The sequence below is a fragment of the Streptomyces sp. HUAS YS2 genome, from assembly GCF_033343995.1.
GTDB lineage: Bacteria > Actinomycetota > Actinomycetes > Streptomycetales > Streptomycetaceae > Streptomyces > Streptomyces solicathayae.
The window spans coordinates 7,068,784-7,126,454 of the sequence record NZ_CP137573.1 but is presented as its reverse complement, the minus strand read 5'-3'; the positions used below and the strand labels follow the sequence as shown (position 1 = coordinate 7,126,454).

Genomic DNA, 57,671 nt, shown 5'->3' with positions numbered 1-57,671 from the left:
CGGCTGCCCGAGGCCGCCGAGCTGTACGCCGACGCCCTCGACCTGTGGCGCGGCGGCCCGCTGGAGGACGTCACCCAGGGGGTGGCGCTGCGCGAGTTCAGCCAGCACCTCACCGAGTCGTACCTCAGCGCCGTGGAGGAGCAGGTCGAGGTGGAGACGGCGCTGGGCCGCGAGGGCAGCGTCGTGCAGCGGCTGCGGCACGTCGTCGCGCTCCATCCGCTGAACGAGCGGTTGCGCGGACGCCTCATGGTCGCCCTGTACGGCAACGGCGACGTGGCGGGCGCCCTCGACTCGTTCAACGACGCCCGTGCGGCGCTGCGCGACGAGCTGGGCATGGACCCGGGCGAGGACCTGTGCCGAATCCACCGGGCGGTCCTGCGCCGCGACCCGTCTCTCGGCCGCGGTCCCGCGGTCGCGGGGCAGGGGGCGGTCCGCGGTGCGGCGTCGGGTGCCGCAGGGCCCGCCGGCGGAACCGGGCCGGCGCCCGCCGGACCGGACGACGGACCGCTCGCGTCCGCGTCGCCCGGGCCCAGGGCCGCGCCCGGAACCGCGTCCGGAACCGCGGCCGAGGATGCCGCCGCCACGCGGGGCGAACCCGGCGCCGTCCTCGGGCCCGTGGCGTACCCCTACGCGGTGCCCCGTCAGCTTCCGCCGGAGAGCACCGTGTTCGTGGGGCGGCAGCGGGAGCTCGGGATGGCCCGGGCGGCGACGGGCGGGGCGCCGGCGCCGACGGTGGGCGCGCCCACCGTGGTGTTCCACGGGCCGGGCGGCTTCGGCAAGTCGGCCCTGGCACTGCGTCACGCGCACGACCTGGCCCCGCTCTACCCGGACGGCCAGCTCTACGCCGACCTCGCCTCCCCCGCTCCCGACGGGCGCCCGCCCCGCCCGTACGACCTCGTCGCCGGATTCCTGCGGGCCCTGGGCGTGCCGGCCGCGCAGATCCCCGACTCCCCCGCCGAGGCCGTGCTCTGCTACCAGTCGGCCGTCGCGGGCCGCCGGCTCCTCGTCGTGGTGGACAACGCCCGCGACGCCGCGCAGGTCCGTCCGCTGGTCCCGGCCAACAACGCCTGCGCCGTGCTGGCCACCAGCCGCTCCAGCCTGCCGACCCTGCTCGCCACCCGGGTCGGGGTCCGGGCCCTGGACGAGACCGCGTCCGTCCGGCTCCTGGCCCTGACCGGGACGGGCGAGCGGTTCGCCCGCGAGCACGCCGCCGCACTCGAACTGGTTCGGCTGTGCGGCGGTCACCCGCTCGCGTTGCGGATCGCCGGCGCCCGTCTGGTGGGCCGACCCGAGTGGTCACTGGCCGGCTTCGCCGACCGGCTGCGCGACCGGGCGCGCCGCCTCGACGAACTGCAGGCCGAGGGGGTCTCCGTACGCGCCTGCATCGCGGAGAGCTACCAGCAGCTGCTGCGCGCCCCGATGCCCGGCCGGGTCCGCTCGGTGCGGGCCTTCCAGCTGCTCGGCCTCTCGGACCGCGCCGAGTTCGACGTCGCCGACGTGGCCGGGCTGCTCGGGACGGACACGTACCGGGCGGCCCGCGCCCTGGACGGGCTGGTCGAGACGCAGCTGGTGGAGCCGGTCACCGAGTACGTCTTCCGCATGCACGAGCTGATCCGGCTGTACGCGGCCGAGGTCGCCGCGCCCGGCTGCCTGCTGCACGCGGCGCCGTCGGTGCTGTGAGCCCCGGCGCGCCGGGGGCTGCTACGCGGTGCGGACGCCGCCGCGGGCCAGTGCGAAGACCCCGAGGACGATGAGGGCGACGCCGGCCAGCTGGGGCAGCAGCCACCATCCGGCTCGTACGTGCTCCTCGTACAGCACGATGCCCAGGGCGAGGCTGACCGTCGCGTCCCCGAGCGTCAATGCGGGCTGCGAGGCGACCAGCGGCCCGCCCTGCATGGCGTGTTCGAGCAGGAGCAGCGCGGCGATGCCGGTCACGGCGAAGGCGTACGTCTGCCAGCTCGTGAAGAACGCGTCGAGGCCGCCGTCGTCCAGGATGTGCATGGACGCCTTCATCAGCGCGGCGGTGAGCGCGTAGCAGATCGCCGTCGCGGCGCCGAGGCAGCCGGCCCGGGCGCGGCCCGGGGGCCGGCGCAGTCCGGCGGCGGCCAGCGCCACCACGACGGCGCAGCTCACGACGAGCGCCGGGACCCACCGGTCCAGCGCCACGTGGGTGCGGTTCCCGCCGGGCGAGGCGGCGACGAGTGCGAGGCCGAGCCCGGCGACCACCCCTCCCACCGCCGCCCACAGTCCGGCGGGCAGTCGCTCGCGCGCGATCAGGGAGGCGATGAGCAGCGCGAGCGGCAGTTCGAGGACGAACAGCGGCTGGACGAGGGTCAGCGGCCCGGTCGCCAGGGCCGCGGCCTGGCCGACGCCCGCCACGATCACGGCGAGGATGCCGCCCAGCCAGATCGGGCGGCGCATCAGGTCGAGGATCAGCCCGGGCCGGAACGAGTCGGACTGCGGGACCGTGAGCGCGGCGCGACGCTGCAGCACCGTGGCGAGCGCGTTGCTGAACGCGGCGAGGAGGGAGAACACGACCGGCAGCAGAACGCCCATCCCCCGATCCTCGCCCGTGCGGCGGCGGACCGCCCGGCGGCGGCACCGGACCGGGCCGGAGGCCGGCCGCGCATTCGCCCGTCCGGACCCGGTCGGCCGAATGCCGGGCGGAGGTCGGGCGAATGTGGGGCCGTGGAGGTGGCGCGCAGGGCCCGCGGTGGTACGTCGACCCTCATGCAGCCTGGCACACCACCGCAGGTGGTCCCGTTCCTCCGCACGGCCGCCGCCTACGCGTGGCGGGTGCTCGTCGTCGGGGCGCTCGTCTACAGCCTGTTCGCCGTGCTCGGGCGGTTCCACGAGATCGGCGTGGCCGTGTTCCTGGGGCTGGTGGTCACCGCGCTGCTGCGGCCGATCGCGGACCTGGTGGCGCGGTGGCTGCTGCCCCGCCCGCTGGCCGTCGCGCTCACCCTGCTCGGCGGCATCGCGCTGGTCCTCGGTGTGCTGGCGCTGGTCGGCGAGACGGTGGCGGACGAGCGGACGACGCTGGTGCGCGAGTTCCGGGAGGGCATCAGGCGCATCGAGGACTGGCTGGAGCGGCCGCCGTTCCGGCTGAACCCGGGGGCGCTGGGCGATGTCCAGTCGAGGATCGGGCAGTTCCTGTCGAGCCATCGCTCGACCGTGTTCAGCCAGGCGGTGAGCGGGGCGCACCGGCTGGTGGCGGTGCTGACCACGCTGGCCCTGGCGCTGTTCTGCTCGGTGTTCTTCATCCACTCGGGGGACCGCCAGTGGGCGTGGTTCCAGGAGCAGCTGCCCGGGTCGATCCGGGGCCGGGTGCAGATCGGGGGGCGCGCGGCCTGGCGTACGTTCACCGGCTACACGCACGGGATCGTGCTGGTCGCGGCTGTCAACGCGGTGCTGGTGGGCGTGGCGCTCTGGCTCCTCGGCGTGCCGCTCGCGCTGCCGCTCGCGCTGCTCGAGTTCCTGGCCGCGTTCATCCCGCTGATCGGCTCGCCCATCGCGCTCGCGGTCGCGGCGATCGTGGCGCTCGCGTCGAAGGGCCCGCTGGTGGCGGGGATCGTGGTCGCGCTGATCGTGGTCATCGGCCAGATCGAGGGGCATCTGCTGCATCCGCTGGTCATGAGCTGGGCGGTGCGGCTGCACCCGCTGGTGGTGGCGATCACGGTGATCGCGGGCTCGATCGCGGCGGGCTTCGTGGGGGCCGTGGTCGCGGTGCCGCTGGTGTCGGTGGTGTGGGCGGTGCACGTCGCCCTGCGGAAGGACCGCCGGGCGACGGAAGAGGAGGCGGCGGCGCCGGACGGAGGCGCCCCCGCCTGAGCCGGCGGCCGCGTCGCGTCAGGCGTGTGTCCCGGCCGCAACGGGGGCGGGCGCGGCCTCGGACACCGGGGCCGGGACGGCGGTCGTCCGGGCACGGGCGGCACGCGTGCGCCGGTCCAGGAAGGCGGCGAGGAGAGCCGGCAGCAGCGCCGTCTCGGAGAGCAGCGCGCCGACCCGGTTGGGGCGGTGAAGCCGAGTCCCGCGGCGATGACGACGCCGCCGACCCAGGCGGCGAGCGCGTTGCCGAGGTTGAAGGCGCCGATGCTGGCGGCCGAGGCGGGCGTGGGGGCGGCCGCGCACGGGCGAAGAGGCTCGACGGCGGCACGGTCGCGAAACCGAGGGCGCCGATCAGGGTGAGGGGGAGGCTGGACGGCGGCAGCGGAAAGCCGCGCCGGCCGCCTCCCGCCTCACCGAGGAGGGGGTGGCGGCCGGCGCGGCCGGGTGCACCCTGGGCGCGCTGCCGCACAGGCCGGCAGCGGGCCGGTCAGCCCTGCTGGGCGTTGATGTTGACCAGCCAGATGATGCCGAAGCGGTCGGTGCACATACCGAAGACGTCGCCCCACATCTGCTTCTCCAGCGGCACCGAGACCGAGCCGTCGGCGGAGAGCTGCTGCCAGTACGCGCGCAGCTCGGCGTCGTCCTCGCCGCTCACGCTCACCGAGATGTTGTTCCCGGGCCGGTACTCCATGCCCGGCGGGACGTCGGCACACATGAGCGTGAAGCCGCTGTCGGTCTCCAGCATGCCGTGCATGATCTTCTCGGCGAGGTCTCCGGGCGGCGGGCCGTCTTCCCCGCCGAAGTCCGCGTAGGTGTTCAGCGACAGCGTGCCGCCGAAGATGCCCTGGTAGAACTCCAGGGCCTGCCGGGCATCACCGTCGAAGGTGATGTACGGGTTGAGTCGCGAAGCCATCGAAGCCGCCTCTCGTGACATGGCGTCGGACCGTTCGGCCCTGGATCGAGCCTGGAGGAGCCCACGGCCGGCCGCAACGCGGGCGCCGCCGGGCGATTCCCCACGCCGGACCGGCCCGGCCCCAGCGGTGGATCAGCGGCCCAGGACGCCGTTCAGCCACTGGAAGACGGCGGGGGTCACCGGGTCCGTGATGTCGGCGAACTCCCCGTGCCTCTTCAGGTACCTCGCCACGTACGGACAGACGGCCACGATGCGCCGGCCGGAGGCGCGCACGTCGGTCAGTGCCGCCCGGACGAGGATCCCGGCCAGCCCCTGGCCGGAGTGGGCGGCGTCGACCTCGGTGTGGACGAAGACACGCTGCCGGTCGCGGTCGCGATAGGCCGTCAGGCCGACGCGCTCCCCCGCGAGGAGGATCTCGTAGCGGTGGCGGGCGTCGACGTGCCGGACGACGGGGGCGGGGGCCTGCTCGGTCATGACATGCCCTTCGGAGGCGGCGGAAACGCGGCCGCGCGGAACCAGGCGAATGCCGAGCGTATCGAGAAGCACCGCAGCCGCGCTTCGCCCGCACCACCGCGCACTCCACCGCGACGCCACACATGACGCCACTCTCACTCGCTATGGCGCCACTAGTGTGCCATGATGGCACCATCGATGGCGCAGCCGTCCCGTTCGCGGGCCGCGGAGCGCGCCGTTCACCGGGTGGGCCATGACAAAAGGGGCGGATCGATGGAGACAGCGCAGAGCCGGAAGCAGGCAGCTCCCGGCGCCTTCCACGCCTTCGCCCGCTTCGTGCTCTGCGGCGGCGGGGTCGGGATCGCCTCCAGCTTCGCCGTGGCGGCCCTCGGCTCCTGGATTCCCTGGGTCCTGGCCAACGCTCTGGTCAGCGTGGTCTCCACGCTGCTCGCCACCGAGCTGCACGCCCGCTTCACCTTCGGCGCGGGCGGGCGCGCGACCTGGCGGCAGCATGTGCAGTCGGCCGGGTCGGCGGGTGCCGCGTACGTGGTGACCTGCTTGGCGATGTTCGCCCTGCGGCAACTGGCGGCGGAGCCCGGTGCGGTGCTGGAGCAGGTCGTCTACCTGTCCGCCTCCGCGCTCGCCGGGCTCGCGCGGTTCGCGGTGCTGCGCCTCGTCGTCTTCGCCCGCGACCGCTCGCGCGCCGCGGCCACCGCCGGCACCGCGCGCACCTCGCGCGACGCCCGCCCCGTGCGGCACGCGGCCATGGCCGACGCCGCGGCGCCGATCGGCCCGGCGGTGTACTGCCGGGCCGCCTGAGCGTCTCTCAGCGCGCGCCGAAGACCTGGGTCCAGTACGGGCCGCCGGCGTCGTGGACGCCGATGCCGATCTCCTTGAAGGCGCAGTTCAGGATGTTGGCTCGGTGGCCCGGGCTGTTCATCCAGGAGTCCATGACCTGCGCCGGGGTGCGCTGTCCCATCGCGATGTTCTCGCCGTACGTCGACCAGCGGTACCCGGCGGCCGTGATGCGCTCCCCCGGGCCGTCGCCGTCGGGGTTGGTGTGGTCGAAGAAGTCGCGCGCCGCCATGTCGTCGGAGTGGCCCCGCGCGGCCTTGTGCAGCAGGTCGTTCCCGGTCACCGGGCCGCAACCGGCCTTCGAACGCTCGGAGTTGACCAGGGCGATCACCTGCCCGACGGTGGAGCCGGCCCCGGAGTCCATCGGTGCGGTGGTGGGGCGCGGGCGGGGCGGCGGCGACGCGGGCCGGGTGGCGGGCTTCGTCGCCGGCTTGGGCTCGGCCGGGCGGCTCGGGGTGGCGGAGGGCTTCTTGCTCGGGCTCGCGGAGGGGCTGGCGGAGGACGAGGACGGGACGGCGGACGGGAACGAGGCGACGGACAGCGGGGTCCCGGCGGCCTCCGTACCCGCCGCGTCGACGATCTCCCGGCCCTCTTCGGGACCGGAGATCAGGTAGAACGACCCGCCCGCGACCGTCACCACGGCTATGCCCGCGGCGAGGGCGGCACGGCGGCGGTCGCGCTGCCGCCGCTGCTCCCGTCGGCGGCGTGCGCCGCGGCCGTTCCGTCCGCCGGGCGGCATGGCGACGGTGGACGCGGAGGTGTCCGAGGGGAACCCGGCGGGGTCGGCGGAAACCTCGTACGGATCGGACGGCGCGTACGGTTCGCCCGCGCCGAAAGGATCCGCCTCGCCGTACGCGCCCCGCGCTCCGTACGCGTCCCCCGCTCCGTACGCGTCCCCCGCGCCGTACCGATCCGCCGCCGCGTACCCGTACGAGGCGCCCGCGAGCCCCGGTCCCGCGCTCTCCCGGACGCTCGCGAGCAGGGCGACCGCCGGTGGGACCAGCAGCAGTCCGGCGAGCAGTCCCTCCGCCGGGACGAGCCCGCTCCACAGGCCGGCGCAGCGCGCGCAGGCGCGGGCGTGCCGGGCTATTCGCTTGCGCCAGAGCGCGGAGGGGCGGCCGTCCCAGGTGCCGATCTCGGACCGCAGGGCGGGGCAGGGCGGGTTCTGCGACAGGGCCCGTACGACGATCCGGGCGGTGTCCAGCTGTTCCTTCATCCGCTGCACCCGGACCGCGGTGTGCTGGGTGGACAGGTCCAGGGCCACCGCCACCTCGTAACGGCTCAACTCCCCGGCGCACTCCAGCCACCACAGCGACAGCAGGGCGCTGTCGTCGGGCTCCAGCCAGCGGGTCGCCTCGGCGGTCTCGCGGCGCTGGCCGGAGAGGTTGAGCCGGACCACGGTCAGGTCCACGAAGTCCCCGCCGGGCTGGGCCACGTCCCGGGCCTCGTCGAGGACGCCGGTGCGGACGCCGGTCTGCTGGGCGTGCCAGTGGCTGCGGACGGCGTTCATGGCGATGGCCACCAGCCACGACCGGAAGCTGTCCGGCGAGCGGAGCCGGCCGAGGCCGTCGAGCGCGCGCAGCATCGTCTCCTGGACGACGTCGTCGACGTCGTGGTGACCGTTCAACGCCCGTCCGACGATGTTGTAGACCAGGGGCAGGTAGGCGGCGACGAGCTGGTCGCGCGCCCCCGGGTCCCCGGCCTGTGCGGCCCTGACCAGTTCCGTACCGTGCTGAGCTGCCATGCCCTGGTTCCACCCTGCCTGTCGCGCCTGTTGTCGAGCCCTGCGCATGGGAGACCTCGGCGGCGCGGCCCGATAACGGAAAACCGCCGAAGTTCTTCTCAGGACGTGAGATGCCGCCAGAGGAACGTGTGGACCAGGGCGTCGTTGTGGGCGACCTGTTCGTTGTCGGAAGCGCCCGAGTGGCCGCCGCCGGTGTTCTCGTGGAACAGCACCTCGTGGCCGAGTTCGCGCAGCCGGGCGGCGGTCTTGCGGGCGTGGCCGGGGTGCACGCGGTCGTCGCGGGTGGAGGTCATCAGGAGCACCGGCGGGTAGGTCCGGTCCGCGGCGAGGTGGTGGTACGGGGAGAGCAGCCGCAGGTGGGGCAGGTCGGCCTCGTCGCCCGGGTCTCCGTACTCGGCGATCCAGGACGCGCCGGCGAGCAGCTTGTGGAACCGGCACATGTCCAGGAGCGGTACTTCGGAGACGATCGCGCCGAACAGCTCCGGGTACCGGGTGAGCATCGCGCCCATGAGCAGGCCGCCGTTGCTGCCGCCCTCGGCCCCGAGCATCGCGGGGGTGGTGATGCCGCGGGCGACGAGGTCGGCGGCGACGGCCGCGAAGTCCTCGAAGGCGCGCGGCCGTTCCGCGCGGAGCGCGGCCTGGTGCCAGCGGGGGCCGTACTCGCCGCCACCGCGGATGTTGGCGATCACGTACGTGCCGCCGCGCTCCAGCCAGGCGCGGCCGGTGACCCCGCTGTAGAACGGGGTGAGCGAGACCTCGAAGCCGCCGTAGCCGTAGAGCAGCGTGGGGCCGGGGCCGGTGGCGGTGCGGTCGGGGCCGATCACGAAGTACGGCACCCGGGTGCCGTCCGCGGAGGTCGCGAAGTGCTGGCGCACCTCCAGACCTGTCGCGTCGAAGCGGGCCGGGGCCTGCTTGAGGATCTCCGAGTCACCACCGATCTCACCGCGAGAGAGAGTCGAGGGCTGGAGGAATCCGGAGACGTCCAGGAAGTACTCGTCGGAGACGTCGGGGTCGGTGTCGACGATGCCGGCCACGGAGAGCGCCGGGACGTCCGCGAGCGGCTCGCGGGTCCAGCCGCCGGCTCCGCCCGTGGGCGGGGTGAGCACCTCGATGCGGGTGGTCACGTCGCGCATCGTCTCCAGGATCAGGTGGCGGCGGGTCCACGACTGTCCGGCCAGCGCGGTGCGTTCGTCGGGGCTGAACAGCACCTCGGCGGTGCGGTCGCCGGCCAGGAAGGCGTCGAAGCCGAACGCGAGCAGGGCGCCCGCCGGGTGCCCGAGCCACTCCGACTTGAGGGTGACGATCAGGTACTGGCGATGGATGTACGCGTCGGCGTCGTCCGGCACGTCGATGCGGACGAGCTCGCCGCCGTCGGCCACCAGATGCATCTCGGTCCGGAAGAAGTCCGGTGAGCGGCCGACGAACTCGCGCTCGAAGCCGGGCGTGGTGTCGCGGTGGCCCCAGGCGGCCACGTCCCCCGTCTCCGCCTCGAAGACGAGCGCGGCCTCCTCGATCGGGGTGCCGCGCCGCCACCGGCGTACCGTGCGCGGATAGCCCGCGTCGGTGAGCGAGCCGGGCCCGAGGTCCGTGCCGACGAAGACGGTGTCGGCGTCGATCCAGCCGATCCGGGTCTTCGCCTCGGCGACCTCGAAGCCGCCCTCGACGAAGGTCCGGGTGGCGAGGTCGAACTCGCGGACCACGACGGCGTCCCCGCCGTCCCGCGAGAGCAGGAGCAGCGCCCGGTCGTAGGCGGGATGCCGCACCCGCGCCCCGGCCCACACCCACTTCTCGTCCTCGGCCTCGGCGAGCGCGTCGACGTCGAGCAGGACCTCCCATTCGGGGGCGTCCTTGCGGTACTGCTCCAGCGTCGTCCGCCGCCACACGCCGCGCACGTGCTCGGCGTCCTGCCAGAAGTCGTACAGGAACGCCCCGCGCCGCACGGTGTACGGGATCCGGTCGGAGGCGTCCAGCACCTCCCGCAGCCGTCGCTTCAGCTCCGCGAAACCGGGGTCGCCGGCCAGTGCCGCCGCGGTCTCCGCGTTCCGCTCGGCCACCCAGGCGAGGGCGGCCTCGCCCGAGATGTCTTCCAGCCACAGGTACGGGTCGTCATCGATCACACCCCGCATTGTGCAACGCCGCCCCTCAGGCGGGGGACGGCCGGGGGAAGACCTTGGACTGCTTGACGCTGCCGAAGGCGAAGCTGGACTCGATGGAGGCGATCCCGGGGATGGCATGGATCCGGGTGCGGACCAGCCGCTCGTACGCCTCCAGGCTCTCGATCACGATGCGGAGCAGGTAGTCGCTGCTGCCCGCCATCAGATAGCAGTCCTGGATGTGGTCGATGAGCCCCACGTGGTGCTCGAACACGTTGACCGCCTCGGCGGTGTGGCGTTCCAGGCCGATCCGTACGAAGACGGTGATCGGGAGGCCGAAGGCGACCTGGTCGACCATCGCGGTGTACCCGCTGATCAGGCCGGCCTCCTCCAGGCGCCGCACCCGGCGCAGGCACGGGGAGGGGGACAGCCGGACGCGGTCGGCGAGGTCCTGGTTGGACAGCCGTCCGTCCGCCTGCAACTCGTGGATGATCCGGAGATCCACTGAGTCCAACGTTCACTCCTTGGCCGATCTTGGCAGATTCTGCCCCCAAGCTAGGCGTGGAGGGCAGAACTGGCAATCGGCTGCCCCGCCGAAACGCCTACCGTTGCCGAGGACGGTGACGACAGGGGTCGGTGCCGTCGGCATGTACCCGAGCGGGAGGGATCCAGGTGGTCACGACGAACACGGCAGAGGCGGCGCCGCCCGGGGCGCGGGGAGCCTCGCGCGCGCTCGGCGCCGCTGGGCGCGGCGGGCTGTCGCCGCGGACGGCGGGCCTGCTGGCCCTCGGCTTCACCGTGATCATCTGGGCCGGGTTCGCCCTGAGCGCCCGGGCGCTCGGCTCCTCCACCCTGTTGCCGGCCGACGCCGCGCTGTTGCGGTTCGGCGTCCCGCTGGTCGTCCTGGCGCCCGCGCTCTGGCGCCGTCGGCACCTGCTGCGGGCCGTGCGGCCGGGCCCGGCCGCCAAGATCGTCTGCGGCGCGGGGGTGCCGTTCTTCCTCATGGTCATGTACGGCGGCTCGCTGACGTCGGCCGCGTTCGTCGGTGCGATCGTGCCGGGCATGGTCCCGCTGTTCGTCTCCGCGCTCGTGGTGGCGAGCGGGCGCAGCCTGCCGCGCGGCACACAGACGGCCGGTCTCGTGCTGATCGTCACCGGAGTCGTCGCGCTGGTGTGGCGCCACACGACCGCGCTGGACCAGGACGTGCTGCTCGGTTCGGGCGCACTGCTGGTCGCCAGCGGACTGTGGGCGCTCTACACGGTGGGGCTGCGGGAGGTGGAGCTCGACCCCGTCGGGTCCATCGGGCTGCTGTGCCTGCCGTCGTTCGCCGTGGTCGCCCTGCTGGTGCTGACCGGCGTCCTGCCGACCGGGATCGCCCACGCGGCCGGCGGTGACGTCCTGCTGTTCCTCGTCGTACAGGGACTGGGGGTCGGTCTGTGCGCCGGCCTGCTGTACGCCTTCGCCATCCGCAGGCTGGGGCCGGAGCGCAGTGCGGTCGTCGGAAGCCTGAGCCCGGTCGTCGTCGTCCTGCTCGCCGTCCCCCTCCTCAACGAGTCGCCGACCCTTTCCGTCCTGGTCGGCGTTCCCCTGATCACCTCGGGTGTCGTCCTCGCGAACCGGCGCCCCCGACCCAAGGGTCCCGCCGATGCTTGAGCTGCTCCCCACCCCGCCCGCCGACCCGCTGTGGGAGCTGACCGCCGCATACGCGGACGACCCGCGGCCGGAGCGTCTGAACCTCGTGCTCGGGGTGTACCGGGACCACACCGGGACCACCCCCGTCATGGCGGCGGTCCGGGAGGCGGAGGTACGTCTGGCGGAGGGTTCCGCCTCGAAGGAGTACCGGGGGCTGTCCGGCAGTACGGCCTTCAACCGGGCCATGCTGTCGATGGTCCTGGGCCCGGAGGCCGGCCCTGAGCGGGCCGCGGCCGTCCAGACGGTGGCCGGCACCGGGGCACTGCGCCTGCTGGCCGACCTGATGCACCGCACGCACCCCGGCGCGACGGTGTGGATCAGCGACCCCGCGTACGTCAACCACCGCCCCATCCTGGAGGCGGCCGGCCTGCAGGTCCGGACGTACGGCCTGCTGGACTCCGCGGGCCTTCCCGACCCCGCCCGCATGCTCGACGACCTGCGTGCCGCGCGGCGCCACGACGTCGTGCTGCTCCAGGGGTGCTGCCACAACCCGACCGGTGTCGACCCCTCCCCCGAGGCCTGGGACGCACTGGCGGACATGGCCGAGGCCACCGGTTGGGTGCCCCTCGTCGACCTCGCGTACCACGGGCTCGGCGACGGCCTGGAGGCCGACCTGCGGGCCACGCGGATGCTCGCCGCCCGGCTGCCGGAGGTCCTGATCGCGGTCAGCTGCTCCAAGAACTTCGGCCTCTACAACGACCGCACCGGCTGTGCGATCGTCCTCGGCCCGTCCCGTCAGGCCCTGCGGCACGTGGAGACCACACTGCAGAACGCGGCGCGCACCCTGTACTCGATGCCTCCGGAGCACGGCGCGGCCGTCGTCACGACCGTCCTGGAGGACACGTCCCTGCGTACCATGTGGCGTGCCGAACTCGACGTGATGCGCGACCGGATCACGTCGAACCGCTCCGATCTGGCGGCCCATCTCGCCGCGCTGGGCCGCGGTGCCGAGGCGGAGTCCCTCGCCCGTCAGAAGGGGATGTTCTCGATGCTCCCCCTCAGCGCGGACGAAATGCGGGACCTGCGGCGCCGGTTCGCCGTCTACGGCACGTCCGCCGGCCGCATCAACATCGCCGGGATCACGGCCCACCGCATCCCCCACCTGGCCCGCAGCATCAGCGCCGTCCTCACCGGCGCGGACGCCGAGGCGGTCGCCGCGCGGGGCGGCACGCTGCACCGCTAGGCGACGGCACCGGCCGCGGGGTGGGCGAGGGCTTCCGAGCCCTCGCCCACCCCGCGCCCGCATGCGCCTACCGGCGCCCGCCGAACTCCCAGTCGTGCACCTCGACGGCGGCGTACCTGTCAGCCGTCAGGATCGCGCGCGCCGTGTCCGCGTCCGGCGCGCGGACGAGCATCGCCGTGCCCAGCCAGGCGGCCCCGTCGTCCGACAGCAGCGGCCCGTAGGCGATCAACTCACTTGAGTCCGCCGGGACTTCGAGGTCCACCGGCTCCCCCGCGCCGAACCCGAGCACCAGGAACCGGTTGCCGCCGGTCCGACCGCCGGGGAAGTCCCACATCGTGCGCCCCAGCAGGTTGCGCCACCGCCGCACCAGCACGTCCCGGAAGATGCCGGCCTGGTGGTTCGGCTCGTCGAAGGCGAACGCGCGGGCGGCGGCGGGGTCGGGCAGATCGACGATGTGCACGCTGCCGCTGGGCGTCTCGCCGTCCTCGGCGAAGGTCGGCCCGCGCGCGATCAGCTCCTTCTCGAAGCGGTCCATATAGGACCAGTGCTCTTCCAGCAGCTCGCCGCGCAGCGTCGTCGAACCGGGCCGGTCTCGGTGGTAGCAGAGGAACTCCATACCTCACCTTCTCCTCCCACGGGCGCCCGGGTCGAGCCGTTTCCGCACGTAGGGGCGGCGTCGCCGCGCCGGGAAGTTGCCGACCGGAATCCCTTGACGACGCCATTGGAGAAAACTACGTTCTTCCGAACGGAAAACTACTTCCACTTTGTGGAAACCTCTAACACGTGAGGCCCCTTCGATGACCGCTGTGGATGCCCGGCCGCCCGAGACCGCCGACGGAGCCAGCTCCGTCCTGTACACCTACGATCTGGCCCCCACGAAGAAGGAGGGGCGCCGCTGGGGCGCGTACAACGTCTTCACGCTCTGGGCCAACGACGTGCACAGCCTCGGGAACTACGCGTTCGCGATCGGCCTCTTCGCCCTCGGGCTGAACATCTGGGGCATCCTGGCCGCCTTCGCCCTCGCGTCGGTGCTGCTCTTCCTGCTCCTGACGCTGTCCGGGTTCATGGGGCACAAGACGGGCGTCCCCTTCCCCGTCATGAGCCGCATCGCGTTCGGCATCAAGGGTGCGAAGATCCCGGCGGCCGTCCGCGGCATCGTCGCCATCGCCTGGTTCGGCATCCAGACCTACCTGGCCTCGACCGTCCTGAGCGCCCTGCTCATCGCGATGTTCCCGGGGCTTCGCAGCCTGGACGCGAACTCGCTGCTCGGCCAGTCGACCCTCGGCTGGATCACCTTCATGACCCTGTGGGCCCTGCAGCTCGTCATCGTGAGCTACGGGATGCAGATGATCCGGCGGTACATGGCCTTCGCGGCGCCCACCACCCTGATCACCATGTGCGCCCTCGCGATCTGGATGTTCGTCCGTGCGGACGCCGCGATCTCGCTGTCCGTCGACGCGCCGCTCACCGGCGGCGCGATGTGGCTGCAGATCCTGCAGGCCGCCGCGCTGTGGGTGGTCATCTACGGAACGTTCGTGCTCAACTTCTGCGACTTCACCCGGTCCGCGAAGAGCCGCGCCTCGATCGTCCGCGGCAATGTCATCGGCATCCCGCTGAACATGCTGTTCTTCGCGGTCATCGTCGTGGTCCTCAGCGGGGCACAGTTCAAGCTCGACGGGCGGATCATCACCAGCCCCACGGACATCGTCCGGACCATCCCGAACATGCTGCTGCTCGCGACGGCCTCGCTCGCGCTGATCGCCCTGACGGTCGCGGTGAACCTGCTGGCCAACTTCGTGGCGCCGATCTACGCCCTGATCGACCTCTTCCCGCGCCGGCTCGACTTCCGCCGGGCGGGCGTGGTGAGCGCGGTCCTCGGCCTGGCGATCCTGCCCTGGAACCTCTACAACAGCCCGATCGTCGTGAACTACTTCCTCGGTGGGCTCGGCGCCCTGCTCGGCCCCCTGTTCGGCGTGATCATGGCGGACTACTGGCTGCTGCGGAAGGCCCGGATCAACGTGCCCGACCTGTACACGGAGAACCCGCAGGGCGAGTACCACTACCGCGGCGGCTTCAACCCCCGGGCCGTCGCGGCCTTCGTGCCCAGCGCCGCGGTCGCCGTCGTCGTCGCCCTACTGCCCTTCTTCCAGTCCGTGGCCGGATTCTCCTGGTTCGTGGGCGCCATCCTCGGCGCCGCGCTGTACGCGCTGATCGCGGACCGCGGCGCGCAGATCCGGGACGTGGACGGCGAGGCCATCGCCGTCGCCGCCGAATGACCCACCGAGCCGAAGGCGGAACCATGCGCATTCTCGTCGCCAACGTCAACACCACTGAGTCGATCACCGAATCCATCGGCCGGCAGGCGGCGGCCGCGGCCTCCCCCGGCACCGAGATCGTCCCGCTGACCCCCGCCTTCGGGGCGGAGTCCGTCGAGGGCAACTACGAGAGCTACCTCGCCGCCATCGCCGTGATGGAGACCGTCCGCGCCTACCCCGAGCCGTTCGACGCGGTGATCCAGGCCGGGTACGGCGAGCACGGCCGGGAGGGCCTGCAGGAACTCCTCGACGTGCCGGTCGTCGACATCACCGAGGCGGCGGCGACCACCGCCCAGTTCCTCGGCCGCAGTTACTCCGTCGTCACCAGCCTCGACCGGACGGTCCCGCTGATCGAGGAGCGGCTGCACACCGCCGGCCTGAGCGCGCGGTGCGCCTCCGTGCGCGCCAGCGGGCTCGCCGTGCTCGACCTGGAGCGCGACGAGAAGGCGGCCGTCGAGGCCATCGTCGAGCAGGCCGCCCGCGCGGTGGAGGACGACCGGGCAGAGGTCATCTGCCTGGGCTGCGGAGGCATGTCCGGCCTCACCGAGCGCGTCGTCGAGCGCACCGGGGTGCCCGTCGTCGACGGCGTGAGCGCCGCCGTGACCATCGCCGAGTCGCTCGTCCGTCTCGGCCTGTCCACCTCGAAGGTGCGCACGTACGCGCCGCCGCGGCCCAAGCGGATCGTCAACTGGCCTCCGCAGGCCCGCTGATACGCGTCACCGACGAGGACAAGTGCAACCGCAGAAGAGGAGGGCTCCGTTGCCCGACGTACAGCTCGTATTGCGTTCGACCCGTGTCATCACTCCCGAGGGCACCCGCGCGGCATCGATCGCCGTCTCCGGCGGGACGATCGCGGCGGTACTGCCGTACGACGCCGAGGTCCCGGCCGGCGCCCGGCTGGAGGACTTCGGCGACGACGTCGTGCTCCCCGGGCTCGTCGACACCCATGTACACGTGAACGACCCCGGCCGCACCGAGTGGGAGGGCTTCTGGACGGCGACCCGTGCCGCGGCGGCCGGTGGCATCACCACCCTGCTCGACATGCCGCTGAACTCACTGCCGCCGACCACCACGGTCGAGCACCTGCGGGTCAAGCAGGACGTCGCCCGGACCAAGGCGCACATCGACGTCGGCTTCTGGGGCGGCGCCCTCCCGGACAACGTCAAGGACCTGCGGCCGCTGTTCGACGCCGGGGTCTTCGGCTTCAAGTGCTTCCTGTCGCCGTCCGGCGTGGACGAGTTCCCGGAGCTGAACCAGGACCAGCTGGCGACTTCGCTCGCCGAGATCGCCGGGTTCGGCGGACTGATGATCGTGCACGCCGAGGACCCGCACCACCTGGCGGCGGCCCCGCAGAAGTCGGGCGCGAAGTACGCGGACTTCCTGGCGTCCCGGCCCCGTGACGCCGAGAACACGGCGGTCCAGAACCTGATCGACCAGGCCCGCCGGCTCAACGCCCGCGTCCACGTCCTGCACCTGTCGTCCTCCGACGCGCTGCCGCTCATCGCCGCCGCCAAGGCCGAGGGCGTCAAGATCACCGTCGAGTCCTGCCCGCACTTCCTCACCCTCACGGCCGGGGAAGTCCCGGACGGCGCGACCGAGTTCAAGTGCTGCCCGCCGATCCGCGAGGCGTCCAACCAGGACGCGCTGTGGGAGGGCCTGGCGGACGGGACGATCGACTGCATCGTCTCCGACCACTCGCCGTCCACGGCCGATCTGAAGACCGGCGACTTCGCGTCGGCCTGGGGCGGCATCTCGTCCCTCCAGCTCGGCCTGCCGGCGATCTGGACCGAGGCCCGCCGCCGCGGCCACGGCCTGGACGACGTGGTCCGCTGGATGTCCGCCGCCCCCGCCCGGCTCGCGGGTCTGGCGCGCAAGGGCGCGATCGAGGCGGGCCGGGACGCGGACTTCGCGGTCCTCGCGCCCGACGAGACCTTCACCGTCGACCCGGCCGGGCTCCAGCACCGCAACCGGGTCACCGCCTACGCGGGCAGGACGTTGTACGGCGTGGTCAAGTCCACCTGGCTGCGCGGCGAGCGCATCCACGACGGCGGGGAACTGGCCGAGCCCAGCGGGCTGCTCCTCGGCCGGAACGACTGAGACGCCGGCCGGCGCACACCCACCGGCGCCTTGGAACCGCCTCCGGGCCCTCGATCCGTTCGAGGGCCGGGAGGCGGGGCTGTTCGACCGTCAGGCACCGGCAGCGGGTGCGACGGTGACGACGGCCGCGACGCCGTCGACGTGGAAGGTGTCCGCCCCGTCCTCGGGGAACAGGACGGCGTCGAACCGGTCGAGGGTGACACCGGACTCCGCCGCGGTCGCCGTGCCCGCCAGGACGATCACGAGCGTCTCGGAACCGGCCCTCGGCGTGACGTCGAACGCCTCGCGCGTGAGCCGCAGTCGAGCCGTCGCGGCGGAGCGGCGGGTCATGACGTTGAAGTCGACGAGCGGGCCGCCCAGGAGCCGGCAGTCCGTGACCGCGTCGCCCGGGAAGGCGAAGGGCTCGTACGGGGCGTCGACGGTGTGCGGGACCCCGTCGACGGTCAGCTCCATCCCCGGCCCGTCGACGACCGTGATGATCCGGTCCACGCCGGGGAAGGAGGAGAAGGGGCCGCCCGCCGCGACGTCGGCGAGGCTCACGCGCCAGGCGAAGTCCTCCATGCCGGCTTCGGCGGGGCCGGCCACGACCTCCCGGGTCACGCCGCCGCCGTTGCGCCAGCGCGTCGCGGGCCGGTCGTGCGCCCTGAGCAGTCGTCCTGCGGTCGTGCCGTCGGTCATGCCGTGAGCTCCTTCAGTGCGGTCTCGGTGAAGACCCGGTAGCCGGTTTCCGGCCGGTAGCCGTGGATCTCCCGCGTGTCGAGGGCGTCCATGTAGCGCAGCGCCGCCTCGTTGATCAGCTGACCGGGGACGAGGACGGGGAAACCCGGAGGGTACGGGGTGACGAAGCCCGCCGAGACGATCTCCTCGCCCTCCGCGACGCGTTCGGCCACCTCCTCGGCCGTCAGATAGGTGCAGGTGCTGTCGTCGTACGCCAGGAAGAACGCTTTGCGCAGGTCACCCTCCGGGGTGCGACCGCCCGGGCGGAACGCCTCGTGGAACGCGCTGAAGTCCGGCAGCGCCGCGGACCCGCGGCACAGTTCGGCGCTGCGCCGGTCGTACGCGGCGCGTTCCCGCGGGGTCATCTCGCGCAGCCGCTCCTCCAGGTCCTCGACGATGTTGACGAGGACCTCGACGAGGTACGCGACGGCGCTGCGGGTCGTGCCGATGGTGGTCATGAACAGCAGGGTGTTGCCGGTCGTCTTGTTGACCTGGACGCCGTACCGGTCCATGAGGTGTTCGTGCTTGAAGGTGTCGCCGTCGATCCCGGTGAGCCCGATGTGCAGCGTCGCGCGGGTGGGATCGAGGACGAACTCGTCCTCCTCCCAGGCGTCCGCCATCCGCGCGAGGCCGGTCCGCAGGGGCTGGTCGACGCCGGAGGAGCGGTACCGGGCGGGGACCAGTTCGGGGGTGGTGAGGAAGCGCAGGTACTTGCTCAGGAGGGGGTGCCGGTCGACGGCGTCGCGCAGCACGCCCGCCTGTTCGAGCTGCTTCTGCACCAGTTCGAAGCCCTCCAGGGCGGCCTGCCGGCGGCCGAGGTCGAGCGAGGCGAGGATCTGGTAGTTCGGCGAGGTCGACGTGTGCGTCATGTACGCCTCGCGGAACGTCTCGGCGGCCTTGTGCCGGAAGTCCTGGTCGAAGACGTGGATCATGGAGCCCTGCCGCAGCGCGGTGAGTGTCTTGTGCGTCGACTGGGTGGCGTAGACGCGCACCCGCACGCTGGCCGGGTCCGGCATGAGCCGATGGTGCAGCAGGGCCTCGTCGTCCGGGTCGTCGCCCAGCCGCTCCCGGTGCTCGGCGTACCGCTCGGCGTACTCGGGGCTGCGGTAACGGTCGGTGAGCCGGCGGGCCGCGGCCATCGCGGTCCGGCGCCGGTACACGGGGTGGAAGCGCGCGAAGGCGAACCATGCCTCGTCCCAGAGGAACGCCAGGTCCGGCTTGAGTGCCAGGCACTCCTCCATCACACGGGACGGGTTGTAGACGATCCCGTCGAAGGTGCAGTTGGTGAGGAGGAGGAGCTTGACCCGGTGCAGCAGACCCTCCGCACGCAGCATCAGCAGCTTGCGCTTGATCTCCTCGAGCGGCACGGCGCCGTACATGCCGTACTGGTCCAGCGGGTACGCGTCGAGGTAGACCACCTGCGCGCCGGCGAGCAGCAGCCCGTAGTGGTGCGACTTGTGGCAGTTGCGGTCCACGAGCACGATGTCGCCGGGGCGGACCAGTGCCTGCACGACGACCTTGTTGGCGGTGGAGGTGCCGTTGGTGACGAAGTACGTCTGCCGGGAGCCGAAGGTCTCGGCGGCGCGTTCCTGCGCCTCCCGCAGCGGACCGGTGGGATCGAGCAGCGAGTCCAGGCCGCCGGTGGTCGCCGAGGTCTCCGCGAGGAAGACGTTCAGTCCGTAGAAGCGGACCATCTCGGGGATCCAGCGGGAGTTGACCACGGAGGTGGCGCGGGAGACGGGCAGGGCGTGGAAGACGCCGGTGGGCCGGCGGCTGTGGGCGCGCAGCGCGGTGAAGAAGGGGGCGCTGTAGCGCTCGCCGATGCCGTGCAGGATCGACAGGTGGAGTTCCAGGAGTCCTTCCTGGGCGTGGAAGACACGGGCGAACCGCCGGCCGAGGGTGCCCGCGGTGCGCTCCACCGACGCCTCGGTCACCAGGTAGAGGTCCAGCTCCGGCCGCAGGTCGTGCAGCCTCTCGCCGAGCAGCCGGGCGCGCTCCTCGCCCTGTTCTCCCTGCGTCGCCGTCGTGATGCCCTCGGCGGCGGTGCCTTCGAAGAATCGGCGCATGACCGTCGTGTCGTGCTGCGACCGGTGGGCGAAGCGGTGGCGGACGACGACCGCCTGGACGCTGGAGTTCACCAGGGCCGCGATGACGGCGTCCTCGTGGCTGGGCGCCATGACGAGCTCGTAAACGAACTCGTCGTCCTCGCGGCGCAGTTGCTTCAGCTCCCGCCGCATGTCCGCCGCCTCGGCCTCGTCGAGCTCGCCGACGACGAGGACCTCGAAGTACGGCTTGGCTTCGGGGGGCGGGGCGCCGTGGTAAGTGTCGGTCCCCAGGGCCCGGTTCATGTCGTCCGCGCGCCGCGCGAGCCGGGTGAGGTCGCCGGTCCGGTGGAGCCGGCGCAGTTCGGTGAGACCGGTCCGGCCGGGCGAGGCCCAGCAGTTCTCGATCGGCGTCAACAGCCGGAACAGCTCCTCCAGCTGTTCGGCGGTCTCCTCGGGGACGGGCCGGGAGGACGGGTGGGCGGCCAGGTGGTGCGTGAGGTCCGCCAGCCGGCTCCATGCGTCGGCGCGCAACTGCCGAACGCTGTTGTACACACTGTCGGTCAGCGGTTCGGCGGGCCGGGGCGCCGCCTCTGCGGCCTTGTCACCCATGTGATTCGACTTCCTTCGCGGGTGTCGGTGCGGGAGATGCATGTCCATGAAGCATCAGGTCGGGGCGGGTCCACCACATCGGCCGGTGCCATTGCGTCTCGGATTCCAGACGGCTCCGGACGGTCCGGGCCCCGGTCCGTCCACGGGCGTACGCTCGCGGCATGTCCACCGTCCCCGCCGCCGCTCAGGTGCTCGCCATCCTCCGGTACCTCGCCGCGCAGGCCGGCCCGGTGCCGGCCGCGGCCATCAGCCGTGACGTCGGGCTGCCCCGCTCGACGACGTACCACCTGCTCGACACGCTCGCCGGCGAAGGCTTCGTGGTGCACCTGCCCGAGGAACGCCGCTACGGGCTCGGGGTGAGCGCCTTCGAGCTGGGTTCCGGTTACAGCCGGCAGGCGCCGTTCCAGCGCCTCGCCCGGGTGCCGCTGGCGCGGCTCGTCGACCGCACGGGGCACAACGCGCATCTGGCGGTGCTGCACGGCCGCGAGGTCATCTACGTCATCGAGGAGCGGGCGCCGGGGCGCGCCCCGCTGGTCACCGAGGTCGGTGTCCGGCTGCCGGCGCATCTGACGGCGAGCGGCCGCGCGGTGCTGGCCGGCCTGCCGCAGGCCCAGGTCCGGGCGCTGTTCCCGGACGCGTCGGCCTTCGTCCTGCGCAACGAGTCCGGTCCCCGGTCGCTGTCGGCGCTGCGGAACCTGCTCGTGGACGTGCGGCGCCGCGGGTACGCGACGGAGGAGGGCGAGGTGACCGAGGGCTTCTCGTCGGTGGCGGCCGCGGTGCTCGACCACAGCGCGCATCCGATCGCGGGGGTGGCGGTCACCTTCCCCGCCGAGGGTGTCGACACGGCGCGGCGCGAGGAGATCGCCGCCGAGGTGGCGCGGACGGCCGCGGAGTTGAGCCGGCGCGTCGGCGGGGCGGGCTGACCGGCGCCCTCGGGTGAGGACGCCGGGGCGGTGCCTGCACAGGTGAGGGTGTGCCGGCACCGCGTCCAGGGGTGTCGTCCGGATCCTGGGGAGCCCGTCGGGTCAGACGAGGCGGCCGGCCGCGGATTCGGCGGCGGCCAGGGCACGACCGGAGGCCACGTACTGCACGGCCTCCTCGATCTCCGGGGCGAGCCAGCGGTCGGTGCCGGGGCCCTCGACCGTCTCGCGCAGCCCGTCGCGGACGGCGGCGGTGGCCGGCGCGGGCGTCAGCGGAGCACGCAGGTCCAGGGCCCGGGCGGCGGTGTAGAGCTCGACGGCGATCACGCGGGTGAGGCCGTCGACGGCGCGGCGCAGCTTGCGGGCGGCGGACCAGCCCATCGAGACGTGGTCCTCCTGCATGGCGCTGGAGGGGATGGAGTCGACGGAGGCCGGGGCGGCCAGGCGCTTGAGCTCCGAGACGATCGCGGCCTGGGTGTACTGGGCGATCATGTGGCCGGAGTCGACGCCCGGGTCGTCGGCGAGGAACGCGTTCAGGCCGTGGTTGCGGGACACGTCCAGGAAGCGGTCGGTGCGGCGCTCGGCGATCGAGGCGAGGTCGGCGACGCTGATCGCCAGGAAGTCCAGGACGGCGGCGACGGGCGCGCCGTGGAAGTTGCCGTTGGACTCCACCCGGCCGTCGAGCGTCACGACGGGGTTGTCCACGGCGCTGGCCAGCTCGCGGGAGGCGACCAGCTCGGCGTGCGCGAGCGTGTCGCGGACGGTGCCGTGCACCTGCGGCGTGCAGCGCAGCGAGTACGCGTCCTGGACACGGGTGCACTCGGGGTTGCGGTGGCTGGCGACGATGCCGGAGCCGGCGAGCAGGGCGCGCAGGTTGGCGGCGCTGTCGGCCTGGCCGGGGTGGGGGCGCAGGGCCTGGAGGTCGGCGGCGAAGACGGCGTCGGTGCCGAGCTGGCCCTCGACGCTCATCGCGGCGCTGATGTCGGCGGTGCGCAGCAGCATCCGCAGGTCGTGGGCGGCGAGCAGCAGCATGCCGAGCATGCCGTCGGTGCCGTTGATGAGGGCGAGGCCCTCCTTCTCCTGCAGCACGACCGGGGTGAGGCCGGCGGCGGCGAGCGCCTCGGCGGCGGGGAGCAGCTCGCCCTGGGCGTTGCGTACCGTGCCCTCGCCCATGATCGCGAGCGCGCAGTGCGCCAGCGGGGCCAGGTCGCCGGAGCAGCCGAGGGAGCCGTATTCGTGCACGACGGGGGTGATGCCGGCGTTGAGCAGGCCCGCGTAGGCCTCGGCGGTCTCCGCGCGGACGCCGGTGCGTCCGGTGGCCAGGGTGGAGAGCCGCAGCAGCATCAGGGCCCGGACCACTTCGCGCTCCACCTCGGGGCCGCTGCCCGCGGCGTGCGAGCGGACCAGGCTGCGCTGCAGCTGGGCGCGGAGCGCGGTGGGGATGTGGCGGGTGGCCAGCGCGCCGAATCCGGTGGAGACGCCGTAGTGCGGCTTGACGTCCTCGGCCAGGGACTCGATGACCTCGCGGCTGCGGGTGATCTCCTTCAGGGCCTCGGGGGCGAGGGCGACGGGCGCGTCGTGGCGGGCGACGGCGACGACATCTTCGGCGGACAGGGCGTGGACGTTCACAACAACAGTCATGACTCCATGAAGTCCCATGACGGGGTCCTGTCGCGAGGACCCGGAGGGTCTTGCTGTCCGGGATCCCAGACATTCACAGGTCGCGAGGCTCTGCGATGTCTGGGATCTCAGACGGTCTCTGTCCGGCGCGAGTGGTGCCCGGTCAGCTCCGCGCCACGGGCACGGCTTCCGCCCCCGCGGGCTCCGCCTCGGCGCGCTCCGCCTGCCCGGCGGGCCCCGCGACCGGCGTGCGCGGACGGCCCCACAGGACGTACACGCCCGAGAGCAGTGCCAGCCAGCCGGCGCCGACGATCAGGGCGATCCGGGTGTCGCCGGAGAAGGCCAGCAGGACGAGCACGGCGACCATGAACGCGATGGCCACGATCTGGCCGTAGGGCCAGAACGGCGCCGGGTACTTCAGCGCGGCCGCCTCCCGCGGCGACATCCTGCGCCGGGCCGCGAACTGTGACAGCAGGATCATCATCCAGACCCAGACGGTGGCGAAGGTGGCGATCGAGGAGATGACGAGGAAGATGCTCTCCGGCATCAGGTAGTTGAGCACCACGCCGAGCAGCAGCGCGCCCATCATGATGCTGACCGTGGTCAAGGGCACGCCGTTGCGGGAGAGCTTGCGCATGGCGGCCGGGGCCTGGCCGCGCTCCGCCATGCCGTACATGATCCGGCCGGCGGCGAAGATGTCGCTGTTGATCGCGGACAGGGCCGCCACGATGACGACGACGTTCAGGACGGTGGCCGCGGAGCCGACGCCGAGGGAGGCGAAGATCTCGACGAACGGGCTGCCGGTGCCGTCGATGTTCTGCCAGGGGTTGAGCGACATGATCACCGCGAGGGCCACCACGTAGAAGAGCACGATGCGCAGCGGGATCCAGTTGACCGCGCTGGGGATCGTCTTCTCCGGGTCCTGGGCCTCACCCGCGGTGACGCCGATGATCTCGGTGCCGCCGAAGGCGAACATGACCACGGCGAACGACAGGACGAAGCCTTCCGCGCCGTGCGGGAAGAAGCCGCCGTTGCTCCAGAGGTTCGACACCCCGACCGGCCCGCCGTCGCCGTGCAGGCCGAGGACCAGGATCGCGATGCCGGCCCCGATCATCGCCACGATGGCGACGACCTTCGCGAGCGAGAGCCAGAACTCCATCTCGCCGAAGACCTTCACGCTGAACAGGTTCATCACGCCGACGACGAGGACGACCGCGAGGACCCAGATCCAGCGGGGTACGTCGGGGAACCAGAAGCCCATGTAGACGCCGAACGCCGTGACGTCGGCGAGACAGACGATGACCATCTCGAACGCGTACGTCCAGCCGGTCGCGAAGCCGGCCAGCGGGCCGAGGTACTTGGTGGCGTACTCGCCGAACGATCCGGCGCAGGGGTCGCGCACGGCCATCTCGCCGAGTGAGCGCAGCACCAGGAAGACGGCGGCTCCGCCGATCAGATAGGCCAGCAGGACCGCGGGTCCGGCGGTCTGGATGGAGGCGGAGGAGCCGTAGAAGAGTCCGGTGCCGATGGCTGAGCCGAGCGCGATGAAACGTATGTGCCGGGACTTCAGTCCGCGGCTCAGCGTCGCCGTTTTCGCGGTCATCGAAATGCCCTCCTTAGGGCGGAAACGCCCTGGACGGGTGAGGGGCTGCTCGCCGTCGGCCCTCTCGGCCGGGAACACGCCCGCAGCATGGAAGGCACCTTGTATATTCCTGTATATACAGGCCGTCAAGAGGTGGACCGATGGGTGAACACGAAACGAGTTCCAGCAGCACCTCGCCCGCCGTCGGGCGCGCGCTGGACATCCTGCTGCACCTCGCCGGCCGTCCCGGGCTCGTACGGGCGGGGGCCATCGCCCGCGATCTGGGCATCCCGCGATCGTCCGCGTACCACATCCTCTCGGTACTCGTGGAGCGCGGATTCGTGACCTACGTGCCCAAGGAGCAGGCGTACGGCCTGGGTGTCTCGTCCTTCGAGATCGGCTCCGCCTATCTGCGCCACGAGCCGCTGGAGCGCATCGCCCGCCCCATCCTGCGCACCCTGTCGAACCGGCTCGGCCAGACCGTGCACCTCGGCATCCTGTACGGCGCCGAGACGGTCTACCTGCTCAAGGAGCGCCCCACCACCGGCCGGTCGGGCGACGTCGACACCCCGCTGGTCACCGACATCGGCGTCCGGCTGCCGGCTCACCTGACGGCCAGCGGCCGTGCCCTCATGGCCCACTGCGCCCAGGCACAGGTGCGGGCGCTCTTCCCCCGGCCCGGGAGCCTGATCACCCGTACGGGCAAGGGGCCGCGTTCGCTGCCGGAGCTGCTGGACCAACTGTCCCGGGAGCGGGAGCGCGGCTGGTCGGAGGAGGTCGAGCTGGTCTCCGACGGGCTCCGGTCGATCGGCGTGGCGGCCTTCGACCACAACGAGCGGCCCGTCGCGGCGGTCAGCAGCACCTGGCACCGGCACTACTGCCGGCACGGCGCGGACGTCGTGCGGGACGTGCTGACGCAGGGGGCGGCGCGGCTGACGGCCGCGGTGTCGGGCCGCTCCCCCTCGGAGGCGGCGGCAGGCTGAGACCCGACCGACGGTCAGTGCGTGTCGAAGGTGCCCTCGAGCCGGTACCGGGATCCGGGGTGCAGCAGCCGCGCGATGCTCACCAGCGCCTCCTGCGACCAGGTGCGGCGGTGGATCAGCAGGCACGGCTCCGACGGCGCGATGCCGAGGATCTCCGACTCCTCCGCGGAGGGGAGCACCGCCTCCACGATGTGCTCGCCCCGGCCGAGCGGAGCCGCCTCGGAGAGGTACGTGAACGGGGTACGCGTGGTGAAGTCCTGCTCCAGGTACCCGGGGGCGAACCGAGGGTTGACGTACCGGTCCTCCAGCTGGACGGCCACACCGTCCTCGAAGTGCACCACCCGCGAGCGGAAGACGGGACGCCCCGGCTCGGTGCCGAACTGGCCGCCGATCTCCGGAGCCACGACCTCCTCGCCCAGGAACACCACCTCGGCCCGGTACCCGTGGCCCCGGCCGCGGACCTCGTCGGCGATGTTGTGCACCCCGGCCAGGGCGGAGCTGCCCTTGCGCGGGGCGACGAAGGTGCCCACTCCCATGACCCGGCGCAGCAGTCCCTGGGCGCTCAGCTCGCGCAGCGCCCGGTTGATCGTCATCCGGGACAGGCCGAGCGAATCGACGAACTGGCTCTCCGACGGCAGGGCGTCGCCCTCGCGCCAGCGACCGCTGGTGATCTGCTCGGTCACCAGGTCCTTCACCCGCTGGTACGCGGGGGCCGAACCACTCGCCCGCTCCGCGTACAGACGCGCGAGGTCCGCACCCTCCACGCCCACACCGCTCACCATCCCGCTCGCCGTCGCTCCCCCGGACCGGCACGCCGGCTCCATGATTCTAGGCGAGTCGGTTTCTCGGATCCGAGAAACCCTGCCGATCTCGCTGGTTCCCGCCGCCGGGCTTGCCTGTCATGGGAGGCGAAGCACGTCGCTCCCCCGCCTGGAGGCATCATGACCAGCGTTTCGCCCGATGCGCACAGCATCCGCGCTCCCCGCGGCACCGAACTGAACTGCCTCGGATGGCAGCAGGAAGGCGCCCTGCGCATGCTGATGAACAACCTCGACGCCGAGGTCGCCGAACACCCGGAGGACCTGGTCGTCTACGGCGGCACCGGCAAGGCCGCCCGCAACTGGGGCGCCTACGACGCGATCGTGCGCACCCTGAAGACGCTGCGGAACGACGAGACGCTGCTCGTGCAGTCCGGCAAGCCGGTCGGTGTCATGCGCACCCACGAGTGGGCGCCGCGGGTCCTGCTCGCCAACTCGAACCTGGTCGGCGACTGGGCGAACTGGGAGCAGTTCCGGTCCCTGGAGGCGCAGGGCCTGACCATGTACGGCCAGATGACGGCCGGCTCGTGGATCTACATCGGCAGCCAGGGCATCCTCCAGGGCACGTACGAGACGTTCGGCGCGGTCGCCCGCAAGAAGTTCGGCGGCACCCTGGCCGGCACCATCACCCTCACCGCCGGTCTCGGTGGCATGGGCGGCGCCCAGCCGCTGGCCGTCACCATGAACGACGGCGTCGCCATCTGCGTCGACGTGGACAAGACCCGGATCGGGCGCCGTATCGACCACCGCTACCTCGATGTGGCCGCGATGGACCTCGACCACGCCCTGAGCCTCGCCATCGAGGCCAAGGAGGCCGGCCGGCCCCTGTCGATCGGCCTGGAGGGCAACGCGGCGGAGGTGTTCCCGCGCCTGCTGCAGATGGGGGCGCCGATCGACATCGTCACCGACCAGACCTCGGCGCACGACCCGCTGGCGTACCTGCCCGTCGGGGTGAGCATGGAGGAGTGGCGCGAGCTGGCCGCCAAGGACCCGGGCCAGTTCACCGAGCGGGCCCGCTGGTCCATGGCCCGGCACGTCGAGGCCATGGTCGGCTTCATGGACGCCGGCGCCGAGGTCTTCGACTACGGCAACTCGATCCGCGACGAGGCCCGCAAGGCCGGTTACGAGCGGGCCTTCGACTTCCCCGGGTTCGTCCCGGCGCACATCCGCCCGCTGTTCGAGGAGGGCCTCGGCCCGTTCCGCTGGGCCGCGCTGTCCGGCGACCCCAAGGACATCGAGGCCACCGACCGCGCGATCATGGAGCTGTTCCCGGAGAACGAGCACCTGCACCGCTGGCTCAAGATGGCCGGTGAGCGCGTCGCGTTCGAGGGCCTGCCGGCCCGCATCTGCTGGCTCGGGTACGGCGAACGGCACCGGGCCGGCCTGAAGTTCAACGAGATGGTCGCCTCCGGCGAGCTGTCCGCGCCCCTCGCGATCGGCCGTGACCACCTGGACTCCGGCTCCGTCGCCTCCCCGTACCGCGAGACCGAGTCGATGCTGGACGGCTCCGACGCCATCGCCGACTGGCCGCTGCTCAACGCCCTGGTGAACACCTCCTCCGGTGCCTCCTGGGTCTCGATCCACCACGGCGGCGGCGTCGGCATGGGCCGGTCCGTCCACGCCGGTCAGGTGTGCATCGCCGACGGCACCGAGCTGGCCGCCGAGAAGCTCTCCCGCGTCCTGACGAACGACCCCGGCATGGGTGTCATCCGCCACGTGGACGCGGGCTACGAGTACGCCGCCGAGGTGGCCCGGGAGCGCGGGGTGCGCGTCCCGATGGCCGAGTACGAGGCGGAGTGAAGGAAGTACCGGGCCCCCGGGGCTAACTCCGGGGGAACACCGGCGGGAACAGCTCGTCGACCGGGCGCCCGCGGTGGTCGCGTTCGGGGTAGGCCGCGCGCATCAGGGCGAACAGCTCCTGGCCGGCCCGCCTGAGCGCGGCGAGATCGAAGCCGGGGATCTCCCCGTCGCGCATGACCACCCGGCCGGCGACCATCGTCAGGACGGCGTCGCGGGCGGTGCCGTTGAGCACGAGGGTGCGCAGCGGGTCCTCGGTGACGCCCATGCGGAAGTCGTCCAGGGCGAACGCCGCCAGGTCGGCGGCGGCACCCGGGGCCAGCCGCCCGAGGTCCGGCCTGTGCAGCGCGGTCGCCCCGCCGGTCCACAACGCCTCGAAGTAGCCCGCGAGGTGCCCCTGACCGAGGTCGCCGGCCTGGAGCTTGGCGATCTGGGTGCCCACGTCGATGCCCCGCACCAGGTCGGGCGGGAAGGAGTCCGTGCCCAGGCACAGGTTCACGCCCTGGGCGCGGTAGCCGCCGAAGGTGTGCAGGTTGTGGGCGTAGCGGGCGTTGGTCAGCGGGCAGTGCACGACCGAGACGCCGGCGTCGGCGAGCACGGCGACGTCGCCGGTGTCGGTCCCGAGCACGTCGGGGTGTACGTCGAGCACGACCGCGTGCGGGACGATGAGCCGGTCGGACAGCAGTCCTGAGTCGGCGATCAGCTGCAACGGGGTGCGCCCGTAGGTGCGCTGGACGTACGCGCGCTCCGTGTTGCCCTGCAGGGCGTGCAGGCGCACGAGGGCGCCGCGCTCGTCCGCGGCCCGCGCGACGTCGCGCAGGAGGCCGGGGGTGAGGGTCTCGATCCGGCACGGCAGCAGTACCCCGGTGAGCAGGGGGTCGGCGAGCTTCTCGGTGTGGTCCAGGAACCGCAGCGCGTCGGCCAGTCCGCGCCGGCCCGCCTCCTCGTCGAACATCACGGTGCGTCCGCCGTCGGCGCCGATCACGTTGACCCCGGACCGGAACGACGGCCCGAGGAAGCCGCGCAGCCCGAGGCGCGAGGACACCTCGGCCGTCGCCACGAAGTCCTCGTACGTCTCCGCCCAGTCGCTGTGCACCTCCGAGGCGATCGGCATGTAGCTGGTGATGCCGTGCAGGGCGAGCTGGGCCAGTGCGTACTCGCGGACCGTGCGCCGCTGCGCCGCGTCGAACACCGCGCGGGGCCGGTCGAAGTACTCGGCCGACCAGACGAAGCCGTCGGCGAGATCCGGGGACGCCCAGGAGTCGAGGATCAGGTGGTCGATGTCGGTGAGCGCGTCCAGGTCGATGAGACCGGGGGTGAGCACCGCGTCGCCGAGGTCGATGCGCTCGTCGACCGGGCGCCGGTCGAGGTCGGTCCGCGCGCCGACCTCGGCGACCGTGTCGCCGTCGATCAGCACGGCGCCGTCCGGGATCTCCACGTGCGAGCGTCCGTCGTGTCCGATCACCCAGGAGGCGGTCACCAAGGTCTTCATCGACACCCTCTCATTTTTGGTACACCAAATTGATCATCAATCATCATGGGCTCGGCGTCCAGGCCGGCACGCACCCCACGAGGCATTCGGGCCACTCACCCGGGCAACCATTCTCGGATGCGAGATCCCGGAGTTCCAGGACCTATTGGCTGCTCAGGGCCGTCACACCAGGGCTCGGGCCGGATTGCGATCCACCCTAGTGGAAACCCTGAGGCTTGGTATACCGTTCCGGCCACCCGCACCCCCGAGCACCGAAGGACCGACGTGCCGGATCCTTATGAGTCGCCGAATCCCGTGCGCCCGGCAGGCGCGTCCGAGTCCTCCGACGGGACGGTGGCCACCCTTTCCTCAGCTCACTCCCCGACCGCCCCGGCCGAGCCCCGGGCGGCGACGGCGGAGGTCGCCACCGCCCGGTCGCTGCTCGCCACGGCGTGGCTCCGCATCCGGCGCAGCCGGATCGCCGTCGCCGCGCTGGTCGTGGTCGCACTGATGGTGCTGTTCGCCGTCCTGGCCCCGGTCCTGGTCGCCGTCGAGGGCTCGGACCCGTTCACCTCGCGAACCGGACCGGAGTTCCTGGACGACTACGCCACGCCAGGGCTTCCCCTGTCGTACTACCGCTATCCGTCCGCCGAGCACTGGCTCGGCCTCGAACCGGGGCTCGGCCGCGACATCTTCGCCCGGATGGCCTACGGAGCGCGGATCTCGCTGACGATCGCGCTGCTGTCCACCCTGGTGTCGGTGGTCCTCGGGACCGTGCTCGGCGCCGCCGCCGGATACTTCGGCGGCAGGACCGACATGGTGATCAGCCGGGTGATGGACCTGTTCCTGGCCTTCCCGCACCTGCTGCTGGTCCTGTCGCTGACCCCGATCATGCAGTCCCGACTGCGCGGCACCGCGCTCGACTCGGGCAGTCTGGTGCCGATCGCCTCGCTGGTGATCATCCTCGGGTTCTTCGGCTGGGCCTATCTGGCCCGGGTCGTACGCGGCCAGGTGCTCTCCATCCGGCAGCAGGAGTTCGTCGAGGCGGCCCAGGCGTACGGGGCGTCCCACCGGAGCATCATCCTCCGGCAGATCATCCCGAACGTCATGGGCGTCGTCCTGGTCTACGCGACCATGATGATCCCCACCAACATCACCGCAGAGGCGGCCCTGTCGTTCCTCGGCGTCGGTGTCAAAGACCCGACACCGTCCTGGGGCCAGATGCTCAACGCGGCCCAGTCGGGCAACTGGTACCTCTCCGACCCGTGGTTCCTGGCCGTCCCGGCCGGCGCACTGGTGATCACCGTGCTGGCCTTCAATCTGCTCGGCGACGCGGTCCGGGACGCCCTGGACCCCAAGTCGTCCCGCGGCTGATCCCACCCTCCCGTCTTCTCCTCCTCCTTTCTCAACCCGCCCCGTCCCGCAAGGAGTCGCAGTGGAACGAAGCACCATGGCAGCGCTCGCCCTCACGGTGAGCGCCGGGCTGGCCCTGACCGCCTGTGGCGGCGCCAAGCCCGCCCCGCACTCCGGCTCCACGTCCCATGCCTACGAGCCAGTCGTCATCGGGAAGGGCCACACCGCCAAGGGCGGAAACATCAACGTCCTGATGTCCTCGGACTTCCAGACGCTGGACCCCGGCAACAGCAACTACGTGCAGACCGCCAACGTCGGCCAGCTGTACTACCGCACGCTCACCATGGCCAAGGAGACCGCCGGCCGGCCGCCGACCGTCGTGCCGGACCTGGCGACCGACCTCGGCCGGCCCTCCGCCGACGGCCTCACCTGGACCTACACCCTCAAGAAGGGGCTGAAGTTCGAGGACGGCACGCCGATCACCAGCAAGGACATCAAGTACGGAGTCGAACGCACCTACGCCCGCGACGTCTTCACCCAGGCGCCGCAGGAACTGAACTCCGCGCTGGCCGACGACGCCTACAAGGGCCCGTACAGCGGCGGCGACTTCAAGGGCATCGACACCCCGGACGACCTCACCGTCGTCTTCCACCTCAAGCAGCCGTTCGCCGAGTTCCCGGCCCTGGTCTCCCGGTCCAACACGGCGCCGGTTCCGCGGGCCCGGGACACCCGGCTCGACTACACCAACCACCCGGTCTCGACGGGCCCGTACAAGATCGCCTCGTACGAGCGCGGCCGCTCGATGAAGCTGGTCCGCAACCCCCAGTGGGACCCGGCCACCGACCCCAACCGGTCCGCCCTGCCGGACACCTTCACCTTCACCCTCTCCACCGCCCAGGCCACCATCAGCCAGCAGCTGCTGGCCGACTCGGACCCCACGGCGATCACCCTGGACAGCAACGGCGGCCTGCAGGCGTCCGACGCGGCCGAGCTCAACGACCCGAAGACCAAGGCGCGCACCGCGGCCGGTCTGCTGGGCTGCACCGACGTGCTGAACCTCAACACCGAGACCATCAAGGACCCCCAGGTCCGCAAGGCGATCGCGCTGTCCGTCGACCGGGCCGCCGTCCAGGTCCAGTACGGCGGCACACGGTTCGGCCAGCTCACCCAGTCGTACATCAACTCCGCCCAGCGCGGATACGTCGAGCAGCACACCGACCTCGACCCGGCCGGCAAGCCGAAGCGGGACGAGGCCAAGAAGCTCCTGAAGGGCAAGCAGGTGCCCGCGAAGCTGGTGTACGGCTACGCCGACACCAACGCCCGGTACAAGAACGTCGGCACCGTGCTGCAGCAGAACCTGAAGGAACTCGGCATCGACCTGCAGCTGCGCCCGATCCCGGCCGCCAACTACTACACCGTGCTCGCCGGTGACCAGATGCCCGACATCGCCCGCAGCGGCTGGTGCGGCGGCGCGGACAGCGGCTCGGTGCGCACCACGATCGACCCGAACCTGGGCCCGAGCCTGGACGGCAGGACCTACGGCTTCTCCAACATCCCGCGCTACCACGACCCGAAGGTCTCCGGCGAGATGTACAAGCTGCGCGGTACCAACGGGACCAGCGAGGAGCTGGGCAAGAAGTGGGCGACGCTGTTCGACCGGGCCATGCAGGACTACCCGCTGATTCCGCTGGTGCGCAACTACACCAGCAGCGTGGTCGGCTCCAAGGTCCGTAACGCGCAGGTCGGTTACTTCTTCGGCGCCATCGACCTGTCGATCGTGGGCGTCCAGCGCTGATGACCGGCTTCCTCCTGCGACGGTCCGTCGCGATGCTCGTTCTCCTGTTCGTCATCAGCTTCGTGACGTTCAGTCTGTTCCAGCTCGGTCCGGCGGACCCGGCCGCGGCGGCCTGCGGCCAGGAGTGCACTCCGCAGCGCATCGCCGAGGCCCGGGTCGCGCTCGGCATGGACAAGCCGTTCCTCTCCCAGTACCTCACCTACATGTCGGGTCTCCTCGAAGGCCGGACGGTCGGCGCCCCGGGCGCCGAGAGCGTGTGCTCGTGGCCGTGCCTCGGCAAGTCGTTCCAGACCAACGAGGACGTCACCACGATCATCGCGCGGGCCCTGCCCTACACCCTGTCCGTGGCCGGCGGCGCGATCGTGCTGTGGACCGTCGCCGGCGTCGGTCTGGGTCTGCTCGCGGCGCTGCGGAAGGGGCGGCCGACCGACAAGCTCATCGTCGGCGCCGCCTCGGTCGGGGTGTCCCTGCCGATCCCGGTGACCGGTCTGTTGCTGCTGCTCGTCTTCGTCAGCACCTTCGGGCTCCTGCCGTTCACCACCAACGAGATCGCCTCGCCGTTCGGCGCGGCGGGCCCGGGCGGCTGGTTCCTCAACTACCTGCTGCCTTGGGTGGCGCTGGCCGTTCTGTTCAGCGCGCAGTACATCCGCGTCACCAGGAGCAACATGCTGGAGACCCTCGGCGAGGACTTCATGCGCACCGCCCGCTCGAAGGGCCTGTCGCGGCGGAGCATCGTGTTCCGGCACGGTGTCCGGGCCGGCATCACGCCGGTGGTCACCATGCTCGGCCTCGACATCGGTGGCCTGCTCGGCGGCGCGGTGCTCACCGAGCAGATCTTCTCGGTTCCCGGCGTCGGATTCACCGCGGTGCACGCCGCGCAGGCCGGCGACCTGCCGGTCACCATGGCCGTCACCATGACGGCCGCGTTCTTCATCATCGTCGCCAACGTCCTGGTCGACATCGCCTACGCGGTGATCGACCCGCGAGTGAGGGTTGCCTGATGCTCATACCCGAACCCTCGCCCCTGCTGGACGTCCGCGATCTGAGGGTCGGTTTCCCGACCGACGACGGCGTGGTCCACGCGGTCAACGGGATGGACCTGACCCTGGGCCGCGGGGAGACCGTCGGGATCGTCGGGGAGTCCGGCTCCGGCAAGACCGTCACCAGCCAGGCCCTGATGGGACTGTTCAAGGACACCTCGGCCACCGTCACCGGGCAGATCCTGCTGGACGGTGAGGACCTCAACCCGCTCGGCGAAGCGCGGATGCGGACCTATCGCGGCAAGAAGATCGCGATGATCTTCCAGGACCCACTGTCGGCGATGCACCCCTTCTACCCCGTCGGAGTGCAGATCGCCGAGGCGTACCGGGTGCACAACGACGTCTCCAGGAAGGCCGCGGCAGCGGTCGCCGTCGACATGCTCGGCCGGGTCGGCATCCCCGACCCCGAACGCCGGTACTCCGCGTACCCGCACGAGTTCTCCGGCGGCATGCGGCAGCGCGCGATGATCGCCATGGCGCTGGTCTGCGAACCCGAGCTGCTGATCGCGGACGAGCCCACCACGGCGCTGGACGTCACCGTGCAGGCCCAGATCCTCGACCTGCTCGGCGAGCTCCAGGCCGAGACCGGTGCGTCGGTGATCATGGTGACCCACGACCTCGGCGTGGTCGCCGAGGTGTGCCACCGGGTCGTGGTGATGTACGGCGGCGTCTGCGTGGAGCAGGCCACCGTCACGGACCTGTTCGCGGACCCCCGACACCCTTACACCCAGGGGCTGTTGGCGTCGATGCCGTCACTGGCCGGGCGGTCCGAGCGGCTCACGCCGATCCCGGGCTTCCCGCCGTCGCTGCTGACACTGCCCCGGGGCTGTCTGTTCGCGGACCGCTGCCCCCAGGCGGAGCTCGTACCCGACGACGCCTGCGGCACGCTGCGGCCGGTCCTGTCCGGCCCCGCCGGGCACCCGTCGCGGTGCCATCTGCCGACCCCGCGACCGACCGGAGAGGTGGTCCGATGACGCCGCTGCTTCAGGTGACCGACCTGGCGAAGCACTTCCCGATCCGCTCCGGCGCCTTCAGGTCGGGCGGCGGCGCGATCAAGGCGGTGGACGGCGTCGGCTTCTCGGTCGACGCCGGGCAGACCCTCGGTCTTGTGGGAGAGTCCGGCTGCGGCAAGTCCACGACCGGGCGGCTGCTCATGCGGCTGATGGACCCCACGTCGGGGAGCATCCGGCTGGACGGCCGGGAGATCGCCGGCCTGCGCGGGTCGGAGCTTCAGGAGTACCGGCGCCGCGTGCAGATGGTGTTCCAGAACCCGTCGTCCTCGCTCAACCCGCGCCAGTCCGTGGGCGGTGCCATCGCCGCGCCGCTGCTGGCCCAGCGGATCGCGCCGCCCGGAGGCGTCAAGGCCAGGGTGCGGGACCTGATGGACCGGGTGGGGCTGCGCCCCGACCACTACAACCGGTTCCCGCACGAGTTCTCCGGCGGGCAGAAGCAGCGGGTCGGCATCGCCCGGGCGCTCGCCCTGGACCCGCGGCTGATCATCTGCGACGAGCCGGTGTCCGCGCTGGACGTCTCGGTGCAGGCGCAGGTGATCAACCTGCTCGAGGACATCCAGCGGGACACCGGTGTCGCGTATCTGTTCATCGCCCACGACCTCTCCGTGGTCCGGCACTTCGCCGACCGCATCGCGGTGATGTACCTGGGAAAGATCATGGAACAGGGAACGACCGAGGAGGTCTTCGGCTCCCCCGCCCATCCGTACACCCGGGCGCTGCTCTCCGCCGTCCCGCAGCCGGACCCCGCCGCGGACCGGAGCGCCCGGATCCGGCTGGCCGGCGATCTGCCCAGCCCGGCCGACCCGCCCCGCGGCTGTGTGTTCCGGTCCCGCTGCCCCGCGCGTCCGCGGCTCGACGCGGAACGGCAACAGCAGTGCACGGACCGGGTGCCGGCCGGCGACATCGCCTGCCATCACACCGACGCCGCCGCCGAGGCCCTGGCGCCGGCCCGCTCGTAGAAAGGTGACAACCGTGTTGATCCGTGACGTCCGCCCCTGGGGCGGCGCGCGCAGTGACGTCGAGGTGTCCGACGGCCGGATCGCCGCGATCCGGCCGCACGACCCGGCCGCCGCGCCGGTAGGCGAGGTGGTCGAAGGGCGGGGCCGGCTGCTGCTGCCGTCGTTCAGCGACGTGCACGTGCACCTGGACTCGACCCGGATCGGGCTGCCGTTCCGGCCGCACACCGGCGGCCCCGGCGTCTGGACGATGATGCTCAACGACCGGGAGAACTGGCGCACGGCCGAGGTCCCGCTCCCGGAGCGGGTGGCCGGCACGCTGGAGCGGATGATCGCCCGCGGCACCACCCGGGTGCGGACGTACGCCCAGGTGGACGTGGACTGCAAGCTCGAGAAGTTCGACGCCGTGGTGGCCGCGAAGGAGCGGTTCGCAGCACTGGCGGACGTCCAGATCATGACGTTCCCGCAGGCCGGCATCCTCCGCGAGAAGGGCACCGCCGACCTGCTCGAGGCCTCGCTGAAGGCGGGCGCGGAGGTGATGGGCGGCATCGATCCCTGTTCGCTCGACCAGGACCCCAAGGGGCATCTGGACGTCGTGTTCGGGCTGGCCGAGAAGTACCAGGTCGAGGTCGACATCCACCTGCACGAGCCGGGGCACCTCGGGGTGTTCTCCACCGACCTGGTGCTCGAACGCACCCGGGCCCTGGGGATGCAGGGCAAGGTCACCATGTCCCACGCGTACGAGCTGGGCTCGATCTCCGAGTCGGTGAGCCGCCGGATCATCGACGACTTCGCCGAGCTGGACATCGCGATGGCCACCGTGGCGCCGCCGGACCGCGGCCAGCTGTCGCCGGCGGCGCTGACGGAGGCGGGCGTCCGGCTGGGCCTGGGCGAGGACGGCCAGCGGGACTACTGGAGCCCGTACGGCAACTGCGACATGCTCGACCGGACCTGGCAGCTGGCCTTCACGAACAACTTCCGCCGGGACGATCTGATCGAGATGTCGCTGGCCGTCGCCACCATCGGCGGCGCCGCGATCATGGACCACGACGTCGCCCGGCTCGCCGGCGTCGCCGACCGGCCCGGTGTGGCCGTCGGCGACCGCGCCGACCTGCTCCTGGTCGACGGCGAGACGCCGACCGCCGCGGTGATGGACCGCGGCACCGACCGCACCGTCCTGCACGACGGCGTGGTCGTCGCCGACCGGCTGGCCGTGGTGCGCGGCTAAATCCGCGCCCCGCGCACGACCGCCCGGCGTCCTGGTGACGCCGGGCGGTCGTGCGCGTACGCGGGGCGCGGCGGGCCCGAGCGGACTACCCGCGGTGGTCGGCGATCGCGCGCCGGCTGGTCTCCAGGTGCTGGACGACCAGTTTCTCGACGGCCGCGACGTCCCGGTCCGCGATGGCCCGGTACAGCGCCTCGTGGTCCTGCGCCATGGTCAGATGGTCGTCGTGCTGCCCCAGCAGCCAACGCATCCGGCTGCGCCAGGTGTTCTCGAGCTCGCTCAGCAGCTCGTTGGCGGCCATCGACGTGACCGTCTCGTGGAAGTCCGCCGCCGCGCGCCGGGCGCGCACGGCGTCGCCCGCCCGGGCGGCCGCCAGCTCCTCGTCCAGGGTCGCGCGCAGCCGCTCCAGGTCGGCGCGCTGACGCCGCTGCGCGGCGAGGCGGAAGGTCAGCACCTCCAGGGCGGCGCGGACCTCGGTGAGGTCCGCGATGTCCGTGGACGTGAACTCCCGGACGACCGCCCAGGTCCGCGGCCTCGGCGTCACGAGTCCCTCGGCCACGAGCACCCGCAGCGCGTCGCGCACGGGTACCCGGCTCACGCCCAGCTGCGCCGCGAGATCACGCTCGACGAGCTTGCTCCCGGGTTCGCGCACGCCGTCGAGAATCTCGTCGCGGAGCTGCCGCGTGACGCGCTCCGACTCCGGCTCGAACTCCCCTGCCCCTGCCATGCCCTCAGTCTCCCATGGTCAGGCGCGCCCGCCGGCCATCAACGTGCCAGGTTCGGGCCCCGCAGAAGCGGTCGCGGCAGTCGTACGGGTGCTCAGGGGGCCGGGGGCGGGCCGGTGATCCAGCCGAGTTCGTAGGCGTGCCAGCCCAGTTGGATCCGGGTGGTGCCGCCCGCCAGGTCCATCATTCCCTTCACCCGCCGCTTCACGGTGCGCAGGCCGAGCCGCAGCTGCTTGGCGATGCTCGCGTCGGTCATGCCGACCAGGAGCAGGGCGAGGATCCTGAGGTCCGTCTCGTCGGGCCCCGCGGGCTCGTGCTCGATCAACTCCCCGCCGCTGCCGAGCCGCAGCGGCAGCGCCTTCCGCCAGACCCGCTCGAACAGGCCCATCAGCAGCTCGAGCAGTCCGCTCGCGTGGATCACCAGCGCGGCGGGTTCGGAGCCGTGACCGCCGAGCGGGACCAGCGCCAGGGTGCGGTCGGCGACCACCAGCTTGGTCGGGACCTGCTCGACCAGCCGGACCTCCTGCCGGCGGCCGAGTCCCACGGCCAGTTCGGAGAGCTGGCCCGGCAGCGCCAGGGCATCGCGTTCCAGGACGACACGGTAGGAGACGCCGCGGGCCACGGCCGCGTCCTCGACCGGGTTCTCCATCGGGGTGACGGCGACCGGTGTGCCGGTGACCAGGACGCACAGCTCGTCCACCGCGCCCATCTGCAACTGGAGGAAGCGGTGCGAGACCGCGCTCGCTCCCGTCACCACCTCCACCAGGTCGTGCACGGCGGGCTCCGCCGTCTCCGTGCGGTAGGTGTCCGCGAGCAGCCTGGCCGTCCGTTCGGCGTCGTCCAGGACCTGCCGCTGCCGGGTGAGCAGCGCGCCCAGGGCGACCCCGGGCGGGGCCGGTACCCAGTGCCCCGCACGGGGCCGTGCGGCGAGGCCCTGCTCCTCGAGGCGGCGCAGCGCAGCCGTGACGGTCGTCTCGCTGAGCGCGAGCCGGCGCGCGAGATCGGCCTCGTCGGCGCCGCCCAGCCGGACGAGGCCGCGGTACGCCGCCTCCTGTGTGTCGTCGAGTCCAATGGCTCCGAGCACGGGGACCCCCTTTCCGGAGGGTTTCCTTCCACCACCCCCGTGGCGGAAAACAGCCGCGGCACCTTCCCGCCCGCGGCTGCTGTTCCGCGCCACCGGTCTCCTTTGCCAAGGTGTCGCCACCCCACCAGAAATCACCGAGGGAGAACGATGCGCCCGATATCGCGTACGGCCCTGGGGGCGGCGACCGCCGCCGTCCTGGCCGTCACCGCGCTGACGCCGTCCGTGGCCGCCTCACCAGGGCCCGGCGCGTCCGGCGACAGACCGCTCGTCGGCACGCAGGCGGCCGCACCGGGCACGGGCCGGCCCGTGACGGTCACTCTGGTCACCGGCGACCGCGTCCTGGTGACCACGGACCGCTCCGGGCGCGCCGCCGCCACGGCGCTGCCGCGCGAGGACGGCACCGTCCCGCTGCTCGAGACCCGGCAGACCGGCCGGGACCTGTACGTGTACCCCGAAGGCGCCGCCGGGCCGCTCGCCGCGGGCCGGGTCGACGAGGAACTCTTCAACGTGACCGGCCTGATCCGGCAGGGCTACGACGACTCCCGCACCACGGCCCTGCCGCTGATCGCCGTCTACGACTCCTCCGTCGACGTCGCCCGCGCCGTCCCGGCCTCGCCGCGCGGCGCCGCCCGCGGCCAGGTGCTGAAGGCGGCCCACGGCGTGGCGCTGAAGGCCGACAAGAAGAACGCCGCCGCCTTCTGGGCCGACATCACCTCGGCCCGCTCGCGCTCCGGCGCCGACGTCCGGAAGGTCTGGCTGGACCGCAAGGTCGAGGCCACCCTGGAGCGTTCGACGAAGCAGGTGCGCGCCCCCGAGGCCTGGGCCGCCGGCTACGACGGCAAGGGCACCAAGGTCGCCGTCCTCGACACCGGCGCCGACGCCGAACACCCGGACCTGAAGGGCCGGATCACCGCTTCCCACAACTTCACCGACTCCTCCGACGCCACGGACCGACAGGGCCACGGCACCCACACGATCTCCACCGTGGGCGGCTCGGGCGCGGCGAGCGACGGGAAGAAGAAGGGTGTCGCACCGGGCGCCGAGCTGCTCAACGGCAAGGTCCTCAACGACGGCGGCTCCGGAGCCACGTCCTGGATCATCGCGGGCATGGAGTGGGCCGTCGCCCAGGGCGCCGACGTCGTCTCGATGAGCCTCGGCAACCCGGCTCCGACCGACTGCACCGACCCGATGAGCGCCGCCACGGAGCAACTCGCCCGGTCCACGGACACGTTGTTCGTGGTCGCCGCCGGGAACACCGGCCCGGGGCTCAACAGCGTCTCCTCGCCCGGCTGCGCCCCGAGCGTCCTCACCGTCGGCGCCGTCGACCGCGACGACTCCACCGCCCCGTTCTCCAGCCGCGGCCCGGCCCGCGTCTCGCACACCCTCAAGCCCGAGATCGCCGCACCCGGCGTAGCCATCTCCGCCGCCGCGGCGGGCGGCCGCGGGGTGTACGCGTACCGGTCGATGTCCGGTACGTCGATGGCAACCCCGCACGTCGCGGGCGCGGCCGCCGTCGTCAAGCAGCGGCACCCCAACTGGACGCCCCGGCAGATCAAGGCTGCCCTCGTCTCCTCGGCGAAGGCCGCCGTCCCCGGCGACGCCCGCGAGACCGGCGGCGGCCGGCTCGACGTCAAGGCGGCCGTCGACGCGACGGTGCTCGGCGCCCCGGCCGTCCAGGGCGGCTCCTTCGCCTGGCCGCAGGCCGCCGACGACCGCACCACGGTCGCCGTCCCGTACACCAACACCGGCGACCGGCCGGTGAAGCTGGACCTCGCGGTCCGGCGCGTCACCGGTAACGACGGCACGGAGATCGACTCGCCGGTCGCGCGCCTCGGCGCGAGCAGCGTCACCGTCCCCGCCGGAGCCACCGTCGAGGTCCCGCTCGCGCTGAATCCCGCCGCACGGCTGGAGCCCGGCCAGTACGGCGATGTCACCGGCCGCGTCCTCGCCACCGCCGACGGCGTCAGCGTCTCCACGCCGTTCTCCCTCTACGTGGAGCCGCGCACCGTCACCCTGCGGGTGAGGACGATCGACCGGCTCGGCCGGCCGGCGTCCGGCGCCTCCTCGCTGGACGTCGTCAGCACCGACACCGCCACCGGCGAGCGCCGCACCAACGCGGGCGCGACGGAGCAGACGTACCGGCTGCGCGCCGGAAGCTACTTCCTGTCCAGCTACGTCGTCACCCCGGACGCCGGCGAGAACGCCAAGCTGGCCGACTCGATCACGTACCTCGGGCGCCCGCAGATCGAGCTGACGAAGGACACCACCGTCGTCCTCGACGCCCGCAAGGCCCACAAGCTGTCGGTCCGCACCGACCGACCCACCGAGGTCCGCAGCGGGACGCTGACGTTCGCACGCTCCTGGGACGCCACCTGGACGCACGCCGGAACCCTCTCCGGCGGGCGCGCCGTCCGCGGCTACTACGCCTCCGTCGAGGGCGAGGCGCGCGACGGTGGCTTCGAGTTCGCCAGCTACTGGCGTGCCGCGGCGCCGCTGATCTCCGAGTTCGCCGTCGTCGGGGGCGAGAGCCTGCACCCCGTCACCGCCACGACCACCTCGGCCAACCTTGACGGGACGGGCGAGACGCCGATCGTCGACGCCAAGTCCGGCACGGCCGAGGAACTCGCGGCCGCCGGTGTCCGGGGCAAGATCGCCCTGGTCCGGATCGCCGACGGCCAGACGGCCGTCACCTCGCAGGCCCGCGACGCCAAGGCCGCCGGCGCCAAGGCCGTCCTCGCCTACCACTCCGACCCCGGCCGCTGGCTCCCGGCGATCAACACCACCAACACGGACCTCCCGGTCCTCGCCGTCGAGTCCGCCGAAGGCCAAGCCCTGCTGGACCGGCTGGCGGCCGGGCCGGTCACCATTCGCTGGAAGGCCACCGCGAAGAGCCCGTACGTCTACACCCTCGCGTTCCCCCACCGCGGTGAGATCGACGAGGAGCGGACGTACCGGGTCGACGACGACCGCCTCGGCCGGAGCCGGTCGACGTTCCGTTCGATGGGCGTCGCCGCCGACTACGTCGACTTCGCGCTCGCGGGCCGGCCCGACGGCCGGCAGGTGTTGGTGCCCTTCGAGAGCGTCGCGGTGCCCGGCGCCCGGACCGAGTTCTACACCCCCGGCGACACCACCTGGCAGCGCTACCTCTCCAGCAGCTTCCCCTGGGGCGAGTTCATGGTCGCCGCGCCGCGCACGTACCAGCAGGGAGAGCAGCGCGACGACCGCTGGTACGACGGCGTGATCTCCCCGCGCGCGCCGATCGACGCCGCTGGGAAGCCGATGCTCGCCGCCGAACGCCAGGGCGATCTGATCGGCTTCGCCGCCGCGATGTGGGGCGACGGCACCCACCACGCCGAGCAGGGCTCCTTCGGGGACATCGGCAACCTCCGCCTGCGGCACAACGGGCAGCAGATCGGCAGCTCCATGTACCCCTACGGCGTCTTCGACGTCCCGGCGCAGGAAGGCACGTACGAACTCGAACAGTTCATAGAGAAGTTCGGTGCGCCGGCCAAGGTCTGGCAGCGGTCGACCTCGGTCGACACCGTCTGGCGGTTCCGCTCCGCGCGTGACGAGAACGTCTACTCGCAGGCCGTCCCGCTCCTCTTCCCCCGCTACGGGCTGCCCGAGGACGGCGCCAAGACCCTCGCGGCCGAGGCCGGTCAGAAGATCACCCTGACCGCGACCGGCCACGGCGGCTACACCCCCGCCGCCCTCGTCTCCGCCACCCTCTCGTACTCGTACGACGGCGGCGCGACCTGGGCCGAGGCCCCGGTCGCGCAGCAGAACGGCACGTGGACCGCGACCGTGGACCACGCGGCCGCCGCCGGCAAGCAGGTCACCCTGCGGGCCGAACTGACGGACGCGAACGGCAACTCCGTCCGCCAGACGGTCACCCGCGCCTACGACGTGCGCTGACCGCGAAGGCCCCGCGGGGCGTCACCCCTTTCGGGTGGACGCCGCGCGGGGCCCCGTGCCGTGCGCGATCCGGTGCGGACTACTTGCCGGTTCCGGCGAGGTGCGCCGCCCACGGGTAGTAGACGTAGTCGAACGCCGCGGGCGCCCCGGTGATCCTGCTGCCGAGCCACACGTCGTTCGTCAGCTGGATGCCGGAGAGCATCGGTGTCATCTCGTCGTGCAGCTTCTTCTCCATCTGCACGACCAGTTGGGCGCGGGCCTTGTCGTCCTTCTCACCGACGGCCTTCGCGTAGAGGTCGTCGACGCCCTTGTAGCCGGACTGGTTGAAGGAGCCGCCGGACACCGCGGTGATGCCCAGCCAGTCGAGCGGGTTCGGGATGTTCGGCCAGAACTGCGTGTACAGCAGGTCGGTGTCGCCGCGCGTAGCCGGGTCGTAGAGGTAGTTCGAATAGCCTGTCGCGGGGACGACGTTGAGCTTGAACTTCAGGCCCATCCTGTCGGCCGCGTCCTTGATGCCGACGCCGAGCTGCTGCGTCTCCGCCTGCTGCGGCACCACGAGGCTGATCTGCTTCGCCTTCACATCGGCCGGAACGCCGGCGAGCAGCTTCTTCGCCGCGTCGATCTTCGGGGTGCCGTCGGTCTTGACCGAGTCGGCGTACTTCGTCAGCTCGTCCTTCGCGAAGCCGTAGACGGCCGGGACGGTCTGGAGCGAGGCGGGGGAGCCCTCACCGCCGTAGACCTGCTGTCCGATGCCCTTCCAGTCGATGGCCATCTGGAGCGCCTTGCGCACGTCGGCGTTGCCCATGGCGCCCTTGTCGTTCGCGACCACGAGCGTGACGGCCAGCGGCGCGGGGCCCGAGTAGAGCTTGCCGGCCGACGACGCCCGCAGCTGGGACAGGCCGGCCGTCGGCGGGCCGTACGTGCCGTCGATCTGGCCCGAGAGCAGGCCGGAGGTGATCGCGGAGTCGTCGGTCAGGAAGGTGAAGTCGATGTGCTTCACCTTCAGCGGCAGCTCCTTGTTCCAGTAGCCGTCGTAGCGGCTCGCGCTGATCGACTGCCCCTGCGTCCACTTGGCGAACTTGTAGGGACCGGTGCACATGACGCCGACGCCCGGCGTGCCGACCTTGTCGCCGTGCCGCTCGTAGAACTTCTTCTGGACGACGACACCGGCGTAGCTCGCCAGCTCGTCGTTGAAGAGGTAGTCGGGCGCCTTGAGCTTGACGGTCACCTCGGCTGTGCCGGTCTTCGTGATCGAGGCGACGTTCCGGTACAGATAGCCGTAGAAGCTCGTCTTGTCCGTCAGGTTGTGGTTCATGCTCCACGCGACGTCGTCGGCGGTCATCGGCGAGCCGTCCCAGAAGGTGACGTCGTCGCGGAGCTTGTAGACCCAGGTCTTCGGATCGGGGTTCGTGTACGAGGTCGCCAGATTGGGCTTGATCTTGAAGTCGGGCGTCTGGGCGAACAGGGTCTCGCACATGTTCGAGTTGATCATGTTCGGCGTGTAGTCGGCCGCGTGGAACGGGTCGACGGTCTGCGGCTCGCCCTGGAAGACGTTCCAGGTGATCTTGTCGACCGTGCCCGAGCCGGCCGGCGTGAGGGTCGTCAGTGCGTCGGAGGAGCCGGACGCGCCGGTGCCGGACGTGCCTGCGGAGCAGCCGGCCAGCGCCAGGGCGGCCGCGACGACGGCTGCGAGCGCCTTCGTCCGTCCGCGGGGGCGGGGAGAGTACATTGCGGAACTCCTGTTCACTGTCTGGCGGTGAGGGCTTCGGGGTCCCACCCGCCGCGGGGGACGCTGTCGCGCAACAGGCGGGTGTAGGGGTGCTGGGGGTTGTCGAGCACGTCGGCGGTGGGCCCTTGCTCGACGACGGCGCCGTGGCGCATGACGATCGTGTCGTCGGTGACCTGACGGATGACGCCGAGATCGTGGCTGATGAAGAGGTAGCTCACGCCGCGTCGCTGCCGGATGTCCGACAGCAGGTTGAGGATCTGCGCCTGGATCGAGACGTCCAGCGCGGACACGGCCTCGTCGAGGATGAGGACGTCCGGATCGGCGGCGAGAGCGCGGGCGATGGCGACGCGCTGGCGCTGCCCGCCGGAGAGGGACCTCGGCAGGGCCGCGAGCTGCCGGTCGTCGAGCCCGACGAGCTCGGCGAGTTCGCTCACCCGCTTCCGGGTCTCGTCCCGGCCGAGCCGGGAGTGCACGCCGACGACCTCCGCGAGGCAGTCACCGATGCGCTGCCGCCGGTCGAGCGAGGTGTACGGGTCCTGGAAGACGATCTGGATGTCCCGGCCCCGCTCGCGGCGGCTCCGAGCGGAACGCGCCGGCTGGGTGCGGTCCTCGCCCCGGAAGAGGATGCGGCCCCCGGAGGGACGCTCCAGGCCGATGATCATCCGCGCCGTCGTCGTCTTGCCGGAGCCGGATTCACCGACGATGCCGAGGGCACCGCCCGGGGCCAGGGCGAAGCTCACGTCGGCGACCGCGGTCGCCTCGGTGCGCCCCCGGCCGAACGTCTTGGTCAGGTGCTCGACCACGAGCAGCGGTTCGGTCATCGCGTGACCTCCTCGTTCGAAAGGGAGTCGGCGTTCTCGCTCTCCATCCGGCCGCGCAGGGCGGGCATCCGGACGCACCGGGTCTCCGAGGGACCGATCCGCAGCAGAGGCGGTACGCCCGCCCCGCACCGCTCCTGCGCGAAGTGGCAGCGGGGCGCGAACGCGCAGCCGTCCGGGGCCTCGTAGGCGGTCGTCGGGTGACCGGTGATGACGGGCAGCCGGTCGACGCGTCGGTCGATCTCGGGCCGTGCCTGCACCAGTGCGGCGGTGTACGGGTGGAGCGGGTCCTCGTGCAGCCGGGTCGACGCCTGGCGCTCCATGACCTGGCCGGCGTACAGCACGATCGTCTCGTCGCACACGGCGCCGGCGAGCTCCAGGTCGTGGGTGATGAAGAGCATCGCCATGCCGTACTCGCGGCGCATGCGCCCGAGGATCGCCATCACCTCGGCCTGGGTGGTGACGTCGAGCGCGGTCGTCGGCTCGTCGGCGAGGATGAGCCGTGGCCGCGCGGCGACCGCGGCGGCGATCATCACGCGTTGCAGCAGGCCGCCGGAGAGCTCGTGCGGGTACTGCCGCAGCCGGCGCTCCGGGTCCCCGATCCCGACCTCGGCGAGCAGCTCCTCGGCGCGCCCCAGCGCCGCGGGCTTGCGCATCCGGTCGTTGGTACGCAGCGCCTCGGTGAGGAAGTCACCGATGGTGCGTACGGGGTTGGTGTGGGCCCGGGCGTCCTGGAAGATCATCGCGACGTCGTTGGCCCGGTAGGACCGCAGGGCGTCGGCGCGCAGGCCGAAGACCTCGGCGCCGTCGAAGCGGACGCTGCCCCGGACGTCCGCGCCGTCGGGCAGCAGGCGTGCGACGGTGCGCACCGTCATCGACTTGCCCGAACCGGACTCGCCGACCAGGCCGATGGTGCTTCCGGCGTCGAGCGAGAACGAGACGTCGCGCAGCACGGTGCGGGACTCGCCCGCGACGGGCAGCCGGACGGTCAGGCCGTCGACTTCGAGCAGTGCGTTCACGAGCGTGCCTCCCAGCGTTCCGTGAGCCGGTCGCCGAGCGTGTTCACGGCACCGACGGTGACGACGATGAGCGCGCTGGCGAACAGCGCCTCCTGCGGGTGCTGTTGCAGCACACCGGCCATGCCGGTGCCGACCATCGCGCCCCAGTCCGACGTCGGCGGCTGCATGCCGAGGCCGATGAACGAGAGGCCGGCGAGGTCCATCAGGGCGAAGCCGAAGGCGAGGGTGGCGTTGGCGACGATCAGCCCGCCGACGTTGGGCAGGATGTGCCGCAGTGTGATCCGCAGGCCGTGGACGCCCTGGACGCTCAGTGCCGCGATGTACGGGAGCGAGCGCTCGCGCAGCGCCGCGCTCCGGACGATCCGCGCGATGTAGGGGACGTAGGCGATGGACAGCGCCACGACGGCGGCCTCCAGGCCGGATCCGAAGAGGGCGGTCGCCAGGATCGCGAGCAGCAGACCGGGGAAGGCGAACACGGCGTCGACGACGCGCACCACCATCTGGTCGAACCAGCCGCCGAACCACACGGCCGCGAGCGCGAGGAGCGACCCGAGGAGCGTCGAGATCGCCACGACGAGGAACGGTCCGATCAGCGCGGTCCGCGAGCCGTGGATGAGGCGGGAGAGCAGGTCCCGCCCGTTCGCGTCGGTCCCCAGCAGGTGCTCGCCGCCCGAACCCCGGTACGCGCCGGAGAGGTCGACGGCGTTGGGATCGTGCGGGGCGAGGAGGGGTGCGAGGACGGCGAAGCAGACGACGAGTCCGAAGACGGCGAGCGCCACCCGGCCGGAGAGGCCGACGGCACCGGTGAGACCGGTCGTGCGCCGGAGGACCTTACGGGCTCCGAGGCGGCGCACCTCTGCTGTCGTGCTCATGAGTCCTTCTTCCCGATCGACACGCGTGGGTCGAGCAGTGTGTAGGCGATGTCGATGAGGGTGTTCAGCACGATGAAGGCGGCGACGTACAGCAGGCAGATCGCCTGGACGACGGGGAAGTCCTTCTGCTGCACCGAACTCACGAGGAACTGGCCGAGCCCGCCGAGCTGGAAGACCTGCTCGACGACGACGCTGCCGGCGATGAGGCCCGCGATCGTGAGACCCGCGACGGTGAGCACCGGCATCGCGGCGTTGCGGATGACGTGTCTGCGGACGACGGCCCCGCGGGGCAGTCCGCGGCTGATCGCCGTCTGCACGTGGTCGGCCGACAGCTCCTGCCGGATCGCGGTCTGGGCGAGCCGTGCGACGAACGCGACGGAGGCGAGCGCGAGCGCGAGCGACGGAAGGACCGTGTGGTAGACCCCGTCGAAGCCGGGGCCGCCTGCGCCGAACACCGGGAACCACTCCAGGTCCACGGCGAAGACGATGATCAGTACGACCGCTCCGACGGAGGTCGGTACCGCCATGACGGCCGTCGCGCCGGCCATGGCGGACCGGGACAGCCAACCGGGCTTGAGGCCGGTGAGCGTGCCGATGGCCAGGCCGACCACCAGGACGATCGTCGCGGCCATGACGACGAGCAGCAGGGTCGCGGAGGCCCGGTTGCCCACCAGCGTCGCCACCGGCTGGTTGTAGATGATCGATGTGCCGAAGTCGCCGTGCAGCACGCCGCCCAGCCACCTCAGGTACTGCTGCCAGACGGGGTCGTCGAGGTGGTACTCGGCCTTGATCGAGGCGATCGCCTCGGGGCTCATGGTGCGCCCGTGGGTGAGATAGGTGAGCGGGTTGCCGGGCGCGGCGTAGAGCGCGCCGAAGACGACCAGGCTCGCGATGACCAGGGTCACCGCCAGGCCCATGACGCGCGTGGCGACGAAGCGCAGCAGCGCGCCGGGGGGCCGTCGCTTCGGCTTCGCCCGCTCCGACGGCGCGGGGGTCGGTGTCGTCGTGATCGCCTCGCTCATCGGTCTCCCCCTGGCTGCGCCGGGTGCACCACGCGACCGCCCACGACGGTCCGCAGCACTCGCGTCTCGAGCAGTTCCTCGACCGGCCGGGCGAAGATGTCCCGGTCGAGAACGATGAAGTCGGCGTACAGCCCCTCGGCGAGTCGGCCGTGCAGGTGCTCGGAGCGGCTCGCCCAGGCGGCGTCGCGCGTGGCGTGCACGATGGCGTCCGCCAGCGGCAGGGCGTAGTGCGGGATGTTGGCGGGCAGCGACGGGTCCAGTGCCGAACGCCGGGTCGCCGCGATGAACATGTTGGGCAGCGGCGCGTGCGGCGACGTGGGCGAATCGGTGCCGAGGACGAGGGTGGCACCGGCGTCGGTCATCTCGGGCCACGGGAAACCGCGGTCGGCCCGCTCGTCGCCGAGCACGCGCCGCCAGTTCTCCTGTATGGCGGGATCGGCGTGCACGGGCTGCATGCTCGCCGTGATGCCGAGCGCGGCCAGGCGGTCGATGTCGGCGGCGTCGACGACTTCGAGGTGCTCTATGCGGTGGCGCCGCTCCTTGGGGCCGTTGAGCGCGACGGCCTGCTCGACAGCGCCGATCGCGACCCGGGTCGCCTCGTCGCCGATGGCGTGCATGGCGACCTGGAGGCCGGCCGCGTCCGCGGCGGCGACCACCGGCGCGAGTTCGGCGAGGCTCCAGATCGGGTCGGCCTTGGTGCCGTTGGTGTAGGGCTCGCCGAGCGACGCGGTGCACCCGTCGACGGTTCCGTCGACCATGACCTTGATGCCGGTCACGCGCAGGTACGGGGTCGAGGCGTGGGTGGCGAGTTCGACGGCGCGCGCGACCTGGGCGAGGTTCCCGGTCTCGTCGCCGGTGGGCTGGACGCGCCAGAAGCCGGCGATGCGCGTGGTCAGCGTGCCCGCCGCGTCGGCCCGGCGCATCGCCGCGTAGTCGTCCTCGCCGAGCGCCATGTCGGTCGAACCGACGATCCCGGACTCGGCGTACGCCGTGAGGACGGTCGCGAGGGCCTCGTCGCGGTCGGAGTCGGTGGCGAAGCGGTCGAGCACCGGCCACACGAGCTGGTGCATCGCGGTCTCGTCGACGAGGCCGGTGGCCGCGCCCCGCTCGTCCCGGTGGACCGTTCCGCCCGGCGGCGAGGCCGTGGTGTCGTCGATGCCGGCCTCGGCGAGGGCCGCCGAGTTCAGCCAGATCGAATGGAAGTCGTAGGCCTGCGCGTAGACGGGCCGGTCGGCGACGACGGCGTCGAGCATGCCGCGATCGGGGGTGCCGCCCGGTATGTCGCCGTGCTTCCATCCGGTGGCCGGCACCCGGGGTGCGTCGGGGTTCTGCTCCGCCCACGTCCGGATGCGCCGCTGGATCTCCTCCACCGTGTTGGCGCCCCAGAGATTCACCTGGGCCGCCGCCTCGCCGGTGCCGACCACGTGCGCGTGGCCGTCGACGAATCCGGGGAGGACGGTCGCGCCGTCGAGGTCGTGGATCAGGGCGTCCGGTCCGGCGACGCGTGCCGCGGTGGCCTCGTCGCCGACGTAGGCGAGCCGGTCGCCCACGACAACGAGCGCATCGGCCCAAGGGCGTGGGGCGGAGGTGAAGATCCGTGCGTGGCGATAGAGATGAGCGGGCATGGTCGTGTCCTTGTCCATGGGGTGCATCTGGGTCCTCGGGTTCCTCAGAACCGGTCGAGGCCCTCGCGGGCCGCGGTGTCCGGGTTGCCTGCCCGGTGGTCGAGGGCGAAGCCGGGAAGGTCGAGGGAGGCGGTGAGCAACGTGCTCCACCGCTCGTGGGCCGGCTGGGAGTCGTCGGCCCGCACGCACACGACGGCCGCGGCACCGTCGCCGCCGCAGAAGGCGGCCGCGCGCTCCGGCGCGGTACGGCCTGTCATGGCGCCGCGCACCGCGCGCGCATGGTCGTAGCGCTCGGTGGACGCCGTTTCCGGGGTGCTGATGTCGCCTTCGGCGAGGGCGGGATCGAGGAAGTGGTTCGTGTGGACGACCCAGCCGTCGGCGTCGGGTCGCACCAGGGCGATTCCGGCGGGTGACATCTCGATGGACGCCGCTTCGGCCCGGCCCTCCCGGTAGGTCGCGACGGTCAGCACGGTGGAGGCGCTCAGGGCCGCGGAGGCGGCGATGTCGCGGGCCTCCGCCACCGTCGTCGCCTCCTCGAGGACGCGACGCGCGACGGCGTGGACGGGCACGCCGCCGCCGCCGTTGTCGGAGCGGTGCCTCAGGATGTTGAAGTGCAGGCCGAGGCCGGCGTCGTTCACGCCGATCTTCGCGGCCGTGCCGAACTCGGTGAAGAGCTTCACCCGGCGTCCCGTTCCGGTCACCAGCGACAGCAGGAGCCCGTCCGGCGTGAGCGCGTCGTGCCAGTCCCAGGTCTGGATCGTCTCGGGCGGGCCGCCGGCGGGCGGCGCGTACACGGCGGTGGTGCACTCGCCCTTGCCGGGCGCGGCGGCGAGTACTTCGGTCCGCGCACCGACCGCGGCCATCTGCCAGGGATCGACGCCCGCCGCGGCGGCCATGCCGTCGGACTCCTCGACCAGGCCCGGGTACCAGTCGCGCAGGGCGTCGTGGCTGTGGGCGGCGATGGCGCGGACGGTCGTCTCCGGGATGCCCAGCACCTCGAAATGCGCCAGGTAGCCGGCGGTGATGCCACGCACCCGGTCCGCGTGGCGGGTGCCGATCTCACGGCCCCGGGCATGCGGGTCGGTGGTGGTCGTAAGCAGAGTGTGCAGCTTCATGGTGGTGCCGTAGGACCTTTGCTTGTGAGGCCAGTCACAGTGGGGAACGGGCGACACGCTAGGTAGGTAAAACGTTTAATACAACGGTCTTGTCCTGTTCGTTTTCCGCACCGAGGAGGTCGCCGTGACCCGGTCGAAAGGCGTCACCATTCGCGATGTCGCCGCGCGCGCGGGCGTCTCCGTCGCGGCGGTGTCGATGGCTCTCAACGACACCGGGACGCTGAGCGCGGCCACGCGGCTGCGCGTCCGGGCGGTCGCCGAGGAGATGGACTACCAGGCCGACGCCCTCGCGCGCGGGCTGCGCCGTTCGTCGGTCGGGGCGATCGGACTCGTCATCCGCTCACTGGACGCGCTGGGCGAGTACGCGCCCCGGGGCGTCGACGTCTTCACCCGCTACATCGGCGCGGTCTCGGCGCAGGCGATGGACCGCGGCCTCAGCGTGATGCTCGTACCCGACCCGACCAAGAGGCCGACCCCGCCACTGGCGCTGTCGCTCGACGGCTACATCGTGACGATGCCGCACGTGGACGACTCGGTGGTCGCCCTGCTCGAACGGCGCGGGATCCCGTACGTGACGCTGGGCCGCGATCCCAGCCGCCCGGACTTCGTCGACTGGGCGACGGAGGACGAGAGTTCGAGCTTCCGGCGCATCTACGACCATTTCGCCGCGGCGGGCGCCCGGTCGATCGCGCTGCTGCGCGGCACCGACCCCAACGCCTGGAACATCGACAGCGAGGCGACGTACCGCGCGTGGTGCGCGAGCGCCGGGATCACGCCGCGCGTCTACCTGTCGGCCGAACGCGCCGGCGAGCAGGGCGGCGAGAGCGTCGCGCACGCGATGGTGAACGACGGCGTCCCCGACGCGATCCTCTGCCACACCGGCCGCCAGGCGGCCGGGGTCCTCGCCGGCCTCACGGCCCGCGGCGTCCCCGTCCCCGACCGCACGATGCTCGCCGCGGCCTCGGACTCGGAGCACACCAGGCACAGTCGCCCCGCCATCTCGGCCCTGGAACTCCACGCCACGGAAACGACGTTGGCGCTGCTCGACCTCCTCCAGGCCCGCATCGCGGGCGAACCGAGCAAGGGCCCGGTCCTGACGACGGCCCGTTTCCGAGCCCGCGCCTCCTCCCGCCGCACCGGCCCGCACACCTGACGCCGCCTAAGCGGCGCCGCCCGGCGGCAGCAGGCGCTCGACGAACCAGACGAGGCCGATGAGGCCGACGACGGCGGCCGCGCGCCCGCTGGCCTACGGCGCGATCGACGGAATGTACACCGGAGCCACCGCCCTGCTGTGGCTCGTCGGCGGTTACGTCGCGGACCGGGTCCGCAAGCCGAAAGCGGTGGCGGGCACCGGGTACGCGATGTCGGCGCTGGCCAAGCTCGGCCTGCTGACCGTCGGACGCACGGCCGGCGCGATCGGGCTGGTCGTCGCCGTCGACCGGGCCGGGAAGGGACTGCGGACCGCACCCCGGGACGCGCTCATCACCCTGTCGGCCCCCGCCGCACGCGCTGGGCCGCGCCTTCGGCGTGCACCGGGCGATGGACAGCTTCGGCGCGTTCCTCGGGCCGCTGGTCGCGCCGGCCGTGCTGGCGGTCGCCGGGCAGGCCTTCGACGCCGTACTCGTCACCAGCTTCTGCATCGCCGCGCTCGGCGTGCTCGTTCTCGTGCTGTTCGTCCGGGACCGGCACGACGAACGCCCGCCCGCCAGGCCGGCCTCCCCGCGCGAGGCTCTGACGCTGCTGCGCGTCGCGCCGGTGCGCCGGCTGCTCCTCGCGGCGTGCCTGCTCGGGTTCGCCGTCATCGGCGACGGCTTCGTCCATCTGCTGCTGCAGCGCCAGGAGGAGGTGTCCCTGGGGAGCTTCCCGCTGCTCGCGGTCGGCACCAGCCTGACCTATCTCCTGCCGGCGGTGCCGGTCGGGGCCCTGGCCGACCGGATCGGACGCGTCCCCGTCGTCCTCAGCGGCTACACGGCCCTGCTCCTCGTCTATCTGGCCCTGTCCGGCTCCCTGCAGGGCCGGCCGTTGCTGGTCCTGGTCCTGGCCTGTTCAAGACCCTGGAGACCTTCTCCGTCGTCAAGGACGGCAAGCCCTACCGGTCGGCCGACGTCAACTACTGGGGAGTGACGTTCACCGAGGACGACAACACCTTCTACGCGACCATGTACACCAAGGGTCACCGCTACCTGGTCCGGGGCGACTTCGCCGCGCGCACCGTGCGCACCGTGCGCGACCGGGTCGAATGCCCTTCGCTGTCCCCCGACGGGACCAGGATCGCGTTCAAGGCGCCCATCGACGGCGACTCGACCCGGGGACGGCGGCTCTCCGTGCTCGACGTGGCCACCGGCCGCGTCACCGCCACGGCCGAGACCCGCAGCGTCGACGACCAGGCGGCCTGGCTGGACGACGCCACCCTCGCCTACGCCCAGCAGCACGACGACGGCACCAAGGACCTCTGGTCCGTCCCCGCCGACGGCTCCGGCACTCCACGGCAGTTGCTACGCAACGCCCACTCACCGGCGCCGCTCGGCGGACCCCGGGTGGCGCCCCCGGTCAGCCGCGCGGGGCGGGGGGTGCCATCCAGGTCAGGAGCTCGTCCAGGGCCTGGTAGAAGCCCTCGATCTCGGCGACCTCGTTGTACAGGTACGCCGAGACGCGGAGGACCTCGCCGCCGGCGAGTTCGGTGACCAGCGGCTGGGCGCACATGTGGCCGCTGCGCACCATGTAGCCGTAGGAGTCGCTCAGCAGCCGGGCGACCTCGCCGCCGGGGATCCCCGCGTCCAGGCGCAGGGACGCCAGGGCGATCCGGTCGGTGCGGTCCGGGGGGCCGATCAGGCGCACGCCGGGACGGGCGAGGGCGCCGTCGACCAGGGCCGCGCAGAGGTCCTGGTCGTGCCGGTGGCGTTGCTCCGGGTCGAGCTCCTCGAGGTACCGGATCGCCGCGGCGGCGCCGATGACGGAGGCGACGGCCGGGGTCCCCGCCTCGAACCGGAACGGGATGCGCCGGTCCACACTGCCGTCGAGGTCGACCCAGTCGACCATGCCCCCGCCGACCGACAGGGGACGCAGCGCCGCGAGTTGCTCGCTGCGGCCGAAGAGGCAGCCGACCCCGGTGGGACCCAGCATCTTGTGCAGCGAGAACGCCATGAAGTCGACGTCCAGGTCCCGCACGTTGAGGCGCCCGTGGGGCAGGGACTGCGCGGCGTCGAGCACGATCGTCGCGTCGCAGGCGGCGCGGACCTCGGCCACCAGCTCCCGCACCGGATGGACGACCCCGGTGACGTTGGAGCAGTGCGTGAGCACGACCACCTCGGGCCGGTCGCTCAGGAGCTTCCGGAAGTGTTCACGGTCGAGGCGGCCGTGCGCGTCCACGCCTGCCAGATCGAGCCGCCCGACCCTGCGCCAGGGCAGCAGCTGGGAGTGGTGCGCGTCCAGGCAGCCCACGATGCGCGCGTCCGGTTCCAGATCGAGGCCGGCGGCGACGAGGTTCAGCGCCTCGCTGGTGTTCTTCAGCAGGACGACCTCGTTCGCCGCGGCGCCGATGTGCCGGGCGATCACCGTGCGGGAGGACTCGTAGGCATCGGACGCCTCCTCGGAGAGCCGGTGCTTGCCGCGGTGGATGTTCGCGCCGTTGGACTCGTAGTACTCGCAGACGGCCTGGACGACCGAGCGCGGCTTCAGGGTCGTGGCCGCGTTGTCCAGGTAGGAGATCGCGCGTCCGTCGATCTCCCGGCCCAGCGCGGGGAAATCGTCCCGGCAGGGATCCTTCATGGTCACCACGCGCCTTCCGCGGAGAGGTGGGACACGCACGCCTGGAACTTCCCGCTGCGTTCGGTGGCGATGTAGTCGACCGCCTCGACGCGGACGCGGTTCGGCTCCAGAGCCTCGGTCAGGCGGTCTTCGAGCGCCGACGCGTCGCCGGCCTGTTCCCCGGAGTTGGCGACGTACCGGAAGGTGCAGGCGCCCGTCGGGTCCTGCTCCAGTCGGTAGAGGTCGATCCAGGGTGCGTCGCCGACGACGGCGTCCACCGCTCCCGGCGAGACGAGACGGCCGTCCTGCAGCCGCACGGCCTGCGTGGCCCTGCCCTCGATCCGTACCACCGGCAGCTCGCTGCCGCAGTCGCACGCGTCCCCGAGCGGGGTGAAGTAGTCCCCGGTGGCGTACCGGATGCGTGGCACCAGGGTGTCGTCGATCGTGGTCACGTACAACTCGCCCATGGTGCCGATCTCGACCGGTCTGCCGTCCCGGACGAACTCCAGGTAGAAGTCCCGGTTGTTGATGTGCCGACGTCCCTTGTGGCACTCGAACCCCAGATACCCCAGCTCGGACATGCCGATCATGTCGCCGACCGGCATGTCCGCGCCCATGAACGCGTCGATCTCCCGACGGGCCACACGTGTCATGAGGGTGTAGCCGCTCACCATGTGCAGGGTGCGTGGCGAGGTGATCCGCCGTCCGAGCCGCCGCGCCCATCTGACCAGGAAGGCGAAGTGCGTGGAGTCCACCAGCAGCAGGTCGGGTTGGCAGATCTCCAGCTCGTCGAGGGCCTTGACGATCTGCCATTCGGGGGTCGCCATCAGGTCGTGGGCGACGGACAGCACCACGGTGCCGTCCGGGAGCGTCCGGTCCTCCAGGGTGGACAGTCCGGTCGCGCATTCCACGTCCGAACAGTTCGGCGGCGCGAACCGGCACGCCTTGGGTCTGCTGCCGGGACGCCAGAGATCGTCGAAGCGGCGGTTGACCGCGAGGGCCGTCGCCTGCCGGCGCGCCAGGTCGTAGGAGAGGATGGCGCTGTTGAGACGATCGCCGGACGTCCCGGAGCTCTGGAAGCGCATGACGTGCGGCGAGTTGAGGGTGTATCCCTTGGCGAGCACCCCCGCGGGGAAGTTTCGCCGGTAGTCCGCCTTCGACGTCGGCGGAATCCGCAGGAAGTCGTCCGCGTTCCTGATATCGCCCGGGCGGAGGCCGTTCTCCTCCATGTGCCGACGAAGGAAGGCCGTGTTTTCGAATGCGTAGGCGATCTCCTGACGCGCGTCCTCGAATCCTGCGGGCTCCGTCATGATCCGACCGTCACCACGTCACTCACCGGCTCCGCGTCGGTTCTCCAGCCGTACGCGCTCGTCCAGTTGCTTCGCGAGGTCCGTCCACGTCCCCGCGTAGTACCGGGCCAGGTCCAGCACCAGGGTTCCGCAGTGACTCGGCACGGCCTCCATGAGCTCCTCGCCCGCCCGCGTCACCACCGCGTTCTGCTGCTGCAGCAGCCGGAGCAGCTGTCGTCCGCCCTCCTTGTGCCGGAGCGACGGATCCCTCAGCAGCTTCTCCAGGGCGGCGGCGGGATCCGCCGGGAACGGGTTCTTGCGGTGCTCGACGCGCCGCTCGCCGGTATCGGCCACCGCGGGCTCGTCCGCCGGGGACTCGGCGGCACGGGCGGGCTCCACCACCGGAGCCAGTCCCGACTCGAGCCGCTTGCGGACATCGCTGACGGTCGCGGGAGAGATGCCGGCCAGGCGCGCCACCTCGCGTAACGAGGCCTCCGGGCGCTCGGCTATCAGTTCGGCCGCCCTGAGCCGACCGTCCATGCTGCTCAGCGGGCGCGTCTTGCCGTCCCTGCCGATGCGGGCGGTGAGCTGGGGCAGCACGTCGGCCGCGCGACGGCGGATCGCCGCGACCGCCTTGGCCCCGAGGCCGGCCGCCCGTGCGATCGCCCGGTCCGACATCTGCGGGTGGGAGGTGATGATCCGGCCGGCGGCGGCCCGCCGGTCGGCCAGGGACAGCGGGAGGCCGTGGGAGACGTTCACCTCCACCGCCCGCAGGAACGCTTCTTCCGGCGTTCCGTCGAACAGCTCGACCTCGATCAGCCCCTGGCCGCGCAGTTTCGCGGCCATGAGGCGGTGCATCCCGTCGATCACCCGCATGGTGCGGCGATCCACGAGAATGGGCGGGATCGGCGTGTCGATTTCCGCCAGCCTGGCGATGTGCTCCTCGTCGAGCCCCTGCGAACGGGGAGACTCGCCGGGAAGAAGTAAGTCGATGGACATCAGGGAGACATTCGACTGACGTTCCGGTTGACGCCGCGGAACATCGCCGCCCTCGCCACCGAGGTTCTCCGAGTCCGATCTGTGTGTGCGAACTGACTGAATCAAGGTATTCACCTAATCCGGTTCCGATTCGGAATACGCCGCTCCAGCTCACTTGAAGGGCGATCCGAATACCGTTCGCCGAGCCACCTCTTGCCGTTCCCGACCTCACCCCCGCCGTCCCGACGCGTCGGCTCATGACGCGGCCCGGAACGGGCGGGAGGGCAGCAGAGCACCACGATCTCGGCCCCCCGTAACGCTGCTGTCTGCCGTGTCCATCGTCACTTTTCCGACCCCGCCGTGTCTACCGGACGGATCAACATTCCCCAGAAGAACACTCGTCACAGGAGTCACAGCACTCACAGCAGTTCATGCCGACCGGCCAGTACGCGCCGACATTCGGGCAAAGCCTGAACGCCGGTGGTATACCGACCGGACGGCAAGAGTGTTCAACTGCTGCTGCGCCTCATTTGAGCATCGATCCGCCCCTCAACTCGAGGCGGCGAACCGTCCCACTTTGTCGATGACGTCGGAGCTGTACAGGCGAAGTGATTGC

The 57,671-nt window shown here is 72.0% G+C and carries 47 protein-coding genes (2 of these 47 only partly in view); 20 read left to right on the top strand and 27 right to left on the bottom strand.

Features of this window, described 5'->3' with window-relative positions:
• On the top strand, positions 1-1,680 hold the 3' portion of the coding sequence (locus R2D22_RS32620) for an AfsR/SARP family transcriptional regulator (RefSeq protein WP_318108659.1). The gene continues 414 nt to the left of window position 1, outside the view; 1,680 of the gene's 2,094 nt are visible here — the last part of the coding sequence; the start codon falls outside the window, past its left edge; the stop codon is at positions 1,678-1,680.
• A gap of 21 nt (positions 1,681-1,701) precedes the next feature.
• Here the strand turns inward: R2D22_RS32620 and R2D22_RS32615 are convergent, their stop codons facing one another.
• Positions 1,702-2,556, bottom strand: a complete 855-nt coding sequence (locus R2D22_RS32615) for a DMT family transporter (RefSeq protein WP_318108657.1) — start codon at positions 2,554-2,556, stop codon at positions 1,702-1,704.
• 174 nt (positions 2,557-2,730) lie between these two features.
• Between R2D22_RS32615 and R2D22_RS32610 the strand changes: the two genes are divergently transcribed.
• Positions 2,731-3,831 carry an AI-2E family transporter gene (locus tag R2D22_RS32610; RefSeq protein ID WP_318108655.1) on the top strand — a complete coding sequence of 367 codons (1,101 nt, stop codon included), beginning with the start codon at positions 2,731-2,733 and terminating at the stop codon, positions 3,829-3,831.
• Positions 3,832-4,315: 484 nt separating this feature from the next.
• Here the strand turns inward: R2D22_RS32610 and R2D22_RS32600 are convergent, their stop codons facing one another.
• Together R2D22_RS32600 and R2D22_RS32595 are read right to left on the bottom strand one after the other, a co-directional pair.
• Positions 4,316-4,741: a VOC family protein gene (locus R2D22_RS32600; RefSeq protein ID WP_318108653.1), complete on the bottom strand. Its 426-nt coding sequence runs from the start codon at positions 4,739-4,741 to the stop codon at positions 4,316-4,318.
• Between the two features lie 132 nt (positions 4,742-4,873).
• On the bottom strand, positions 4,874-5,215 hold the full coding sequence (locus R2D22_RS32595; RefSeq protein WP_318108651.1) for a GNAT family N-acetyltransferase: 342 nt from the start codon (positions 5,213-5,215) through the stop codon (positions 4,874-4,876).
• Between the two features lie 252 nt (positions 5,216-5,467).
• Here R2D22_RS32595 and R2D22_RS32590 point away from each other — a divergent pair, with 252 nt between their 5' ends.
• A complete protein-coding gene (locus tag R2D22_RS32590; RefSeq protein WP_318108650.1) occupies positions 5,468-6,013 on the top strand; it encodes a GtrA domain-containing protein in 546 nt (181 codons plus the stop codon).
• Positions 6,014-6,020: 7 nt separating this feature from the next.
• Here R2D22_RS32590 and R2D22_RS32585 read toward each other — a convergent pair whose 3' ends face one another.
• The 3 genes from R2D22_RS32585 to R2D22_RS32575 form a co-directional block, all read right to left on the bottom strand.
• Complete coding sequence (locus R2D22_RS32585; protein WP_318108649.1) at positions 6,021-7,793, bottom strand: sigma-70 family RNA polymerase sigma factor; 1,773 nt, start codon at positions 7,791-7,793, stop codon at positions 6,021-6,023.
• A gap of 98 nt (positions 7,794-7,891) precedes the next feature.
• Positions 7,892-9,919, bottom strand: coding sequence for a prolyl oligopeptidase family serine peptidase (locus R2D22_RS32580; RefSeq protein WP_318108648.1), 2,028 nt, complete (start codon positions 9,917-9,919; stop codon positions 7,892-7,894).
• 16 nt (positions 9,920-9,935) lie between these two features.
• The gene (locus R2D22_RS32575; protein ID WP_318110122.1) at positions 9,936-10,391 is read right to left on the bottom strand and encodes an Lrp/AsnC family transcriptional regulator; all 456 of its coding nucleotides are present in this window, start codon (positions 10,389-10,391) and stop codon (positions 9,936-9,938) included.
• A gap of 167 nt (positions 10,392-10,558) precedes the next feature.
• On the opposite strand from R2D22_RS32575, the gene R2D22_RS32570 reads away from it, so the two are divergent.
• Positions 10,559-11,539 (top strand): DMT family transporter, encoded by a 981-nt coding sequence (locus tag R2D22_RS32570; protein ID WP_318108647.1) that lies wholly within the window; start codon positions 10,559-10,561, stop codon positions 11,537-11,539.
• Entirely contained in the window at positions 11,532-12,761 is a 1,230-nt protein-coding gene (locus R2D22_RS32565) for an amino acid aminotransferase (RefSeq protein ID WP_318108645.1), read from the top strand. The genes R2D22_RS32570 and R2D22_RS32565 overlap by 8 nt, the downstream gene beginning before the upstream one ends.
• 67 nt (positions 12,762-12,828) lie before the next feature.
• Here the strand turns inward: R2D22_RS32565 and R2D22_RS32560 are convergent, their stop codons facing one another.
• Entirely contained in the window at positions 12,829-13,377 is a 549-nt protein-coding gene (locus tag R2D22_RS32560) for a YciI family protein (RefSeq protein ID WP_318108644.1), read from the bottom strand.
• A gap of 181 nt (positions 13,378-13,558) precedes the next feature.
• On the opposite strand from R2D22_RS32560, the gene R2D22_RS32555 reads away from it, so the two are divergent.
• The 3 genes from R2D22_RS32555 to allB are packed head-to-tail and all read left to right on the top strand — an operon-like array spanning position 13,559 to position 17,173.
• Positions 13,559-15,037 carry an NCS1 family nucleobase:cation symporter-1 gene (locus R2D22_RS32555; RefSeq protein WP_318108642.1) on the top strand — a complete coding sequence of 493 codons (1,479 nt, stop codon included), beginning with the start codon at positions 13,559-13,561 and terminating at the stop codon, positions 15,035-15,037.
• Positions 15,038-15,060: 23 nt separating this feature from the next.
• Entirely contained in the window at positions 15,061-15,786 is a 726-nt protein-coding gene (locus tag R2D22_RS32550; protein WP_318108639.1) for an aspartate/glutamate racemase family protein, read from the top strand.
• A 49-nt stretch (positions 15,787-15,835) separates the two neighbouring features.
• Entirely contained in the window at positions 15,836-17,173 is a 1,338-nt protein-coding gene (gene allB, locus R2D22_RS32545; RefSeq protein ID WP_318108638.1) for an allantoinase AllB, read from the top strand.
• A gap of 90 nt (positions 17,174-17,263) precedes the next feature.
• On the opposite strand, the gene R2D22_RS32540 is transcribed toward allB, so the two are convergent.
• Both R2D22_RS32540 and R2D22_RS32535 read right to left on the bottom strand, forming a co-directional pair.
• A complete protein-coding gene (locus R2D22_RS32540; protein WP_318108636.1) occupies positions 17,264-17,851 on the bottom strand; it encodes a HutD/Ves family protein in 588 nt (195 codons plus the stop codon).
• Positions 17,848-20,544: an aminotransferase class I/II-fold pyridoxal phosphate-dependent enzyme gene (locus R2D22_RS32535; protein ID WP_318108634.1), complete on the bottom strand. Its 2,697-nt coding sequence runs from the start codon at positions 20,542-20,544 to the stop codon at positions 17,848-17,850. The genes R2D22_RS32540 and R2D22_RS32535 overlap by 4 nt, the downstream gene beginning before the upstream one ends.
• Positions 20,545-20,705: 161 nt before the next feature.
• Here R2D22_RS32535 and R2D22_RS32530 point away from each other — a divergent pair, with 161 nt between their 5' ends.
• On the top strand, positions 20,706-21,467 hold the full coding sequence (locus R2D22_RS32530) for an IclR family transcriptional regulator (RefSeq protein ID WP_318108633.1): 762 nt from the start codon (positions 20,706-20,708) through the stop codon (positions 21,465-21,467).
• A 102-nt stretch (positions 21,468-21,569) separates the two neighbouring features.
• Here R2D22_RS32530 and hutH read toward each other — a convergent pair whose 3' ends face one another.
• Both hutH and R2D22_RS32520 read right to left on the bottom strand, forming a co-directional pair.
• Positions 21,570-23,123, bottom strand: coding sequence for a histidine ammonia-lyase (hutH, locus tag R2D22_RS32525; RefSeq protein WP_318108631.1), 1,554 nt, complete (start codon positions 23,121-23,123; stop codon positions 21,570-21,572).
• A gap of 124 nt (positions 23,124-23,247) precedes the next feature.
• A complete protein-coding gene (locus R2D22_RS32520) occupies positions 23,248-24,687 on the bottom strand; it encodes an amino acid permease (protein ID WP_318108630.1) in 1,440 nt (479 codons plus the stop codon).
• A 140-nt stretch (positions 24,688-24,827) separates the two neighbouring features.
• On the opposite strand from R2D22_RS32520, the gene R2D22_RS32515 reads away from it, so the two are divergent.
• Entirely contained in the window at positions 24,828-25,649 is an 822-nt protein-coding gene (locus tag R2D22_RS32515) for an IclR family transcriptional regulator (RefSeq protein ID WP_318108629.1), read from the top strand.
• A 14-nt stretch (positions 25,650-25,663) separates the two neighbouring features.
• Here the strand turns inward: R2D22_RS32515 and hutC are convergent, their stop codons facing one another.
• Entirely contained in the window at positions 25,664-26,419 is a 756-nt protein-coding gene (hutC, locus tag R2D22_RS32510; RefSeq protein ID WP_318108628.1) for a histidine utilization repressor, read from the bottom strand.
• A gap of 171 nt (positions 26,420-26,590) precedes the next feature.
• Between hutC and hutU the strand changes: the two genes are divergently transcribed.
• Positions 26,591-28,267 carry a urocanate hydratase gene (hutU, locus tag R2D22_RS32505; protein WP_318108627.1) on the top strand — a complete coding sequence of 559 codons (1,677 nt, stop codon included), beginning with the start codon at positions 26,591-26,593 and terminating at the stop codon, positions 28,265-28,267.
• Positions 28,268-28,289: 22 nt separating this feature from the next.
• Here hutU and R2D22_RS32500 read toward each other — a convergent pair whose 3' ends face one another.
• Positions 28,290-29,756, bottom strand: coding sequence for a chlorohydrolase family protein (locus tag R2D22_RS32500; protein ID WP_318108625.1), 1,467 nt, complete (start codon positions 29,754-29,756; stop codon positions 28,290-28,292).
• 333 nt (positions 29,757-30,089) lie between these two features.
• On the opposite strand from R2D22_RS32500, the gene R2D22_RS32495 reads away from it, so the two are divergent.
• From R2D22_RS32495 to R2D22_RS32470, 6 genes are all read left to right on the top strand, one after another.
• Positions 30,090-31,109, top strand: coding sequence for an ABC transporter permease (locus R2D22_RS32495; protein WP_318108622.1), 1,020 nt, complete (start codon positions 30,090-30,092; stop codon positions 31,107-31,109).
• 61 nt (positions 31,110-31,170) lie between these two features.
• On the top strand, positions 31,171-32,883 hold the full coding sequence (locus R2D22_RS32490; protein WP_318108621.1) for an ABC transporter substrate-binding protein: 1,713 nt from the start codon (positions 31,171-31,173) through the stop codon (positions 32,881-32,883).
• The gene (locus tag R2D22_RS32485; RefSeq protein ID WP_318108620.1) at positions 32,883-33,884 is read left to right on the top strand and encodes an ABC transporter permease; all 1,002 of its coding nucleotides are present in this window, start codon (positions 32,883-32,885) and stop codon (positions 33,882-33,884) included. Before R2D22_RS32490 ends, R2D22_RS32485 begins: the two co-directional genes overlap by 1 nt.
• On the top strand, positions 33,884-34,897 hold the full coding sequence (locus R2D22_RS32480) for an ABC transporter ATP-binding protein (RefSeq protein ID WP_318108618.1): 1,014 nt from the start codon (positions 33,884-33,886) through the stop codon (positions 34,895-34,897). The genes R2D22_RS32485 and R2D22_RS32480 overlap by 1 nt, the downstream gene beginning before the upstream one ends.
• Positions 34,894-35,895, top strand: a complete 1,002-nt coding sequence (locus R2D22_RS32475) for an ABC transporter ATP-binding protein (RefSeq protein ID WP_318108616.1) — start codon at positions 34,894-34,896, stop codon at positions 35,893-35,895. The genes R2D22_RS32480 and R2D22_RS32475 overlap by 4 nt, the downstream gene beginning before the upstream one ends.
• Positions 35,896-35,908: 13 nt before the next feature.
• Positions 35,909-37,120 carry an amidohydrolase family protein gene (locus R2D22_RS32470; RefSeq protein WP_318108615.1) on the top strand — a complete coding sequence of 404 codons (1,212 nt, stop codon included), beginning with the start codon at positions 35,909-35,911 and terminating at the stop codon, positions 37,118-37,120.
• Positions 37,121-37,205: 85 nt separating this feature from the next.
• Here the strand turns inward: R2D22_RS32470 and R2D22_RS32465 are convergent, their stop codons facing one another.
• Together R2D22_RS32465 and R2D22_RS32460 are read right to left on the bottom strand one after the other, a co-directional pair.
• Positions 37,206-37,844 (bottom strand): GntR family transcriptional regulator, encoded by a 639-nt coding sequence (locus R2D22_RS32465; protein ID WP_318108614.1) that lies wholly within the window; start codon positions 37,842-37,844, stop codon positions 37,206-37,208.
• Between the two features lie 92 nt (positions 37,845-37,936).
• Entirely contained in the window at positions 37,937-38,926 is a 990-nt protein-coding gene (locus R2D22_RS32460) for a winged helix-turn-helix transcriptional regulator (RefSeq protein ID WP_318108613.1), read from the bottom strand.
• A gap of 147 nt (positions 38,927-39,073) precedes the next feature.
• On the opposite strand from R2D22_RS32460, the gene R2D22_RS32455 reads away from it, so the two are divergent.
• Positions 39,074-42,841 (top strand): S8 family peptidase, encoded by a 3,768-nt coding sequence (locus R2D22_RS32455; RefSeq protein ID WP_318108611.1) that lies wholly within the window; start codon positions 39,074-39,076, stop codon positions 42,839-42,841.
• A 79-nt stretch (positions 42,842-42,920) separates the two neighbouring features.
• Here R2D22_RS32455 and R2D22_RS32450 read toward each other — a convergent pair whose 3' ends face one another.
• The 7 genes from R2D22_RS32450 to R2D22_RS32420 are packed head-to-tail and all read right to left on the bottom strand — an operon-like array spanning position 42,921 to position 51,041.
• Positions 42,921-44,570: an ABC transporter substrate-binding protein gene (locus tag R2D22_RS32450; RefSeq protein WP_318108610.1), complete on the bottom strand. Its 1,650-nt coding sequence runs from the start codon at positions 44,568-44,570 to the stop codon at positions 42,921-42,923.
• A 14-nt stretch (positions 44,571-44,584) separates the two neighbouring features.
• The gene (locus R2D22_RS32445) at positions 44,585-45,391 is read right to left on the bottom strand and encodes an ABC transporter ATP-binding protein (RefSeq protein WP_318108609.1); all 807 of its coding nucleotides are present in this window, start codon (positions 45,389-45,391) and stop codon (positions 44,585-44,587) included.
• Complete coding sequence (locus R2D22_RS32440) at positions 45,388-46,407, bottom strand: ABC transporter ATP-binding protein (RefSeq protein WP_318108608.1); 1,020 nt, start codon at positions 46,405-46,407, stop codon at positions 45,388-45,390. Before R2D22_RS32440 ends, R2D22_RS32445 begins: the two co-directional genes overlap by 4 nt.
• Entirely contained in the window at positions 46,404-47,279 is an 876-nt protein-coding gene (locus R2D22_RS32435) for an ABC transporter permease (protein ID WP_318108607.1), read from the bottom strand. The genes R2D22_RS32440 and R2D22_RS32435 overlap by 4 nt, the downstream gene beginning before the upstream one ends.
• Complete coding sequence (locus R2D22_RS32430; protein ID WP_318108606.1) at positions 47,276-48,301, bottom strand: ABC transporter permease; 1,026 nt, start codon at positions 48,299-48,301, stop codon at positions 47,276-47,278. Before R2D22_RS32430 ends, R2D22_RS32435 begins: the two co-directional genes overlap by 4 nt.
• Positions 48,298-49,926: an amidohydrolase gene (locus R2D22_RS32425; protein ID WP_318108605.1), complete on the bottom strand. Its 1,629-nt coding sequence runs from the start codon at positions 49,924-49,926 to the stop codon at positions 48,298-48,300. Before R2D22_RS32425 ends, R2D22_RS32430 begins: the two co-directional genes overlap by 4 nt.
• A gap of 44 nt (positions 49,927-49,970) precedes the next feature.
• Positions 49,971-51,041, bottom strand: coding sequence for a C45 family peptidase (locus R2D22_RS32420; RefSeq protein ID WP_318108604.1), 1,071 nt, complete (start codon positions 51,039-51,041; stop codon positions 49,971-49,973).
• A gap of 124 nt (positions 51,042-51,165) precedes the next feature.
• Between R2D22_RS32420 and R2D22_RS32415 the strand changes: the two genes are divergently transcribed.
• Together R2D22_RS32415 and R2D22_RS32410 are read left to right on the top strand one after the other, a co-directional pair.
• On the top strand, positions 51,166-52,194 hold the full coding sequence (locus R2D22_RS32415) for a LacI family DNA-binding transcriptional regulator (protein ID WP_318108603.1): 1,029 nt from the start codon (positions 51,166-51,168) through the stop codon (positions 52,192-52,194).
• A 386-nt stretch (positions 52,195-52,580) separates the two neighbouring features.
• Positions 52,581-53,165 carry an MFS transporter gene (locus tag R2D22_RS32410; protein ID WP_318108602.1) on the top strand — a complete coding sequence of 195 codons (585 nt, stop codon included), beginning with the start codon at positions 52,581-52,583 and terminating at the stop codon, positions 53,163-53,165.
• A gap of 55 nt (positions 53,166-53,220) precedes the next feature.
• Here the strand turns inward: R2D22_RS32410 and R2D22_RS32405 are convergent, their stop codons facing one another.
• The 5 genes from R2D22_RS32405 to dpgC all read right to left on the bottom strand — a co-directional run.
• Entirely contained in the window at positions 53,221-53,451 is a 231-nt protein-coding gene (locus R2D22_RS32405) for a hypothetical protein (protein ID WP_318108600.1), read from the bottom strand.
• Between the two features lie 140 nt (positions 53,452-53,591).
• Complete coding sequence (locus R2D22_RS32400; RefSeq protein ID WP_318108598.1) at positions 53,592-54,809, bottom strand: aminotransferase class V-fold PLP-dependent enzyme; 1,218 nt, start codon at positions 54,807-54,809, stop codon at positions 53,592-53,594.
• Between the two features lie 2 nt (positions 54,810-54,811).
• Positions 54,812-56,098: a phenylacetate--CoA ligase family protein gene (locus tag R2D22_RS32395; RefSeq protein WP_318108595.1), complete on the bottom strand. Its 1,287-nt coding sequence runs from the start codon at positions 56,096-56,098 to the stop codon at positions 54,812-54,814.
• 18 nt (positions 56,099-56,116) lie between these two features.
• On the bottom strand, positions 56,117-57,076 hold the full coding sequence (locus R2D22_RS32390; RefSeq protein WP_318108593.1) for a ParB/RepB/Spo0J family partition protein: 960 nt from the start codon (positions 57,074-57,076) through the stop codon (positions 56,117-56,119).
• Between the two features lie 528 nt (positions 57,077-57,604).
• On the bottom strand, positions 57,605-57,671 hold the end of the coding sequence (dpgC, locus tag R2D22_RS32385) for a (3,5-dihydroxyphenyl)acetyl-CoA 1,2-dioxygenase DpgC (RefSeq protein ID WP_318110120.1). The gene runs 1,187 nt beyond the window's last position; only the last 67 of its 1,254 coding nucleotides appear in the window; its start codon lies beyond the right edge, outside the window — the gene reads right to left on this strand; the stop codon is at positions 57,605-57,607.

Coding starts and splice junctions, on each gene's coding strand:
- R2D22_RS32615 (WP_318108657.1), bottom strand. CDS start 2,556: ATGGGCGTTCTGCTGCCGGTCGTGTTCTCCCTCCTCGCCGCGTTCAGC.
- R2D22_RS32610 (WP_318108655.1), top strand. CDS start 2,731: ATGCAGCCTGGCACACCACCGCAGGTGGTCCCGTTCCTCCGCACGGCC.
- R2D22_RS32600 (WP_318108653.1), bottom strand. CDS start 4,741: ATGGCTTCGCGACTCAACCCGTACATCACCTTCGACGGTGATGCCCGG.
- R2D22_RS32595 (WP_318108651.1), bottom strand. CDS start 5,215: ATGACCGAGCAGGCCCCCGCCCCCGTCGTCCGGCACGTCGACGCCCGC.
- R2D22_RS32590 (WP_318108650.1), top strand. CDS start 5,468: ATGGAGACAGCGCAGAGCCGGAAGCAGGCAGCTCCCGGCGCCTTCCAC.
- R2D22_RS32585 (WP_318108649.1), bottom strand. CDS start 7,793: ATGGCAGCTCAGCACGGTACGGAACTGGTCAGGGCCGCACAGGCCGGG.
- R2D22_RS32580 (WP_318108648.1), bottom strand. CDS start 9,919: ATGCGGGGTGTGATCGATGACGACCCGTACCTGTGGCTGGAAGACATC.
- R2D22_RS32565 (WP_318108645.1), top strand. CDS start 11,532: ATGCTTGAGCTGCTCCCCACCCCGCCCGCCGACCCGCTGTGGGAGCTG.
- R2D22_RS32560 (WP_318108644.1), bottom strand. CDS start 13,377: ATGGAGTTCCTCTGCTACCACCGAGACCGGCCCGGTTCGACGACGCTG.
- R2D22_RS32555 (WP_318108642.1), top strand. CDS start 13,559: ATGACCGCTGTGGATGCCCGGCCGCCCGAGACCGCCGACGGAGCCAGC.
- R2D22_RS32550 (WP_318108639.1), top strand. CDS start 15,061: ATGCGCATTCTCGTCGCCAACGTCAACACCACTGAGTCGATCACCGAA.
- R2D22_RS32540 (WP_318108636.1), bottom strand. CDS start 17,851: ATGACCGACGGCACGACCGCAGGACGACTGCTCAGGGCGCACGACCGG.
- R2D22_RS32535 (WP_318108634.1), bottom strand. CDS start 20,544: ATGGGTGACAAGGCCGCAGAGGCGGCGCCCCGGCCCGCCGAACCGCTG.
- R2D22_RS32530 (WP_318108633.1), top strand. CDS start 20,706: ATGTCCACCGTCCCCGCCGCCGCTCAGGTGCTCGCCATCCTCCGGTAC.
- hutH (WP_318108631.1), bottom strand. CDS start 23,123: ATGGGACTTCATGGAGTCATGACTGTTGTTGTGAACGTCCACGCCCTG.
- R2D22_RS32520 (WP_318108630.1), bottom strand. CDS start 24,687: ATGACCGCGAAAACGGCGACGCTGAGCCGCGGACTGAAGTCCCGGCAC.
- R2D22_RS32515 (WP_318108629.1), top strand. CDS start 24,828: ATGGGTGAACACGAAACGAGTTCCAGCAGCACCTCGCCCGCCGTCGGG.
- hutU (WP_318108627.1), top strand. CDS start 26,591: ATGACCAGCGTTTCGCCCGATGCGCACAGCATCCGCGCTCCCCGCGGC.
- R2D22_RS32500 (WP_318108625.1), bottom strand. CDS start 29,756: ATGAAGACCTTGGTGACCGCCTCCTGGGTGATCGGACACGACGGACGC.
- R2D22_RS32485 (WP_318108620.1), top strand. CDS start 32,883: ATGACCGGCTTCCTCCTGCGACGGTCCGTCGCGATGCTCGTTCTCCTG.
- R2D22_RS32480 (WP_318108618.1), top strand. CDS start 33,884: ATGCTCATACCCGAACCCTCGCCCCTGCTGGACGTCCGCGATCTGAGG.
- R2D22_RS32475 (WP_318108616.1), top strand. CDS start 34,894: ATGACGCCGCTGCTTCAGGTGACCGACCTGGCGAAGCACTTCCCGATC.
- R2D22_RS32465 (WP_318108614.1), bottom strand. CDS start 37,844: ATGGCAGGGGCAGGGGAGTTCGAGCCGGAGTCGGAGCGCGTCACGCGG.
- R2D22_RS32455 (WP_318108611.1), top strand. CDS start 39,074: ATGCGCCCGATATCGCGTACGGCCCTGGGGGCGGCGACCGCCGCCGTC.
- R2D22_RS32450 (WP_318108610.1), bottom strand. CDS start 44,570: ATGTACTCTCCCCGCCCCCGCGGACGGACGAAGGCGCTCGCAGCCGTC.
- R2D22_RS32445 (WP_318108609.1), bottom strand. CDS start 45,391: ATGACCGAACCGCTGCTCGTGGTCGAGCACCTGACCAAGACGTTCGGC.
- R2D22_RS32435 (WP_318108607.1), bottom strand. CDS start 47,279: ATGAGCACGACAGCAGAGGTGCGCCGCCTCGGAGCCCGTAAGGTCCTC.
- R2D22_RS32430 (WP_318108606.1), bottom strand. CDS start 48,301: ATGAGCGAGGCGATCACGACGACACCGACCCCCGCGCCGTCGGAGCGG.
- R2D22_RS32425 (WP_318108605.1), bottom strand. CDS start 49,926: ATGCCCGCTCATCTCTATCGCCACGCACGGATCTTCACCTCCGCCCCA.
- R2D22_RS32420 (WP_318108604.1), bottom strand. CDS start 51,041: ATGAAGCTGCACACTCTGCTTACGACCACCACCGACCCGCATGCCCGG.
- R2D22_RS32410 (WP_318108602.1), top strand. CDS start 52,581: ATGGACAGCTTCGGCGCGTTCCTCGGGCCGCTGGTCGCGCCGGCCGTG.
- R2D22_RS32400 (WP_318108598.1), bottom strand. CDS start 54,809: ATGAAGGATCCCTGCCGGGACGATTTCCCCGCGCTGGGCCGGGAGATC.
- R2D22_RS32395 (WP_318108595.1), bottom strand. CDS start 56,098: ATGACGGAGCCCGCAGGATTCGAGGACGCGCGTCAGGAGATCGCCTAC.
- R2D22_RS32390 (WP_318108593.1), bottom strand. CDS start 57,076: ATGTCCATCGACTTACTTCTTCCCGGCGAGTCTCCCCGTTCGCAGGGG.